The organism is Pseudomonas sp. DTU12.3 (assembly GCF_004124275.1).
In the GTDB taxonomy this organism is placed as follows: domain Bacteria; phylum Pseudomonadota; class Gammaproteobacteria; order Pseudomonadales; family Pseudomonadaceae; genus Aquipseudomonas; species Aquipseudomonas helmanticensis.
In genome coordinates, this window is record NZ_CP027218.1 from 5,403,981 (window position 1) to 5,460,000 (window position 56,020).

Annotated in this window: 49 protein-coding genes, 2 tRNA genes, 2 rRNA genes and 1 pseudogene (2 of these 54 only partly in view); 33 read left to right on the top strand and 21 right to left on the bottom strand. The window is 59.5% G+C overall.

Annotated features, from left to right (window positions below; all coding sequences use genetic code 11):
- The 6 genes in view from C2E19_RS24735 to C2E19_RS24760 are tightly spaced (at most 52 nt apart) and all read left to right on the top strand, a layout consistent with a single transcriptional unit that may run on beyond the window.
- Positions 1-15: the 3' portion of an SDR family oxidoreductase gene (locus tag C2E19_RS24735; protein ID WP_129395480.1), read on the top strand. The gene continues 768 nt to the left of window position 1, outside the view; 15 of the gene's 783 nt are visible here — the last part of the coding sequence; its start codon lies off the left edge, out of view; the stop codon is at positions 13-15.
- Positions 12-1,259: an NAD(P)/FAD-dependent oxidoreductase gene (locus tag C2E19_RS24740; RefSeq protein WP_129395481.1), complete on the top strand. Its 1,248-nt coding sequence runs from the start codon at positions 12-14 to the stop codon at positions 1,257-1,259. Before C2E19_RS24735 ends, C2E19_RS24740 begins: the two co-directional genes overlap by 4 nt.
- Positions 1,256-2,071 (top strand): DUF1365 domain-containing protein, encoded by an 816-nt coding sequence (locus tag C2E19_RS24745; RefSeq protein WP_129395482.1) that lies wholly within the window; start codon positions 1,256-1,258, stop codon positions 2,069-2,071. The genes C2E19_RS24740 and C2E19_RS24745 overlap by 4 nt, the downstream gene beginning before the upstream one ends.
- Positions 2,058-3,323 (top strand): cyclopropane-fatty-acyl-phospholipid synthase family protein, encoded by a 1,266-nt coding sequence (locus C2E19_RS24750; RefSeq protein ID WP_129395483.1) that lies wholly within the window; start codon positions 2,058-2,060, stop codon positions 3,321-3,323. Before C2E19_RS24745 ends, C2E19_RS24750 begins: the two co-directional genes overlap by 14 nt.
- Positions 3,316-3,807, top strand: a complete 492-nt coding sequence (locus C2E19_RS24755; protein WP_129396174.1) for a DUF2878 domain-containing protein — start codon at positions 3,316-3,318, stop codon at positions 3,805-3,807. The genes C2E19_RS24750 and C2E19_RS24755 overlap by 8 nt, the downstream gene beginning before the upstream one ends.
- Before the next feature lie 52 nt (positions 3,808-3,859).
- Positions 3,860-4,165 (top strand): YkgJ family cysteine cluster protein, encoded by a 306-nt coding sequence (locus tag C2E19_RS24760; protein ID WP_129395484.1) that lies wholly within the window; start codon positions 3,860-3,862, stop codon positions 4,163-4,165.
- 93 nt (positions 4,166-4,258) lie between these two features.
- Here C2E19_RS24760 and C2E19_RS24765 read toward each other — a convergent pair whose 3' ends face one another.
- The 6 genes from C2E19_RS24765 to hemA form a co-directional block, all read right to left on the bottom strand.
- Positions 4,259-4,777 carry an acyloxyacyl hydrolase gene (locus tag C2E19_RS24765; protein WP_129395485.1) on the bottom strand — a complete coding sequence of 173 codons (519 nt, stop codon included), beginning with the start codon at positions 4,775-4,777 and terminating at the stop codon, positions 4,259-4,261.
- A gap of 112 nt (positions 4,778-4,889) precedes the next feature.
- A complete protein-coding gene (gene murI, locus C2E19_RS24770; protein ID WP_129395486.1) occupies positions 4,890-5,681 on the bottom strand; it encodes a glutamate racemase in 792 nt (263 codons plus the stop codon).
- Complete coding sequence (locus C2E19_RS24775) at positions 5,674-6,429, bottom strand: molybdopterin-synthase adenylyltransferase MoeB (RefSeq protein ID WP_129395487.1); 756 nt, start codon at positions 6,427-6,429, stop codon at positions 5,674-5,676. Before C2E19_RS24775 ends, murI begins: the two co-directional genes overlap by 8 nt.
- Positions 6,423-7,253 (bottom strand): peptide chain release factor N(5)-glutamine methyltransferase, encoded by an 831-nt coding sequence (gene prmC, locus C2E19_RS24780; protein ID WP_129395488.1) that lies wholly within the window; start codon positions 7,251-7,253, stop codon positions 6,423-6,425. Before prmC ends, C2E19_RS24775 begins: the two co-directional genes overlap by 7 nt.
- Complete coding sequence (gene prfA / locus C2E19_RS24785; RefSeq protein ID WP_129395489.1) at positions 7,254-8,336, bottom strand: peptide chain release factor 1; 1,083 nt, start codon at positions 8,334-8,336, stop codon at positions 7,254-7,256. It lies immediately after the preceding gene.
- A complete protein-coding gene (gene hemA, locus C2E19_RS24790) occupies positions 8,333-9,619 on the bottom strand; it encodes a glutamyl-tRNA reductase (protein WP_007951716.1) in 1,287 nt (428 codons plus the stop codon). Before hemA ends, prfA begins: the two co-directional genes overlap by 4 nt.
- Before the next feature lie 352 nt (positions 9,620-9,971).
- Between hemA and C2E19_RS24795 the strand changes: the two genes are divergently transcribed.
- From C2E19_RS24795 to ychF, 8 genes are all read left to right on the top strand, one after another.
- Positions 9,972-11,696, top strand: coding sequence for a tetratricopeptide repeat protein (locus C2E19_RS24795; protein WP_129395490.1), 1,725 nt, complete (start codon positions 9,972-9,974; stop codon positions 11,694-11,696).
- Positions 11,697-11,699: 3 nt separating this feature from the next.
- Positions 11,700-12,317 carry a lipoprotein insertase outer membrane protein LolB gene (lolB, locus tag C2E19_RS24800; protein WP_129395491.1) on the top strand — a complete coding sequence of 206 codons (618 nt, stop codon included), beginning with the start codon at positions 11,700-11,702 and terminating at the stop codon, positions 12,315-12,317.
- A 3-nt stretch (positions 12,318-12,320) separates the two neighbouring features.
- Positions 12,321-13,172 carry a 4-(cytidine 5'-diphospho)-2-C-methyl-D-erythritol kinase gene (ispE, locus tag C2E19_RS24805; RefSeq protein WP_129395492.1) on the top strand — a complete coding sequence of 284 codons (852 nt, stop codon included), beginning with the start codon at positions 12,321-12,323 and terminating at the stop codon, positions 13,170-13,172.
- A gap of 36 nt (positions 13,173-13,208) precedes the next feature.
- Positions 13,209-13,283 (top strand) — tRNA-Gln (locus C2E19_RS24810).
- A 45-nt stretch (positions 13,284-13,328) separates the two neighbouring features.
- On the top strand, positions 13,329-14,270 hold the full coding sequence (locus tag C2E19_RS24815; protein WP_003171603.1) for a ribose-phosphate pyrophosphokinase: 942 nt from the start codon (positions 13,329-13,331) through the stop codon (positions 14,268-14,270).
- 142 nt (positions 14,271-14,412) lie between these two features.
- Positions 14,413-15,015, top strand: coding sequence for a 50S ribosomal protein L25/general stress protein Ctc (locus tag C2E19_RS24820; RefSeq protein WP_129395493.1), 603 nt, complete (start codon positions 14,413-14,415; stop codon positions 15,013-15,015).
- A 170-nt stretch (positions 15,016-15,185) separates the two neighbouring features.
- Entirely contained in the window at positions 15,186-15,770 is a 585-nt protein-coding gene (gene pth / locus C2E19_RS24825; protein ID WP_129395494.1) for an aminoacyl-tRNA hydrolase, read from the top strand.
- A gap of 22 nt (positions 15,771-15,792) precedes the next feature.
- Entirely contained in the window at positions 15,793-16,893 is a 1,101-nt protein-coding gene (ychF, locus tag C2E19_RS24830) for a redox-regulated ATPase YchF (protein ID WP_129395495.1), read from the top strand.
- Positions 16,894-17,028: 135 nt separating this feature from the next.
- Here ychF and C2E19_RS24835 read toward each other — a convergent pair whose 3' ends face one another.
- Entirely contained in the window at positions 17,029-18,246 is a 1,218-nt protein-coding gene (locus C2E19_RS24835) for an MFS transporter (protein ID WP_129395496.1), read from the bottom strand.
- Between the two features lie 440 nt (positions 18,247-18,686).
- Here C2E19_RS24835 and C2E19_RS24840 point away from each other — a divergent pair, with 440 nt between their 5' ends.
- Positions 18,687-20,744 (top strand): methyl-accepting chemotaxis protein, encoded by a 2,058-nt coding sequence (locus C2E19_RS24840; RefSeq protein WP_129395497.1) that lies wholly within the window; start codon positions 18,687-18,689, stop codon positions 20,742-20,744.
- On the opposite strand, the gene C2E19_RS24845 is transcribed toward C2E19_RS24840, so the two are convergent.
- Positions 20,737-21,639 carry a LysR substrate-binding domain-containing protein gene (locus C2E19_RS24845; protein WP_129395498.1) on the bottom strand — a complete coding sequence of 301 codons (903 nt, stop codon included), beginning with the start codon at positions 21,637-21,639 and terminating at the stop codon, positions 20,737-20,739. The two genes, C2E19_RS24840 and C2E19_RS24845, sit on opposite strands and share 8 nt — an antisense overlap.
- Positions 21,640-21,865: 226 nt before the next feature.
- Here C2E19_RS24845 and C2E19_RS24850 point away from each other — a divergent pair, with 226 nt between their 5' ends.
- The 8 genes from C2E19_RS24850 (at position 21,866) to C2E19_RS24885 (ending at position 29,512) form a co-directional block, all read left to right on the top strand.
- Complete coding sequence (locus tag C2E19_RS24850; RefSeq protein ID WP_129395499.1) at positions 21,866-22,984, top strand: ABC transporter ATP-binding protein; 1,119 nt, start codon at positions 21,866-21,868, stop codon at positions 22,982-22,984.
- Between the two features lie 15 nt (positions 22,985-22,999).
- Entirely contained in the window at positions 23,000-23,920 is a 921-nt protein-coding gene (locus tag C2E19_RS24855) for an ABC transporter permease (protein ID WP_129395500.1), read from the top strand.
- Complete coding sequence (locus C2E19_RS24860) at positions 23,920-24,726, top strand: ABC transporter permease (protein ID WP_129395501.1); 807 nt, start codon at positions 23,920-23,922, stop codon at positions 24,724-24,726. The genes C2E19_RS24855 and C2E19_RS24860 overlap by 1 nt, the downstream gene beginning before the upstream one ends.
- A 27-nt stretch (positions 24,727-24,753) precedes the next feature.
- Positions 24,754-25,800, top strand: a complete 1,047-nt coding sequence (locus tag C2E19_RS24865) for an extracellular solute-binding protein (RefSeq protein WP_129395502.1) — start codon at positions 24,754-24,756, stop codon at positions 25,798-25,800.
- 60 nt (positions 25,801-25,860) lie between these two features.
- Positions 25,861-27,315, top strand: a complete 1,455-nt coding sequence (locus C2E19_RS24870; protein ID WP_129395503.1) for an amidase — start codon at positions 25,861-25,863, stop codon at positions 27,313-27,315.
- A gap of 86 nt (positions 27,316-27,401) precedes the next feature.
- A tRNA-Met gene (locus C2E19_RS24875) sits at positions 27,402-27,478 on the top strand.
- Between the two features lie 506 nt (positions 27,479-27,984).
- Positions 27,985-29,232 (top strand): S-type pyocin domain-containing protein, encoded by a 1,248-nt coding sequence (locus C2E19_RS24880; RefSeq protein WP_129395504.1) that lies wholly within the window; start codon positions 27,985-27,987, stop codon positions 29,230-29,232.
- Between the two features lie 7 nt (positions 29,233-29,239).
- Positions 29,240-29,512, top strand: coding sequence for a bacteriocin immunity protein (locus C2E19_RS24885; protein ID WP_129395505.1), 273 nt, complete (start codon positions 29,240-29,242; stop codon positions 29,510-29,512).
- Between the two features lie 77 nt (positions 29,513-29,589).
- Here C2E19_RS24885 and C2E19_RS24890 read toward each other — a convergent pair whose 3' ends face one another.
- Positions 29,590-30,702 (bottom strand): DUF2817 domain-containing protein, encoded by a 1,113-nt coding sequence (locus C2E19_RS24890; RefSeq protein ID WP_129395506.1) that lies wholly within the window; start codon positions 30,700-30,702, stop codon positions 29,590-29,592.
- Positions 30,703-30,964: 262 nt separating this feature from the next.
- On the opposite strand from C2E19_RS24890, the gene ggt reads away from it, so the two are divergent.
- On the top strand, positions 30,965-32,797 hold the full coding sequence (ggt, locus tag C2E19_RS24900; protein ID WP_129395507.1) for a gamma-glutamyltransferase: 1,833 nt from the start codon (positions 30,965-30,967) through the stop codon (positions 32,795-32,797).
- Between the two features lie 67 nt (positions 32,798-32,864).
- Here ggt and C2E19_RS24905 read toward each other — a convergent pair whose 3' ends face one another.
- The 4 genes and pseudogenes from C2E19_RS24905 to C2E19_RS24915 all read right to left on the bottom strand — a co-directional run bounded on the left by C2E19_RS24905 (position 32,865) and on the right by C2E19_RS24915 (position 36,392).
- The gene (locus C2E19_RS24905) at positions 32,865-33,464 is read right to left on the bottom strand and encodes a flavin reductase family protein (protein ID WP_129395508.1); all 600 of its coding nucleotides are present in this window, start codon (positions 33,462-33,464) and stop codon (positions 32,865-32,867) included.
- 181 nt (positions 33,465-33,645) lie between these two features.
- Positions 33,646-34,206, bottom strand: coding sequence for a methyl-accepting chemotaxis protein (locus C2E19_RS29500; protein WP_371748318.1), 561 nt, complete (start codon positions 34,204-34,206; stop codon positions 33,646-33,648).
- Positions 34,186-35,010, bottom strand: a pseudogene (locus C2E19_RS29505) (PAS domain-containing protein); the annotation flags it as partial. The gene C2E19_RS29500 and the pseudogene C2E19_RS29505, both read right to left, overlap by 21 nt.
- Positions 35,011-35,078: 68 nt before the next feature.
- On the bottom strand, positions 35,079-36,392 hold the full coding sequence (locus C2E19_RS24915; RefSeq protein ID WP_129395510.1) for an MFS transporter: 1,314 nt from the start codon (positions 36,390-36,392) through the stop codon (positions 35,079-35,081).
- Positions 36,393-36,743: 351 nt separating this feature from the next.
- Here C2E19_RS24915 and C2E19_RS24925 point away from each other — a divergent pair, with 351 nt between their 5' ends.
- From C2E19_RS24925 to C2E19_RS24945, 5 genes are all read left to right on the top strand, one after another.
- Entirely contained in the window at positions 36,744-38,162 is a 1,419-nt protein-coding gene (locus tag C2E19_RS24925; RefSeq protein WP_129395511.1) for a short-chain fatty acid transporter, read from the top strand.
- Between the two features lie 149 nt (positions 38,163-38,311).
- Positions 38,312-38,632 (top strand): hypothetical protein, encoded by a 321-nt coding sequence (locus C2E19_RS24930; RefSeq protein ID WP_129395512.1) that lies wholly within the window; start codon positions 38,312-38,314, stop codon positions 38,630-38,632.
- Between the two features lie 147 nt (positions 38,633-38,779).
- Entirely contained in the window at positions 38,780-40,480 is a 1,701-nt protein-coding gene (locus C2E19_RS24935) for an acid phosphatase (RefSeq protein ID WP_129395513.1), read from the top strand.
- A 119-nt stretch (positions 40,481-40,599) separates the two neighbouring features.
- Positions 40,600-41,796: a hypothetical protein gene (locus C2E19_RS24940; RefSeq protein WP_129395514.1), complete on the top strand. Its 1,197-nt coding sequence runs from the start codon at positions 40,600-40,602 to the stop codon at positions 41,794-41,796.
- A gap of 178 nt (positions 41,797-41,974) precedes the next feature.
- Positions 41,975-42,487, top strand: coding sequence for an SET domain-containing protein-lysine N-methyltransferase (locus C2E19_RS24945; protein WP_129395515.1), 513 nt, complete (start codon positions 41,975-41,977; stop codon positions 42,485-42,487).
- Positions 42,488-42,501: 14 nt separating this feature from the next.
- On the opposite strand, the gene can is transcribed toward C2E19_RS24945, so the two are convergent.
- Complete coding sequence (gene can, locus C2E19_RS24950; RefSeq protein WP_007951756.1) at positions 42,502-43,146, bottom strand: carbonate dehydratase; 645 nt, start codon at positions 43,144-43,146, stop codon at positions 42,502-42,504.
- A 141-nt stretch (positions 43,147-43,287) separates the two neighbouring features.
- On the opposite strand from can, the gene C2E19_RS24955 reads away from it, so the two are divergent.
- Positions 43,288-43,692 carry a serine kinase/phosphatase gene (locus C2E19_RS24955; RefSeq protein ID WP_129395516.1) on the top strand — a complete coding sequence of 135 codons (405 nt, stop codon included), beginning with the start codon at positions 43,288-43,290 and terminating at the stop codon, positions 43,690-43,692.
- 109 nt (positions 43,693-43,801) lie between these two features.
- Here the strand turns inward: C2E19_RS24955 and rimI are convergent, their stop codons facing one another.
- Positions 43,802-44,254, bottom strand: a complete 453-nt coding sequence (rimI, locus tag C2E19_RS24960; protein ID WP_129395517.1) for a ribosomal protein S18-alanine N-acetyltransferase — start codon at positions 44,252-44,254, stop codon at positions 43,802-43,804.
- Positions 44,247-44,993: an energy transducer TonB gene (locus C2E19_RS24965; RefSeq protein WP_129396175.1), complete on the bottom strand. Its 747-nt coding sequence runs from the start codon at positions 44,991-44,993 to the stop codon at positions 44,247-44,249. Before C2E19_RS24965 ends, rimI begins: the two co-directional genes overlap by 8 nt.
- Before the next feature lie 233 nt (positions 44,994-45,226).
- Here C2E19_RS24965 and mksB point away from each other — a divergent pair, with 233 nt between their 5' ends.
- The 3 genes from mksB to mksF are packed head-to-tail and all read left to right on the top strand — an operon-like array spanning position 45,227 to position 50,032.
- Complete coding sequence (gene mksB, locus C2E19_RS24970) at positions 45,227-46,504, top strand: Mks condensin complex protein MksB (RefSeq protein ID WP_164979453.1); 1,278 nt, start codon at positions 45,227-45,229, stop codon at positions 46,502-46,504.
- The gene (gene mksE, locus C2E19_RS24975) at positions 46,494-47,195 is read left to right on the top strand and encodes an Mks condensin complex protein MksE (protein WP_034156067.1); all 702 of its coding nucleotides are present in this window, start codon (positions 46,494-46,496) and stop codon (positions 47,193-47,195) included. The genes mksB and mksE overlap by 11 nt, the downstream gene beginning before the upstream one ends.
- On the top strand, positions 47,192-50,032 hold the full coding sequence (gene mksF, locus C2E19_RS24980; protein WP_129395519.1) for an Mks condensin complex protein MksF: 2,841 nt from the start codon (positions 47,192-47,194) through the stop codon (positions 50,030-50,032). Before mksE ends, mksF begins: the two co-directional genes overlap by 4 nt.
- Before the next feature lie 190 nt (positions 50,033-50,222).
- On the opposite strand, the gene C2E19_RS24985 is transcribed toward mksF, so the two are convergent.
- The 5 genes from C2E19_RS24985 to C2E19_RS25005 form a co-directional block, all read right to left on the bottom strand.
- Positions 50,223-52,526: an intermembrane transport protein PqiB gene (locus C2E19_RS24985; protein WP_129395520.1), complete on the bottom strand. Its 2,304-nt coding sequence runs from the start codon at positions 52,524-52,526 to the stop codon at positions 50,223-50,225.
- Entirely contained in the window at positions 52,519-53,142 is a 624-nt protein-coding gene (locus C2E19_RS24990; RefSeq protein WP_129395521.1) for a paraquat-inducible protein A, read from the bottom strand. The genes C2E19_RS24985 and C2E19_RS24990 overlap by 8 nt, the downstream gene beginning before the upstream one ends.
- Positions 53,129-53,788: a paraquat-inducible protein A gene (locus tag C2E19_RS24995; RefSeq protein ID WP_007912972.1), complete on the bottom strand. Its 660-nt coding sequence runs from the start codon at positions 53,786-53,788 to the stop codon at positions 53,129-53,131. The genes C2E19_RS24990 and C2E19_RS24995 overlap by 14 nt, the downstream gene beginning before the upstream one ends.
- A gap of 147 nt (positions 53,789-53,935) precedes the next feature.
- Positions 53,936-54,051 (bottom strand): 5S ribosomal RNA (rrf, locus tag C2E19_RS25000).
- Positions 54,052-54,219: 168 nt separating this feature from the next.
- Positions 54,220-56,020 (bottom strand): 23S ribosomal RNA (locus tag C2E19_RS25005) (it continues 1,093 nt past the right edge of the window).

Sequence of the window (56,020 nt, forward strand, 5' to 3'; positions counted from 1 at the left end):
ACGGATCTGGCATGAAGATCGCCATCGTCGGGAGCGGGATCGCCGGGTTGACCTGCGCCTACCTGCTCAATCGCCGACACGAGATCACGGTGTTCGAGGCCAGCGACTGGGTCGGTGGCCACACGCATACCGTGGAGGTCACCGTCGAGGGCCGGCAGTACGCCGTGGACACCGGTTTCATCGTGTTCAACGACTGGACCTACCCGAACTTCATTCGCTTGCTGGGCCAACTGGGCGTGACGTTCAAACCGACCGAAATGAGCTTCTCGGTGACCGATCCGGATACCGGCCTGGAATACAACGGCAATAACCTCAACAGCCTGTTTGCCCAGCGCAGCAATCTGTTCTCGCCAGGGTTCTGGGGCATGTTGCGTGACATTCTGCGCTTCAACAAAGAAGCCCAGCGCGACCTTCTCGAACTGCGCATCGCCGCCGACATGACGCTCGATGATTATCTCAAGGCTGGCGGTTATGGCGAGCGTTTCATCCTGCATTACATCGTGCCGATGGGCGCGGCGATCTGGTCGATGCCGATGGCGGAGATGCTTGATTTCCCGCTGCAGTTCTTCGTGCGTTTCTTCAAGAACCACGGGCTGCTGTCGGTCAGTGATCGTCCGCAATGGCAAGTTATCGAGGGCGGCTCCAGCGCCTACATCGCGCCATTGACTGCTTCGTTCAAAGACAGGATTCGCCTCAACTGCCCGGTCAACCGGGTCGATCGAGACGTGCACGGCGTGGTTATCCACAGCCCGGCGGGCATCGAACATTTTGACCAGGTGGTATTTGCCTGCCACAGCGATCAGGCCTTGCAATTGCTCGCCAGCCCGAGCGATGCCGAACGCGAAATCCTCGGTGCCCTGCCCTACGCCGACAACGAAGTGGTGCTGCACACCGACACGCGCCTGTTGCCCACACGGAAACTGGCGTGGGCGAGCTGGAATTATCGCCTCGGCGGATCCGGCCATACCCAGGCCGCGGTCACCTACGACATGAACATTCTGCAAGGCATCCAGAGCGACACAACGTTCTGCGTCAGCCTCAACCAGAGCGCCGGCATCAGCCCGTTCAAAGTGCTGGCCAAGTACACCTATGCGCACCCGCAATACAGCCTCGCGGCGGTCGCGGCACAAAATCGCTGGGGCGAACTCGATGGCGCGCACCACACGCATTATTGCGGCGCCTATTGGGCCAACGGTTTTCATGAAGACGGCGTGGTCAGCGGTTTACGCGTGGCCGCAGCCTTCGGGGAAACCTTATGAACAGCGCCCTGTACAGCGGCTGGATCGGCCATCGGCGTTTCTCGCCGCGTCGGCATGAGTTCCGCTATCGGATCGGCCTGCTCTATCTCGACCTGAGCGAGCAGGATGCGGTGTTGGCGCTGTCACCGCTGGCGGGGCGCAGCCGCTTTGCGCCGTTCTCGTTTCGTGAGACCGACTACCTCAAGACCTTTACCAGTCGAGGTGTACGGCTGATCGATGCGGTACGCCAGCAAGTCGCTGCGGCCATCGGCCATGCGCCGCAAGGCGCGGTCTGCCTGCTGACCCAGGCGCGCAGTTGGGGCTTGTCGTTCAATCCGGTGAGTTTCTTTTATTGCCACGAGGCCGACGGGCAACTGGCAGCGATTGTCTGCGAAGTCACCAACACGCCGTGGCGCGAGCGTTATCACTACGTGTTGCCGGCACGCGCGGCGGTCAATCAGGGCGATGTTCATCAGCACTTTGCCGTGGCCAAGGCGTTTCACGTTTCACCGTTCTTGCCGCGCGATCTCGAATACCGCATGAGCTTCAGCCCTGCCGCGCAAACCCTCGGCGTGCACATGGCTGACTGGCAGGGCGAACACAAACTGTTCGACGCCACCCTCAACCTGCAACGCGAAACGCTCGATCGCCCAAGCTTGCACCGTTACTTGCGGCGTTTCCCGTGGATGACCGCGAAAACCGCTCTGGCGATTTACTGGCAAGCCCTGCGCCTGTTGCTCAAGCGCGCGCCGATCTTTGCTCATCAGGCTGCCGACGGCAGCTTTCAAACCGCCACTGTGCCTCCCAAGGAGCACCGCCATGAAATCCTCTAGCCTGTCGGTCAGTCGGCTCAGCACTAACGGTTTGACCGGATCGCTGCTGCGCCGGGGCGTCTTGCGCCAACTCGGTCAGCTCAAACACGGGCAATTGATGGTGTTCGAAGATGGCGAACAAATGCTCTTCGGTACGCCCGGCAGTGCGCTGCTGGGGGAAATTCACATCACCGACCCGGCCGTTTGGGGAATGGTCGCCAGCAGTGGCTCGATTGGCGCCGGTGAGGCATTCATTCACGGCTACTGGACTTCGCCGGACCTGACGGCGGTGGTGCGTGTGTTCGTCAGCAACCTCGACGTGCTCGATGCGATGGAGGGCGGCCTGGCTCGCCTCGGGCGGCCATTGGTGCAAGGCCTGCACTGGCTCAATCGCAATACGCGCAAGGGTTCACAGAAAAACATCGCCGCGCATTACGACCTCGGTAACGATCTGTTCGAGCAGTTTCTCGACCCGACCATGATGTATTCGGCGGCACAGTTCCTCACACCCGAAGACAGCCTCGAGCAGGCGCAGTTGAACAAACTCGAACGCATCTGCCAGAAACTCGCGCTCAAGCCCAGCGATCACTTGCTGGAAATCGGTACCGGTTGGGGCAGCATGGCGCTCTATGCCGCGCAGAATTACGGTTGCCGCGTGACCACTACCACGCTGTCGAAAGAGCAGTTCGCCTTTACCGCGCAACGCATCGAACAGCTTGGCTTGCAGCAGCAGGTGACGCTGCTGTTGGAGGATTACCGCGACCTCAGCGGCGAGTACGACAAACTGGTCTCGATCGAAATGATCGAAGCGGTCGGTCATCGCTTCCTGCCGACCTACTTCAAACAGTGCGCGCACCTGCTCAAGAGCAACGGACTGATGCTGATCCAAGCCATCACCATCCGCGAGCAACGTTACGAACAGGCCAAGCGCGGCGTCGATTTTATCCAGCGCTACATCTTCCCCGGCGGCGCCCTGCCGTGTGTGCAAAAGATGCTCGAGATCGTCAGTCGCGACACCGACATGAACCTGCTGCACATGGAGGATTTCGGCCTGCATTACGCGAAGACCCTGCGCCTGTGGCACGAGAACTTTCGCCATGCCCACGGTCGCCTGAGCGAACTCGGCTACGACGATTACTTCCTGCGCCTGTGGGAGTTTTACCTGTGCTACTGCGAGGGTGGCTTCCTTGAGCGCACCATCGGCACCGCGCAACTGTTGCTGGCCAAACCCGAGGCAATGCCGGCGCCATTGCTTGGCCGCTTCGATGCTTGAGCGTTGCGCCAATGCGGCATTGTTCCAGATCGGCTGGCTGGCCTGCGTGCTCGGCGGCAACAGCATGTGGTTACTGCTGGCGCTGGCAGTGCTGGTGATTCATCTGTGCTGGATCAGCAGCTGGGCGGCGGAAGGTCGGCTGATTCTCAGCGTGGTAATTGTCGGCACGGCGCTCGACAGTATTTTGCGCGGTCTGGGTGTGTTCAGGTTCGACGACCTGTCGCCGCTGATTCCACTGTGGTTGATGCTGCTCTGGGCGTTGCTGGCGACCACGCTACGCCATTGCCTGCAATGGAGCGCCCGGCCGTGGTGGCTGGCCAGCGCGCTCGGTGCGCTCGGCGGTGCGTTGTCGTATTACGCTGGCGGGCGGCTGGCCGGGGTGCAATTCCCTTATGGCGAACTGCCGACGCTGATCGCGATCGGGCTGATCTGGGCGCTGGTGTTTCCGCTACTGCACACGATGGCGCGACGCCTGAGTCAGTGAGCGTCTGTCAGGCCTTTCACACAGGGCCCGGCCACTGCCTTACACTGCCGCCATGAAAACCATTCCCCATCATCAAATCGCTGAACCGGCGGTCACTTGCTCGACGTGCGCAGCCTGCTGCTGTCAGCTCGAAGTGATGCTGATCACCGACACCGGCGTGCCTGATCGCTTTATCGATACCGATGAGTGGGGTGGTGAAGTGATGCTGCGTCTGGACGACGGCTGGTGTGCGGCGCTGGATCGCGACAGCATGATGTGCACGATCTATGAGAAACGTCCGCTGATCTGCCGCGAGTTCGAAATGGGCGCGCCAGAGTGCATCGAAGAACGCCAGGGTATCTCGACAGCTTATCGCTGACTTGAAAGCAAAAGATCGCAGCCTTCGGCAGCTCCTACAGGAGAAATCATTCCCATGTAGGCGCTGCCGAAGGCTGCGATCTTTTGATCTTTTTTAGAGCGGCATCGTGTAGTGCAGCGAGTAACTTTCTACGCCGTCGTTGCTGCTGGCCAAGCCCGCATTGGAATAGTGCGTCGCACGGATCCCGACTTCATGCCCGCCATTGAAACGCAGGCCAAAACCGAAGCGGTCTTCGAACTGGAAAGCGCCGCCAAGATTGTTGGACTCGTACTTGGTATTGGAGAACGCGGCTACGCCGATCCCCGCCTCGACATACGGCTTGACCGATTGACCGGCAAACTCGTAAACGAATACCGGCGAGAACGACAGGCTGTTGTTGCTGGAGGTCTTGTCACCTTCCCAGTAGGTGTAAGCACCGCTCCAGTAACCGGTGAGGCGACCAACGTCGCTCTGCAGCCAGCTTTTGTCCCAGTCGAAATTCATCCCCAGGCGGTAGGTCATGGTCGAATCGCTGGTGGCCCCCACCGCAAATTCAACCCCTGCGGCTTGTGCAGTAAAACTTTGCCCCATCAATGCGGCCGCAATCGCGGCCAAGCAGAATAGTCGCTTCACGTTGAAACTTCCTTTTCCGGAACGATCGTTTGGTTTTCTAGGTAACTCATCGCTATAGAAGCTAGCGCCTGCTCAGAAGTTCAGCTGATTTTTTAGTTATTTCACATTTTTTTTACAAGCTGAATTTTTGCACTTCGCCCGCTGTTTGCCCCAGCAGCGGCAGGATGTTTTTGAAGTACGCAGGATCGGCACTGGTCCAGAATCTGACCGGCTGGTTCGGCCCGTCAGCGAGCAGATCGCGCTCAGCCAGCAGACGCTGAAGTTGCCGCGCCACGGCGGCGCCGGTATCGATCAGGCTGATGTCCTCGGCGATCATCGTCTTGAGCATCGGCTTGAGGAAAGGATAATGCGTGCAGCCGAGGATGATCGTGTCGCAACCATTGGCCAACAGCGGATCGACATAACTCTGCAGCAGCGTGCGCAACGCCGCGCTGTGCAGGTCCCCGCTTTCAATCAGCTCGACCAGACCGGGGCATGGCTGGGTAATCACCCGCACATCGGTCGCAAAGCGATCAAGCAACGCGGCGAACTTGGCGCTCTGCAATGTGCCGGTGGTAGCGAGCACGCCGACTACACCGCTGCGGGTGGCGGCGGCGGCAGGCTTGACCGCAGGCTCCATGCCGACAATCGGCCAGTCGGGAAAATCGCGACGCAAATCGGCGACACCGGCAACGGTCGCGGTATTGCAGGCCAGCACCAACGCCTTGGCGCCCCGCTCACGAAAAAAACCGGCCATTACGCTGCAGCGCTGGCGGATGAACTCAGGAGTTTTCTCGCCATACGGAACATGCCCGCCGTCGGCGACGTAGAGCAGCGATTCGTTGGGCAGCAATTGCTGGATTTCCGCCAGTACCGACAGGCCGCCGACACCGGAATCGAACACGCCAATCGGCGCTTCACGCATGGCGCGGACCACAGACGCTGCAGCCCGGATCGCGCTTGACCCGCAGCTCGCGGAAACGCGAACCGAGGGCATCGATCAGCAACAGACGTCCGACTAAAGGCTCGCCGAAACCGACCAATACCTTCAAGGCTTCCAACGCCTGCAGGCTGCCGACCAGCCCCACCAGCGGCCCGACCACACCAGCCTCGCTGCAGGTCAATTCCGCTTCGCTGCCGTGGCCGTATAAACAGTGGTAGCACGGGCTATCGGCTCGCCGAGGATCGAACACCGACAGTTGCCCTTCAAGGCGAATCGCCGCGCCGCTGACCAGGGGTTTGCGTGCTGCCACGCACGCGGCGTTGACCGCCTCGCGGGTGGAAAAATTATCCGAACAGTCGAGCACCAGATCCACCGCCGTCACGGCAGCCGCGAGAGAATCCTCGTCCAGCGCCTGACGATGGGCGATCAGTCGGATCTCGGGATTGATCGCGGTCAGACGCTTGAGCGCCGAGTCGACCTTGCTCATGCCGACGCTGTCGGTGTCGTGGATGATCTGGCGTTGCAGGTTGGTCAGGTCGACCGTGTCGAAATCCGCCAGATGCAATTCACCGACACCGGCCGCCGCCAGGTACAAGGCCACCGGAGCGCCAAGACCGCCGAGGCCGACGATCAGCACGCGGCTGTCCTTGAGTTTCAACTGGCCATCGATGTCGATGTGTTGCAGCAGAATCTGCCGGCTATAGCGCAGCAATTCCTGATCATTCAGCACGGCAGGCGCCCCAGACTGATGCGTTGATGGCCGCCCAGATCGGTGCGGCTGTGGACTTCTTCGAAACCGCGCGTCAGCAGCAGGTCGCGCACGGCTTCGGCTTGATCATAGCCATGTTCGAGCATCAGCCAGCCAGCGGCCTGCAGATACTCCGGCGCTTGGGCGACGATCAGACGCAGATCGTCGAGGCCGTCTTCACCGGCGATCAGTGCACTGGCTGGTTCGAAGCGTACGTCACCCTCGACCAGATGCGGATCGGCGGCGGCAATGTAGGGCGGGTTGCTGATGATCAACTGGAAGCGCTGACCTTCCAGCGCGCTGAACCAATGGCTGCTCAGCACCGTGGCGTTGTTCAGGTGCAGGCGCTGACGATTGCGCTCGGCCAAGGCTACGGCTTCGAGCACACGATCCACCGCCGTGACCTTCCACGCCGGACGTTCGCTGGCCAAGGCCAATGCGATCGCGCCGCTGCCGGTGCCGAGGTCGAGCACTGTGGCTGGCGTCGCAGGCAGCAATTCCAGCGCCGCTTCCACCAGCAATTCAGTGTCCGGACGCGGGATCAGCGTATGAGGTGCGACTTCCAGATCGAGTTTCCAGAAACCCTGCTGGCCGAGAATGTAAGCCACTGGCTCACCACTGCGGCGACGTTGCAGGTATTCGGCAAACGTCAGCGCGGCTTCACTCGGCACGATGCGCTCGGGCCAGGTGTGCAGAAAGCTACGCGACTTGCCCAGCGCGGCGGCAAGAAGCAATTCAGCGTCCAGGCGAGCGGTGGGCGAGTCCGGCAGTTCGGCGGCGCGCAACAGGCTGGCAATGATGGTCATTTATTCACCTATCGCAGCGAGTTGGTCAGCCTGGTATTCGGCCAGCAACGGCTCGATGACCGCTTCAACGCCACCGGCGAGAATTTCATCCAGAGAGTACAGAGTCAGGTTGACGCGATGGTCAGTGACTCGCCCCTGAGCAAAGTTGTACGTGCGAATGCGCTCGGAACGGTCGCCGGAACCGACGAGCAATTTACGCTCGCTGGCGATGGCATTGGCCGCCGCTGCGGTTTGCTGATCGTTGAGCTTGGCCGACAACCAGGCCATCGCCCGGGCACGGTTTTTGTGCTGGGATCGCTCTTCCTGACACTCGACGACGGTGCCGGTCGGAATGTGCGTGATGCGGATCGCCGAGTCGGTGGTGTTGACGTGCTGACCACCGGCCCCGGAGGAACGGAACGTGTCGACGCGCAGATCCGCCGGGTTGATCTCGATGGCTTCGCGCTCGTCCGGCTCAGGCAACACCGCCACGGTGCAGGCCGAGGTGTGGATACGGCCCTGGGATTCGGTGGCGGGTACACGCTGTACGCGGTGCGCGCCGGATTCGAATTTCAGCTTGCCGTAAACGTTGTCACCTTCGATGCGGGCGATGACCTCTTTATAGCCACCGTGTTCGCCTACGTTTTCCGAGAGGATCTCGACGCGCCAGCCACGGCGCTCGGCATAACGCGAGTACATGCGGAACAGGTCGCCGGAGAAGATCGCCGCCTCATCGCCACCGGTACCGGCGCGGATTTCGAGGAAGACGTTGCGGCCGTCATTTGGATCCTTGGGCAGCAACATGCGTTGCAGGTCGGCTTCCAGAGTGATCAGCAATTCCTTGGCTTCGCGGACTTCTTCCACGGCCATTTCGCGCATGTCCGGGTCGCTGTCCTTGAGCAACGCCTGCGCGCCTTCGAGATCGCTTTGTACGCCGAGGAGCTTTTTATAGCCTTGGACGATCGGCTCGAGTTCAGCGTATTCCTTGGAATAACCGCGAAATTTGGCCTGATCGGCAATGACTTCGCCGTCGCCGAGCAGCGCGGTCAGTTCCTCGAAACGGTCCTGGAGGATGTCCAGCTTATTGAGCAGTGACGCTTTCATTGCGGTTTTTTATCCGAAAAGCTATCCGGTGAGCCCTCGAGGGCAAAGAGTTCCTGGGCCATGGCCAGCGCATCGAGGCGGCCTTCGGCAGAAAGCTTTTTCAGTTGCACGCTCGGGGCATGCAACAGTTTATTGGTCAGGCCACGGGCCAGCTGCCCGAGCACATCTTCGGCGTTGCCGCCGTTGGCCAGCAGGCGCAGGGCTTTTTGCAGCTCCTCGTCGCGCAGGCGTTCGCTTTGTTGACGATAGGCCTTGAGCACATCGACCGCCGCCAGCTCGCGCAGGCGCACCATGAAATCGTCGGCACCGACCGAGACCATCTCTTCGGCCGCTTGGGCAGCGCCCTGACGACTCTTGAGGTTCTCGGCGACCACTTCGTGAAGATCGTCGACGCTGTAGAGGTAAACGTCGTCCAGTTCGCCGACTTCCGGTTCGATATCCCGGGGAACAGCGATGTCGACCATGAAGATCGGTTTGTGCTTGCGCAACTTCAATGCGCTTTCCACCGCGCCCTTACCGAGAATCGGCAACTGACTGGCGGTCGAACTGATGACGATGTCACTGCGTACCAGTTCTGCCGGGATGTCCGACAGCAGCACCGCGTGGGCACCGAACTGTTCGGCGAGCAGACTGGCGCGCTCCAGCGTGCGGTTGGCAACGACAATGCGCTTGACGCCCAGCTCGTGCAAATGGCGGGCGACTAAAGTGATGGTCTCGCCGGCGCCGATCAGCAGGGCCTGGCTGCGTTGCAAATCACTGAAAATCTGTTTCGCCAGGCTGACGGCAGCAAACGCCACGGACACCGGGTTTTCGCCAATCGCCGTGTCGGTGCGCACCTGCTTGGCGGCATTGAACGTCGCCTGAAACAGTCGCCCCAGCAGTGGGCCGATGGTGCCAGCCTCGCGCGCCACGGCGTAGGCCGATTTCATCTGGCCGAGAATCTGCGGTTCGCCAAGCACCAGCGAGTCGAGCCCGGAGGCGACGCGCATCATGTGACGAACTGCCGCATCATCTTCGTGCACATAAGCACTCGCGCGCAGCTCATCGAGGCTTAAATGGTGATAGTCGGCCAGCCAGCGCAGCACGATATCGGCAGAAAGCTGATCCTGTTCTATATAAAGCTCACTGCGATTGCAGGTCGAGAGGATCGCAGCTTCGCGGCTGTCGGTCAGTCGGCAGAGCTGCTGCAAGGCTTCCACCAGCTGCTCAGGCGTAAAGGCCACGCGCTCGCGGACGTCTACTGAAGCAGTCTTGTGGTTGATACCGAGTGCAAGGAAGGCCATTCAAAGTCGCTGGTGGTGACGTGAAGCCGGCAATTGTCCTACTTCGCCAGATTCAGAACAACTATTGGATATCTATCGCCCTTATTGTATCCACCTTGTGCTGCGATCCATTCTCGTTCATGTACACATCACCCCCTGTAGGAGCTGCCGCAGGCTGCGATCTTTTGATTGATCGTTCCCACGCTCGGCGTGGGAATGCAGCCCGGGACGCTCCGCGTCTCAAACAACGTCAAAAGATCGCAGCCTGCGGCAGCTCCTACGGGGCGATAAGCGTAAATTGCCTGAGCGGTTATGTTTGGCCGAAAGCTTGTGTCATGATGATCCGACCGCAGGTTAGTCGTCCTCTTCCTATATGAATAGATCTTCCGCGTTGCTCCTCGCTTTTGTCTTCCTCAGCGGCTGCCAGGCCTTGGCACCCGTTTCGCCGGACGGTACGCCGCCGGTCGAAGACACCACGCCCGCGCCTGAAAAGCCCAAGGTTTACAGCTCGTTCAGCGAGGAAACCGTTTTCAGTCTGTTGAGCGCCGAACTCGCCGGCCAGCGCAATCGTTTCGACATTGCGCTGGATAACTACGTGACCCAGGCCATCAACACCCAGGATCCGGGCGTCTCCGAGCGGGCATTCCGCATCGCTGAATATCTGGGAGCCGATCAACCGGCCCTCGATACCGCGCTGATCTGGGCAAAAAATGCCCCGGACGATCTCGAAGCGCAACGCGCCGCCGCCGTGCAACTGGCGCGTGCCGGGCGTTATGACGACTCGATGGTCTATATGGAGAAAGTCCTGCAAGGCAAGGGCGACACCCATTTCGACTTCCTCGCGCTGTCGGCCGCCGATACCGATCAGGAAACCCGCAACGGCCTGATGAAAAGTTTTGACCGTTTGTTGCAGCGTCATCCGAACAACAGTCAGCTGATTTTCGGCAAGGCGCTGCTCCTGCAACAGGACGGCGACAACAAAGCCGCATTGACCCTGCTAGAAGACCATCCGCCGGAAGAAGGTGAAATCGCCCCGATCCTGCTGCGCGCGCGTCTGTTGCAAGTGATGAACCGTGGTGACGAAGCGCTGCCACTGCTGCAGAAAAGCATCAAGAAGTACCCGGACGACAAGCGTCTGCGCCTGACTTACGCGCGCATGCTGGTTGAGCAAGACCGCATGGACGATGCCAAGGCCGAGTTCTCCAGCCTTGTTCAGCAGTACCCGGAAGACGACGAACTGCGCTACTCGCTGGCACTGGTGTGCCTCGAAGCCAAGGCGTGGGATGAAGCCAAGGGTTATCTGGAAGACCTGATCGCCCGCGAAAGCCACGTCGATTCGGCGCACCTGAACCTCGGTCGCATCGCCGAAGAACGTAACGATCCGCAAGGCGCCCTCATCGAGTACGCCCAGGTCGGCCCGGGCAACGATTATCTGCCGGCGCAATTGCGTCAGGCCGATATTCTGATGAACAACGGCAAGACCGCTGAAGCGCAAAGCAAACTCGCCGCCCAGCGCGACGAGCAGCCGGATTACGCGATTCAGCTGTACCTGATCGAATCGGAAACCCTGTCGGCCAACAAGCAGGACGACAAGGCCTGGAAAGTCTTGCAGCAAGCCTTGCTGCAATACCCGGACGATCTGAATCTGCTCTACACCCGGGCGATGCTCGCGGAAAAACGCAATGACCTGGCGCAGATGGAAAAAGACCTGCGCCTGATCATCAAGCGCGATCCGGACAATGCCATGGCGCTGAACGCTTTGGGCTATACCTTGTCCGACCGTACGACCCGCTACGCTGAAGCGAAAGCGCTGATCGAACAGGCGCACCAGATCAATCCGGAAGATCCAGCAGTACTCGACAGCCTTGGCTGGGTGAATTACCGCATGGGCAATCTGGACGACGCCGAGAAGTATCTGCGTCAGGCGCTCGAGCGTTTCCCTGATCACGAAGTCGCCGCGCACCTCGGCGAAGTGTTGTGGACCAAGGGCAAGCAGCGTGAAGCCAAACAAATCTGGGGCAAATTCCTCAAGGATCAGCCCGACAGCACCATTCTGCGCAGTACCATCAAGCGCCTGACCGGATCCGAGACTCTTTAACTCATGTTTTTGCGCCACGTTATTGTTTTCAGCTTCATCGCCTTGCTCGCCGGCTGCTCGGGTTTTGGTACCCGCGAATCGGTCGAGGGCCACGGCAGCCCGGCTCAATGGGCGGCGAACAAACAGCAACTGAGCGGCCTCGATGGCTGGCAGATCGACGGCAAGATCGGCATCCGCGCGCCGAAAGACTCCGGTAGCGGCACGTTGTTCTGGCTGCAACGTCAGGATTACTACGACATTCGTTTGTCCGGCCCGCTGGGTCGTGGCGCGGCACGTCTGACCGGGCGTCCGGGCAAGGTGTCGCTGGAAGTCGCCAACCAGGGTCGCTATGAATCGCAATCCCCGGAAAACCTGCTCGAAGAGCAGCTTGGCTGGAAATTGCCGGTGTCGAATCTGGCCTGGTGGGTCCGTGGCCTGCCGGCTCCAGACAGCAAAAGCCGCCTGAATCTGGATGCCGACAGCCGTCTGGCCAGCCTGGAACAGGATGGCTGGAAGGTTGAATACACCGCTTACACCGAACAAAACGGTTACTGGCTGCCTGAGCGTATCAAGCTGCACGGCACCGACCTCGACGTGACGCTGGTGATCAAGACCTGGCAACCGCGCAAGTTGGGGCAATAACGCATGACCGCTGCACGCCTGACCCTGCCCTCGCCGGCCAAACTCAACCTGATGCTGCACATTCTCGGTCGCCGTGAAGACGGTTATCACGAGTTGCAGACGCTGTTTCAGTTTGTCGACTACGGCGACGAAATCACTTTTGCCGTGCGCGATGACGGCGTGATTCAACTGCACACCGAATTTGCCGGCGTGCCGCATGACAGCAACCTGATCGTGCGCGCGGCAAAAATGCTTCAACAACAGTCCGGTTGTACGCTCGGTATCGACATCTGGATCGATAAAGTACTGCCCATGGGCGGCGGCATTGGCGGTGGCAGCTCGAATGCGGCGACCACTTTGCTCGGTCTCAATCATTTGTGGCAGCTGGGTTGGGATGAAGATCGCCTGGCCACGCTGGGTCTGTCGCTCGGCGCCGACGTACCGGTTTTCGTCCGTGGCCACGCGGCTTTCGCCGAGGGCGTGGGCGAAAAACTCACCCCGGTGGATCCCGAAGAACCGTGGTATCTGGTGCTCGTACCGCAAGTCTCTGTTAGTACGGCAGAAATTTTTTCCGATCCTTTGTTGACACGTAACACGCCGCCCATTAAAGTGCGCCCCGTTCCCGAGGGAAACAGTCGAAATGACTGCTTGCCGGTGGTTGCAAGGCGTTATCCAGAAGTACGTAACGCATTGGATTTGTTAGGTAAATTTACCGAAGCAAAACTCACCGGAACTGGAAGTTGTGTGTTTGGGGGCTTCCCAAGCAAAGCTGAAGCTGATAAAGTCTCGGCCCTTCTGACAGAGACCCTTACAGGGTTTGTAGCGAAAGGCAGCAACGTTTCGATGTTGCACCGCAAGCTGCAAAGTCTGCTCTAAAGGAACCAAGTGCTCGGCACTTGATGCAACAGATACAGGGGCGTCGCCAAGCGGTAAGGCAGCAGGTTTTGATCCTGCCATGCGTTGGTTCGAATCCAGCCGCCCCTGCCATTTTCTATACTCATCCAGGTTACCCTCAGCCTCTAGGTACTGCGCGTGTCCAAGATGATGGTCTTTACGGGGAACGCTAACCCCGATCTGGCTCGGCGTGTTGTACGTCAGCTGCATATCCCTCTCGGTGACATCTCTGTCGGTAAATTTTCCGACGGCGAAATTACCGCCGAGATCAATGAAAACGTTCGCGGTAAAGACGTTTTCATTATTCAGCCGACTTGCGCTCCGACCAACGATAACCTGATGGAACTGGTAGTGATGGCTGATGCCTTCCGCCGCTCCTCGGCTACTCGTATCACTGCTGTTATTCCTTATTTTGGTTATGCCCGTCAGGATCGCCGTCCGCGTTCCGCACGTGTGGCTATCAGCGCGAAAGTCGTCGCTGACATGCTTACCGTAGTCGGCATCGACCGTGTTCTCACGGTTGATCTGCATGCTGACCAGATTCAGGGTTTCTTCGATATTCCGGTAGATAACATCTACGGCTCCCCGGTTCTGGTGGATGACATTGAAGATCAGCGCTTCGAAAACCTGATGATCGTTTCCCCGGACATTGGTGGCGTCGTGCGTGCACGTGCCGTTGCCAAATCCCTGGGCGTGGATCTCGGGATCATCGACAAACGCCGTGAGAAAGCCAATCACTCTGAAGTGATGCATATCATCGGTGATGTCGAAGGGCGTACCTGTATTCTGGTCGATGACATGGTCGATACCGCCGGCACTCTGTGCCACGCGGCGAAGGCCTTGAAAGAGCATGGCGCAGCCAAGGTCTTTGCCTACTGCACACACCCTGTGCTGTCGGGTCGGGCCATCGAGAATATCGAAAATTCCGTGCTGGACGAGCTGGTGGTGACCAACACCATCCCGCTGTCCGCTGCAGCACAAGCCTGTGCACGTATCCGTCAACTGGATATCGCACCGGTTGTTGCCGAAGCGGTTCGCCGCATCAGCAATGAAGAATCGATCAGCGCGATGTTCCGTTAAGGGCCCTGCCCTTCTCGAAATGTCTCGTTGACGAAAAGCGCCCCGCCCCGGCATTCCTGCCGGGGCGGGGCTTTTTTGCCCATACCGTGTTTGGCGCTGGTCGCAAACGCCACTCCGGTCATGGCTATATTGGAGATACACAATGAACGATTTTACTCTGAATGCTGAAGTGCGTTCCGACCTGGGGAAAGGTGCGAGCCGCCGCCTGCGTCGTCTCGCAAGCCTGGTTCCAGCTGTAGTTTACGGTGGCGAAAAAGCCCCTGAATCCATCAGCATGCTGGCTAAAGAAGTTGCCAAACTGCTCGAAAACGAAGCGGCTTACAGCCACATCATCGAGCTGAACGTTGGCGGCACCAAGCAGAACGTAATCATCAAAGCTCTGCAACGTCACCCGGCTAAAGGCCACGTGCTGCACGCTGACTTCGTACGCGTTGTCGCTGGCCAGAAACTGACCGCTATCGTTCCTGTGCACTTCATCAACGAAGCTGCTCCAGTGAAGAAAGGCGGCGAGATTTCGCACGTTGTTGCTGAAATCGAAGTGACCTGCCTGCCGAAAGATCTGCCTGAGTTCATCGAAGTCGACCTGGCTGACGCTGAAATCGGTTCGATCATTCACCTGTCGGACCTCAAAGCTCCTAAAGGCGTTGAGTTCGTTGCTCTGGCACACGGCGATGACAAGGCTGTTGCCAACGTCCACGCTCCACGTGTTGCTCCAGAAGCTACCGAAGAAGGCGCAGCAGAGTAATTCACTCTGTCATGCCTGAGTGAGCAAGTAACATCGCGGACTGGAACGTAGCGAGAAAGCGGGCGGGAACGCGGAGTTTACATCATGGTAAATGAGCAATTTTCGTCCACTTTCGCCGCTTTCCCTGATCGCGGCGATGTTACTCACCACTCAAAGGAAGGGCCCCTATCGTGACTGCCATCAAACTGATCGTTGGCCTGGGAAATCCAGGCGCTGAATACGACCAGACCCGGCATAACGCAGGGGCCCTTTTTGTTGAGCGCATCGCCCAAGCACAGAATGTGAATCTTGTGGCCGATCGCAAATATTTCGGCCTGACCGGGCGCTATTCGCACCAGGGTCAGGATGTTCGTCTGCTGATTCCCACCACCTACATGAACCGCAGCGGCCAGGCCGTGGCGGCACTCGCCGGTTTCTTCCGCATCAAGCCTGAAGAAATCCTCGTGGCGCATGACGAACTCGATCTGCCTCCGGGCGTCGCCAAGCTCAAGCAGGGCGGCGGCCATGGCGGTCACAACGGGTTGCGCGACATCATTGCGCAACTGGGCAATCAGAATACGTTCTACCGCCTGCGGCTTGGCATCGGCCACCCGGGCGTCGCCAGTATGGTTTCAAATTTCGTCCTGGGTCGTGCGCCACGCGCCGAACAGGAAAAACTCGATGCCAGCATCGACTTTGCCCTCGGCGTGCTGCCGGATATCCTCGCCGGTGAATGGAACCGCGCGATGAAAAACCTGCACAGCCAGAAGGCCTGACTCTTATCCGAGGGGAAACACCATGGGATTCAATTGCGGCATCGTCGGCCTGCCTAACGTCGGCAAGTCCACCCTGTTCAACGCCCTGACCAAATCCGGTATCGCGGCCGAGAACTTCCCCTTCTGCACCATCGAGCCGAACAGCGGCATCGTGCCGATGCCGGATCCGCGTCTGGACGCTTTGGCGGCCATCGTCAATCCGAAGCGCATCCTGCCGACCACCATGGAATTCGTCGACATCGCAGGCCTCGTTGCCGGCGCCTCGAAAGGTGAAGGTCTGGGCAACAAGTTCCTCGCCAACATCCGTGAGACCGACGCCATCGCTCACGTGGTGCGCTGCTTCGAAGACGAAAACGTGATCCACGTTTCCAATAGCGTCGATCCGAAGCGCGACATCGAAATCATCGACCTGGAACTGATCTTCGCCGACCTCGACAGCTGCGAGAAGCAACTGCAGAAAGTCGCGCGTAACGCCAAGGGCGGTGACAAGGACGCCGTGGTTCAGAAGGCTCTGCTGGAGCAACTGATCGCGCACTTCACCGAAGGCAAGCCGGCACGCAGCCTGATGAAGAACATGAGCGCTGACGAAAAGTCCGTGATCAAGGGCTTCCACCTGCTGACCACCAAACCGGTCATGTACATCGCCAACGTCGCTGAAGACGGTTTCGAGAACAACCCGCACCTGGACGTGGTTCGCGCCATCGCCGAAGAAGAAGGCGCGATGGTCGTTCCGGTCTGCAACAAGATCGAAGCAGAAATCGCCGAACTGGATGACGGCGAAGAGAAGGACATGTTCCTCGAGGCTCTGGGCCTGGAAGAGCCTGGGCTGAACCGCGTGATCCGCGCTGGCTACGAAATGCTGCACTTGCAGACCTACTTCACCGCCGGTGTCGAAGAAGTCCGCGCCTGGACCGTCAAAGTCGGTGCCACCGCACCTCAGGCTGCCGGCGTGATCCACACCGACTTCGAGAAAGGCTTTATCCGCGCCGAAGTGATCGCCTACAACGACTTCATCCAGTACAAGGGCGAAGCCGGTACCAAAGAAGCCGGTAAATGGCGTCTGGAAGGCAAGGATTACATCGTCAAGGACGGCGACGTGATGCACTTCCGCTTCAACGTGTAAGCGTTACGCCCAAGAAAAAGCCGCGTTTGATACGCGGCTTTTTTGTGCCTGACATATTGTCAAAAGATCGCAGCCTGCGGCAGCTCCTACATGGGGTCACCTGTAGGAGCTGCCGCAGGCTGCGATCTTTTGATCTTAGGCCTTTTTGGTACGCGGCAAGAAGATCGCCAACACGCCAAACAACGGCAGGAACGAGCACAGGAAATACACGTACTCAATCCCGTGCACATCCGCCAGATGCCCCAACAGCGCCGCGCCAATCCCGCCAAAACCAAACATCAAACCGAAGAACACCCCGGCAATCATCCCGACATTGCCCGGCACCAGTTCCTGTGCATAAACCACAATCGCCGAGAATGCCGAAGCCAGAATGAAGCCGATCACCACGCTGAGGACCGTGGTCCAGAACAGATCAACGTGGGGCATCAGCAACGTAAACGGCGCCACGCCGAGGATCGAGAACCAGATCACCGCCTTACGCCCGATCTTGTCGCCAATCGGCCCGCCGAAAAACGTCCCCGCCGCCACTGCGCCCAGGAACAGGAACAAGTGCAACTGCGAACTGGCCACCGACAGGTCGAACTTCTCGATCAGGTAGAACGTGAAGTAGCTGGTCAGGCTGGCCATGTAGAAATACTTCGAGAACACCAACAGCCCGAGCACCACCAGCGCACTGGTCACCCGCCCTTTCGACAGCCCATGAGTCGCTGCCTGTCCGGCCTTGAGCTTGAACAGATTCAAGTGATGGGCGTACCAGCGGCTGATGCGGTACAGCACGAACAGCGCAAACACTGCGAACAAGCCGAACCACGCCACATTGGCCTGACCGAACGGAATGATGATCGCCGCCGCCAGCAACGGGCCGAACGCGGAACCGGCGTTACCACCGACCTGGAAGGTCGATTGCGCCAGACCAAAGCGTCCGCCGGAAGCCAGCCGCGCAATTCGCGAGGCTTCTGGGTGAAACGTCGAGGATCCGATACCGATGAGCGCCGCAGCCAGCAGGATCAAGGGAAAACTGCCGACCATCGACATCATCACGATGCCAATCAGCGTGCAAATCGAACCCGCCGGCAACAGCCACGGTTTCGGATGCCGGTCGGTGTGATAACCGACCCATGGCTGCAACAGCGAAGCCGTCAGTTGAAAGGTCAAAGTAATCAGGCCGACCTGAGTAAACGTCAGGCCGTAATTGGCCTTGAGCATCGGGTAGATCGACGGCAGCACCGACTGGATCAAGTCGTTGATCAAATGCGCCAGCGCTACCGCGCCGATGATGCGCATCACCAGTGGACTGCTTTGGGGAGCCGCGGGCGCCGAGGCAGCGGCGGTCTGAACGTTGCTGATAGCCATGGAAGTTTCCGGACAGCAGATGGGTGCACACAGGCAGGTGCGTCAATGTGCCATTTTTCAGTGCGTGAGCGCCATCCCCTTAGCCAGCTAACTAACCACCCTGACCGGAATCACACAATCATGTAGGAGCTGCCGAAGGCTGCGATCTTTTGATGTTGTTTTTTAAAAGATCAAAAGATCGCAGCCTTCGGCAGCTCCTACAGGGGGCCGTATCGTTCCGGAAGGTGATAGCGCAACGCCATGGTCTGAATCTTGCCTTGCTTCATCCCTTGAACGCGGCGCCCTTACAAAGGGCACCGAGAATGGGAAGTTTCGCTACAGAGCCGGCCTACAGAGCGGGCGAGAGTGAACTTTCGAGGCCTTTTAGCAGGGCACAACATCAACGTCGAACGACCGCGATGCACGCCGTTGGTGCGTGGTGTCCAGAGGAGTCATGGGGCATGCAGGCTTTCCTTTCACCGGGGATCAAATTGCTGGGGCGGTTTGGCTTCGCAGGTAAATTCCAGTTGTTGTTTCTGCTGTTCATTCTGCCGTTGGCCGGCAGCCTGTTGATGATCGGCCAGGATTATCGTGACAAGCTCAATCTGATTTCCGGCGAACGTGCCGGCGTGCGGCAGTTGCTCGCGCTGGATGCGCTGGACAACCTGCTCGCCGCGCAACGTGACCGTGCCGCCCGTTGGCGCGCCACCGAAACCAATCGCCAACCGACGCCGGCCACCCTCGCCGCCATGGGCGCGTTCGATGCTGTGCAACCGGCAGTCCTGCAAGCCACCACAGATTTGGGCAACGCGTTGAAAAACGAAGGCGCGGAAGGCGAAACCCTCACCCGCTATCAAGCGCTGCAAACTGCATTGAACGGTCTGGATTCGAAAAGCCTCAGCGGTGTCGGTTGGTGGCCGGACGGTTACGACCGTTTCACCAACGCCCTCAGCGCCCTGCAAGCGCTGCGCGAGCAGATCGTCATGGACAACCGCCTGACCCTCGCGCCGTGGCTGGAAACCTATTTGCTGACGCAGATTTCCACGCAACACGCGCCGGACCTGATCGAACGGGTCGGCCGCCTCGCCGCTGTCGGTCAGGCCTCAGTGGTATCGGGTCAATTCACCCTGCAAAGCCGTCTGCAATTGCGTGACTTGCGCAGCCGAATCGGCGATGCCCGCGAACAACTGGTCAAAACCGCCACACTGCTCGAAGCACGCCTGCCAAAAGATCAGCAAGGCTGGGCCAGCCAGTACCACGACAGCCTGAAACACCTCGACAGCGCTCTGAAGGTGCTGGATGACGGCGTGTTCGGCGGCAGCATCAATCTCAAACCAGAAGACTTCGAACGCAGCCTCGACGCCTTGCTCAGCGACCTCGCCGCCCTGCGCCAGCAATCACTGGTATCGCTGGACCAACGACTCGATGCCTACCACAGCTCGGCGATCCGTCAGTTCATCCTCGTTGCGGCGATCTTCGGCTGTCTGCTGCTCGCGGCGCTGTATTTGTTCGTCTGCCTGCAAGCCTCGATTCGTCGCAGCGCCAGCGGCATCACCTTACTTGCTGAAGCCCTGCGCGACGGCAACCTCAGTCTGCAAGTGCCGGTGGTAGGCCGAGATGAGTTGGCGGCGATCAGCACCGCACTCAACGTCGCCGTGGTGCAATTACGCACGAGCATGCTCGGCGTCGATCACGAGACCTCGCAGTTGAGCCATGCCGTGCGCAGCCTTAACGAACACTCCAGCGGTGCTCTCGGCGAAGTCGAAGCGCAACAGTTGCAGATCAGCCAGATCGCCGCAGCCGCCACACAATTGGCCGCAACCTCGCAAGGCGTGGCGCAAAGCTGCGAACAGGCCTCCGGCAGCGCTCAGCACACCCGACGCATCGCCGCCGACAGCAGCCGCGACAGCCAACGCACCACGGCGAGTATTCAGCAGCTCAATCAACGCCTCAACGACACCGCTGCAGCATTGGGCCGGGTCAGCGAGCAAGGCCAGCAGATTCAACTGGTGGTCGACACCATTCGCGGGGTCGCCGAACAGACCAATCTACTCGCGCTCAACGCGGCCATCGAAGCTGCGCGCGCCGGTGAACAAGGTCGCGGATTTGCCGTAGTAGCGGACGAAGTGCGCAGCCTGTCGCAACGCACGCAATCGTCGACCGCGCAGATCGCTGGCACGGTCGACAGCCTGCGCGCCACAGTCAACGAAGCCGTGAGTTTGATGGAAGCTGCCTGCGGCCAGGCGCAAACCGATGCCGAGTCGGTGACCGGTCTCGGTGAACGCCTGGGCGAAATCGCCAGCGCCGTGCAGAGCGTCACCGACACCCTCGCACAGATCGCCACGGCGGTGGAGGAACAGGCGAGCACCGCCGATGAAGTCAGCAGCAATATCCAGCAAGTCGATCAGGCCGCCGTACGTTTGCTTGAAGGCGCACGCGCAGTGAATCTTGCCGCAGACACCCTGAGCCAAGGCAGCAAGGCGCTGAGCGACAACACCGCGCGTTTCCGCCTCAGTTGATCACGGCTTCGGGGAAGTCCGTTTCCAGTTCGGCCTTGAGCCATTGAATGAACCACGCCACATCCGCCGAGAGCTCGGCGGACGGCGTCAGCACGCGATAGCTCTCCAGCTTCACCTGAGCGTCGACCGCACGCACCAGTTTGCCGCTGGCGAGTTCATGGCGCACCAGCACCTCGTTGGCCAGCGCGATGCCCTGCCCGCTCTCGGCGACTGACAGCGCGTGGTCATTGTTGACGTAGAGCATGTCGGAATTGAGATGGATATCGAGGTCGTGCGCGGCGAACCACAGGTTCCACCATTCGCCGTCATCGACGTGGATCAGTTCGTGGCTGACCAGATCGGCCGGGCTGTTGATCGGTGCAATGCTGGCCAGATACGCCGGCGTGCAGATCGGGAAAACCCGTGGGCAAATCAGCGCCTCCCGTGAGTCGGCATATTGCCCATCGAGGCCGTAGACGATACCGAGGTCAGCGCTTTTCCCGTCCACTTCGGTGAAGGTCGAGTTCGGCTCGATCGCCAGTTTCAATCCCGGGCGCAGATGCCGCAGCGCTTCGATCCGTGGCATCAACCAGCGCTTGGCAAACCCCGGCACCACCATGATCCGCAGCCAGCGCTCGGCATCCTTGGGCTGCGCCTCTTTGCCCGCCTCAATGATCAACTGCAAAGCGGCGCTGATCTTGCGGTGGTACTTCTCCCCCGCCGGCGTCAGGTTGACCCCGCGCGAGGTGCGCTCGAACAATTGAATGCCCAACCATTCCTCAAGCAATTTCACATGGCGACCAATCGCAGGCTGGGTCACGTGCAGGGCTTTCGAGGCTTCGACGTAGCTGCCCAAACGGGCGGCGGCATCAAAGGCACGCACCGCGTTGAGCGGCGGCAAACGGTGGTCGGGCATGATTCCTGGCACCTTCGGCTGTTAAATTAACTAACACCTGCCATGTTTAAATTGAAGTGTCGCACCGCGCAAGCCCTGGCTGATAATCGAGCCACAGCAGAACAATAAAACAGCTGGTTTCACACCCGAACGCAATCTCGATCCTGCCCAAAAAAATAATATCCATGGCCCGACGACCACGCTTTGCAAAGCGAGTCGCAGGCGATGGGGGAATCGGAGGTAACGCATGAATGCCCTGCATTCGCTGCAAACGCTGGCGGTCTCGATCCGCTCAGTGCGCAAGGTTTACGGTGATCCGCAGACCGGTCCGGTGGCGCTGAAAAGCATCGACCTGGATATCCGCGACAACGAATTCTTCACCCTTCTCGGCCCGTCCGGCTGCGGCAAGACCACGCTGCTGCGGATGATTGCCGGTTTCGAATTTCCCACCGAAGGCGAGATTCTTCTCTACGGCGAAAACATCGCTGACCGCCCGCCATTCCAGCGTCCGGTCAACACGGTGTTCCAGCATTACGCGCTGTTCCCGCACATGACCATCGCCGAGAACCTGGCCTTCGGCCTCGAATCGCATCCGATGGGCAAAGTCCTGACCAAGGCGCAAATCGCCGAGCGCGTTCGCGAGATGCTGGCGCTGGTGCAGATGGAGCGCTTCGCCAATCGCAAACCGGCGCAATTGTCGGGCGGTCAGCAGCAACGCGTCGCCCTCGCCCGCGCGTTGGCACCGCATCCGAAAGTGCTGCTGCTCGATGAGCCGCTGTCGGCACTCGATCTCAAGCTGCGTCAGGCGATGCGCGAAGAGTTGAAAACCATCCAGGCCAAGACCGGCATTACCTTCATTTTCGTCACCCACGACCAGGAAGAGGCACTGACCATGTCCGACCGCATCGCCGTGTTGTCCGAAGGCGAAGTGCAACAGGTCGGACGGCCAGAGGATATTTACGAACGGCCGCGCAATCGCTTCGTCGCCGACTTCATTGGCGAAACCAATTTCATCGAAGGTACCGTCACTCGTGTGGAGGACGGCTTGGCCTGGTTCGCCGGGCCGGCGGGTCATCCATTGCCGGCGCAACCGTGCAGCGATGTGCAGGTCGGCGCCAACGTGACCTTGTCGGTGCGACCTGAGCGTCTGCATCTGGTACCAGCGGCTACCGAAACCGCGCTGCCGTGCCGGATCGAAGCGCAGATCTACCTCGGCACCGACCTGCAATATCAGGTCAGCCTCAGCGACGGTTCGCGCCTCACCGTGCGTACGCCCAATTGCGTCGACCAGAGCCTGCGCTTCGCCGTTGGCAGTCAGGCCGGTCTGTTGTTCGACCGTGGAAGCGCCAGCGTCCTGCACGATTGAGCCGGAGGAATTGCCATGCACGCCTTACCGATTGCCAACACGCTGGAACGCCGCAAGGCTTTCCAGAGTTTCCTCGGGGTCAGCCCTGCGCTGATCGCCATCGGCCTGTTTCTGCTGGTGCCGATCCTCATCGTCATCGGCTATTCGTTGATGGAGGCCAACCCCTACGGCGGAGTCAATAAAGTCTTCAGCAGCGACGCCTACACCTCGCTGCTGTTCGAACGGCAACTGGACGACAGCCTCGCCTTTGCCGACTCGTATTTGATCATCGCCCTGCGCTCGATCGGCATTGCCGGGCTGACCACGATCATCACGTTGCTGATCGGTTTTCCGGTCGCGGTGTGGCTGGCCATGCAGCCGGCGCATCGACGCGGTTTGCTGATCTTTCTGATCACCGTGCCGTTCTGGGCCAACCTGCTGATCCGTACGTATGCGTGGATTTTGCTGCTGCGTAACACCGGGGTGATCAACAACAGTCTGATGGGCCTGGGCGTCATTCATGAACCGTTGCAGTTGTTGTACACCGACGGCGCGGTGCTGCTGGGGCTGGTTTACACCTACGCGCCGTTCGTGGTGTTGCCGATCTACGCGACGCTGGAAAAGATGGATATCCGCCTGCTCGAAGCTGCGCAGGACCTCTACGCCGGGCGCATACGCACCTTGCGCAAAGTGGTTTTGCCGATCGCCAAGCCGGGTATTCTCGCCGGCGCCATCCTCACTTTCGTACCGTGCCTGGGCGCGATGATCGCCCCGGAACTGCTCGGTGGCGGCACGCGGATGATGCTCGGCAACCTGATCTTCCGGCAGTTCAGCGATGCGCGTAACTGGCCGTTTGGCGCAGCGCTGTCGCTGGTGCTGATGGCCGCGGTGATGCTGGTGCTGACCGTTTATGCCTTGCGCGCCGAGCGCCAGCGCATCGCCAAAGGAGGTGCGTGATGATCGGAATTTTCAAACGCAAAGGGCTGGGCGTGCAGGACTTCCCCGGTTTCGGCGGCTTCAGTTTTCTGTTCTATCTGTACCTCTACGCGCCGATCGTGGTGCTGGTGGTGTTCTCCTTCAATGCCAACCAATCGGCGACGGTGTGGACCGGTTTCAGCTTCGATTGGTATCGCGCCGCGTTCGCCAATCAGGCCTTGCGCCAGGCCGCCGGCAACAGCCTGTTGATCGCCGTCTGCGCGAGCATGATCGCCACGGCGATTGCCACCCTCGCCGCCCTCGGCACCTCGCGCGGCGCCAAGTTCAAGGGCCTGCACTTGTCGATGGGCGCGATCATGTTGCCGCTGGTGTTGCCGGAAATTGTTGTCGGTGTGGCGACGCTGGCGCTGTTCTCGACCATCGGTCTGTCGCTGGGCTACGGCAACCTGATCATCGCGCACACGGTGTTCTGCATCCCTTTCGCCTACCTGCCGATTCGTGCGCGGTTGAACGACATGGACCTGTCGCTGGAACAAGCTTCCGCCGACCTCTACGCCGGCCCGTGGCGAACCTTTCGCAAGGTCACTCTGCCGCTGCTGATGCCGGGGATTTTCTCCGGACTGATGCTGGCCTTCATCGTCTCGCTGGATAACTTCGTCATCTCGATGATGGTCTCGCAGGCCGGCACCACGACCCTGCCGATCTTCATTTTCGGCCTGCTGCGCATGGGCGTGACACCCGACGTCAATGCCGTGTCGACGCTGATCCTCGGCGTCTCGGTGCTGTTCGTCAGCCTCTCTTACCTGTTGGGCAAAAAGAACGCCTGAACCTTCTACGACCTGTGGGGAAATAGCATGAGCAAGTGGATAAAAAGCGTTGGCACTTCGTTGTTCCTGACTGTGCCGCTGGTGATGGCAGGCAGCGTTCAGGCCGCCGAGAAACTCAACGTGGTGAGCTGGAGCGGCTATTTTTCGCCGGAGATTCTTGCCAAGTTCCAGAAGCAGACCGGCATCGAAGTCACCGTCGATTCCTACGATTCCAACGAGACGCTGCTGGCGAAGTTGAAACAGGGCGGCGCCGGTTATGACGTGGCGATTCCGTCGCACCAGTTCGTGCCGATCCTGATCAAGGAGAACCTGCTGGAACGCTTCGACCCGGTCAAGGAACCCTACTACGCCAGCGTTGTGGCTAACCTGAAAAAACCGAGCTGGGATCCGCAAGGCGCGTATTCGGTACCGTTCATCTGGGGCACCACCAGCGTCGTGCTCGACAGCGCCCGCTACAAAGGCCCGGCTGACAGCTACAAGGTTTTGTATGAGCCGCCAGCCGAGTTGCAGGGGCGCATCAACATGTTCGATTCGGTCAGCGACATGGTCGACATGGCCAGCCTCTACCTGAACATTCCGCTGTGCAGTGAAGACCCGAAACAGATGCAGCAAGTGCTGACCTTGCTCAAGGCACAGAAGCCGTTCGTGAAAACCTACAGCTCCAAGGCCGGTTCGATTCGCGAGAACCTCGCCTCGGGTGAAATCGACATGTCGATGTTCTGGGGCGGTTCGTCGATGCGTGCCCGTGAGATGAAACCGACGCTGAAATACCTCTACCCGAAAGAAGGCGTGCTGGCTTGGGTCGACAACATGGTCATCCCCACCGGCAGCAAAAATCCGGCGAATGCCAAGGCGTTCATTGCCTTCCTCAGCCAACCGGAAAACTCGGCAATGACGCAGAATTTCCTCAAGCACCAGAGCCCGATCAAAGGCGTCGAACCGTTCCTCGACGCGGCGCTCAAGGACGCGCCGGAATTGCACATTCCCGAGGGCACCAACGTTGTATTCAGCAAGACCTGCGGCGAAGGTGCGATCCGCCTCGCCGACCGTCTCTGGACCAACCTGATGCGTTGATCGCTACCGCCCCGTCGCACTGGCGGGGCGTTTTTCCAGCCGTCTGAAAGGCCGCTTGCAATGAACTCTAATAACATCAGCGAACTGGTCCTGTTGCAGGCCCACGAGCTCGCCGAACGCATCCGCCTGCGCCAGGTTTCCTGCCGGGAAGTAATGCAGACTTATCTTGCCCATATCGAACGTTTCAACCCGTTGGTCAATGCGTTGATCAGCCTGCAATCACCAGAAAATTTATTGGCCCAGGCCGATGAGCGCGATGCCGAACTGGCGCGTGGCGAATACCGGGGCTGGATGCATGGCCTGCCCCATGCGATCAAGGATCTGTCGCTGACCCAGGGCATTCGCACCACACTGGGGTCGCCGCTGTACAAGGATTTTGTGCCCGAGCGCGATGGGATCATGGTCGAGCGGATCAAGGCAGCCGGCGCAATCATTATCGGCAAGACCAACACCCCGGAATTCGGTCTCGGTTCGCAAAGCTACAACCCGTTGTTTGGCGCCACCGCTTGCGCGTATGACCCGAGCAAAACGGCGGGCGGCAGCAGTGGCGGCGCGGCGGCGGCGCTGGCGATGCATCTGGTGCCGGTGGCGGATGGCAGCGACATGATGGGTTCGCTGCGTAATCCAGCGGCGTTCAACAACATTTTTGGTTTTCGTCCGTCGCAGGGTCGCGTGCCGTTTGATGACAGTGCAGATCTGTTTTTTGACCAGCTCGGTTATGAGGGGCCGATGGCACGCAGCGTGAGGGATGCGGCGTTGCTGTTGTCGGTGCAGGCTGGCGGTGATGCGCGGGCGCCGCTGTCCATCGCTGAATCCGGTGAGGCGTTTGCGGCGCCGCTGGAGCGTGATTTCAAAGGCACGCGGTTGGGTTGGCTGGGCGATTTCGGTGGGTATCTGCCGATGGAGCAAGGCGTGCTGTCGTTGTGTGAGAAGACCTTTGCCGACTTTGACAGCCTCGGCTGTCACGTTGAGTCGGTTGAGCCAGGTTTCGCGCCTGAGCGGCTGTGGAGCAGTTGGCGGACGTTGCGGCACTGGATGGTCGCGGGGTCTTTGGGCGCGACGTATGCCGATCCGCAAAAACGCGCGTTGTTGAAACCGGAGGCGATCTGGGAAGTGGAAAACGGCCTGAAGCTGTCGGCCAGTGAAGTGTTCGCCGCCTCGGTGGTGCGCAGCGATTGGTATCGGGCGATTTCTCGGCTGTTCGAACGCTACGACTTTCTGTTGCTACCGAGCGCTCAGGTGTTTCCGTTCGACAAAACCCAGCCATGGCCGACGTCTATCGAAGGTGTGACGATGGACACGTATCACCGCTGGATGGAGGTGGTCATCCCCGGCACGCTGTCGGGTTGCCCGGTCGCCAATGTCCAGGCGGGATTCAATGCGCAGGGTTTACCGATGGGGCTGCAAATCATCGGCAAGCACCAGGCCGACTTCGCTGTCCTGCAATTGGCGCACGCGTATGAGCAGGCTAGCCGCTGGTTCCAACGCTGCCCTTCGCCGCTGCTCGGCCAGTGATTTTGATAAACGGTTGAAAGCGTAGAAAAAATTTTTAAATTTACGCTTGACGCTTTTCCATTTCAGGGGAATAATGCGCGCCACTTGGCTACATAGCTCAGTTGGTTAGAGCATAGCATTCATAATGCTGGGGTCCGGGGTTCAAGTCCCTGTGTAGCCACCAAGTACTAAAAACGGCTTACCGAAAGGTAGGCCGTTTTTTTATGCCTGCAATAATCCCCCCTCCGGTTACCGACCGCTCCGAATCACCGTTTGCATTAGAGGTGTAGCAACGCGCTACCACCGTTCAATGGGTTCGCAGTCGCTCATCAGTCAGACTTTCTTACAGTTTGCACTTCGCTTTTTTTCACATAAGCCAATATCACATTCAAGATAATGCCTTCCTCGCAACCAGGCTTTTAGCCAGGTAATACGGTCCTCGCCCGCCAAGTCTGCAGGAAAAATTCAGAAACCCCCTCCATCCAAACCGAAAGACTACAAGCGCAAAACACCGCTGGCTCATCTGCGTCCATCGGACCAGAAGCAGCCGTAGGAAACAGGTTCGATTCAGGTACGAATTGGATTTTTCGTAAAACCACGCGCCTGAAACTCACCCCCATCGGTTTGCCCGAACTCCCCATTGACCGACAAGCTTCCCTGGCTCGATTCAAAGCCATACAGGGAGTTGTCATGGCTCGATTCAAATCTCTCTTCGATGAAGATTGGCCTTGGGAACGTCCGAGATGGAACGGCTCGTGGGCCGCTTGGAATCCGCCTCCCCCTCCGGAGCCGGTGTACGTCGAAAAGGATGAATGGCCAACGCCCAAGCCCCGCGAAGATCAGGTATTCGCCAAGTCCTGCACTGTGGATAACTGGTGCCGAACGGACGCCGGTACGGCACCCGAACCCGCCAGCAACTTCGGCAAGGTCATGGTCGCCGGCGCCATGCTCTTGCCCTCTGCCAGCACCGCTGTCGCGACAGCGATAGGCGCCGATCTGGCCTTGGGGCGTTTGGCGGGCGGCGGGATTCTGCAACAGCGCCTCAACAGGGCAATTCGCGGCGCTGCTGGGCCGGCCAGCGTGTTCGTCCTCGGAATGCTGCCGACCCGCATGGGCGACGGCACGCTGCACACCGACGAACAACTGCGCCGCATGAGCCGCGCCCCCACTCGTGTGCGCTTCCAGTTTCGGCGTGATGCCGAAGGGGTCATGCAGGTTTACGGCATCCACTCCGGCGCCTCGGGCGATGACTCGGTGCGTACCGTCAAAGTCGAGTGGAACATCGACAACACTGCGATGGAGGCCAAGCTCAACGGCATGACCATTTTGTGGGCGCCGCAACGCGGGCCACTCGGTTCAATGCCGCCGCTGGTTTATCCCGAACACGGCGAGCAACTCAACACGATCCTTGTTCATCCAATCGCGGAGAACACCGACAGCCAGATAGAAGGCCCGCCCGGCGAGGAAATGACTGCCGAGGATTGTATTCTGGTGTTCCCGGCGGACACTGGTTTGAAGTCGCTGTATGTGGTGTTTTCTAGGCCGGCCAGACTGACGCCGGGTACGATGACTGGGATTGGTGAGGATGTTCCGGGGATATGGCTCATCGGAGCAAGCTCTGGGGTAGGAGTTCCAATTCCGACGGACGTGGCAGACTCACTGCGTGGACGCGACTTCAAAAGCTTCGACTCGTTCAGAGCAGCCCTGTGGAAAGCCGTTTCGGAGTCAGCCGTGGTGGATCAGTTCATCAAACAGAACGCTGGCCGTATGCGTAAAGGCAAAGCACCACGTGTGCGCAAAGCCGATAGCGTCGGAGGTAGAAGATCTTACGAACTTCATCACCTCGAAAAAATATCAGAGGGCGGCGGCGTTTACGACGTAGATAATCTGCGAGTGAACACGCCGCGAAACCACATCGATATCCACCGGAACGAATAGGTTAGCCATGACAGACAAGTTATTGAAAAACAGCATTTCGGAGTACACCGAGGCCGAGTTCATCGCGCTGCTGGAAGAACTCGCTAAAGAAGATGAAGAAGCCGAAAGCGATGATCGCGCTGACTTGCTGCTGTTGCACTTCGAGAAAATCAGCGAACACCCAGCTGGGTCGGATCTGATCTATTACCCGGAGCCTGGTGCGGATAGCTCCCCTCAGGGCGTAACGAAAATTGTAAAAGAATGGCGAGCTGCGCAGGGTTTGCTGGGCTTCAAGCAGTAAGTGCTTTTAAATATCTCGAGACCACACCGAACTTGTGGCAAGGGGATAAACCTCCCCACCACAAGGCTATGCCTGATCTACTCAGGCTTCTCTGCCGATAGGGCTGCCAACCCCTTCGCCCAAATCTGCCGAGTCTGCAGCCCCACCATCGCCCGCCAATCCGGATCAGCCGGATAAAACTGCTCCAGCAAACTCAACTTAATCCCCCTCCCCGTCGCGTCCAGCGGATCGCCATGCAAATGCAACCAATGGTCATCACGCAAATGCCGATGCACATCCGGCCCCGGATACGTCCCGCACTCGATCACGAACGGCATCAACTGCACGCCCGGTAAAGCATTGAGCAATGCTTGCGAGGTGTAACCCGTAGCCGTCGCCGCCACTCCGGTTTCGCTCAAGGTCTCGGCGCCAGTGTGCAGGGTGTAAAGCCATGGGCCATAAATCGCCTGGGCTTGCGCGAGTGCCGGGTACGGCGCCTGAGTAATCGTCAGCAACATCGGATGACCGTACTCGCCAGCGCCAGTGTGCAGGTCAAAGCACATCACGGTTTCAGCGCCAGCCAGGTGCGCTTCGATGATTTGATGCAGCGTACGATTCGACCAGCTCGGCGCGCGGCCGCCGTAGAACAGTCCGTCGGGATGGCTGTGCTGACCGCCCTCGACAATCGACATCACCGCTGGCCAGCCGTGTTCGTTGATCTGTGCGTTGAGCAAGGCATCGGCGCGTTGGCGCTCGGGGCCATGCAGATCGGTGCAGACGTAGATTTCATGCAGTGCCGCGTAGGCGCGGTTGTCCGGCAACGACCCGGTGAAGTCCAGATGATTGCGGTTGAGATCAATGTTGTCTTCGTTGACCCGTCGTAACCACGCCGTGCCCCATGGGTTGATCAGGTGAACCATCACCACCGCGACATCCTTGGACAGCGATCCCGGTACGAATGCCTTCAGCCAATCGATCTGACAGTCGGAACCGTAATAACCCTCGACTCCGTGCGTGCCGCTGAGCGCTACCAGTCGGCGTTTGGCCTGTGGATCGCCGAGCACGGCGACGTCGGTGCTCAGCGGTTCGCCGAATGGCCCACAGCGTGGATGTGCGTAGGAGGTGAGCGTGGCGCCGGCGGCATGGGCGGCGGCGAGGAACTGTTCGCGTTGATCGCGGTAGCTGGATTCGGTGGGGAACTCGCTGTGCATATCAGCCTCTTGTTGATCTTGTATTTGTGGGAGCGAGCCTGCTCGCGAAGGCGGCGGTGCATCCAACATTTTGGTTGCTTGACACGCCGCATTCGCGAGCAGGCTCGCTCCCACAGGGGGCGTATTTCAGTTCGATGGATTTGCGGTTGACCCTAGCGAATATCCGACCTGAAAAGAAAGACAAAAATGCCCACCGGTTTGCGTCGCGACCGAGCGGTCGATAAAGTCCCTCAGACTTTTATCCCACGGACGGAGAACCCGCGTGTTTTCAGCCTTGCCCTTGAGCCGCTTTCGCCTGCCTGCCCTGACGCTGATCATCAGCGCCCTGACCCTCACCGCGTGCAACGCCCCGCCCTCTTCGACCTTGCCGCTGGCACCGGAAGCCGCGTCCGGTTTCCGCACCGATCTGCAAACCCGTCACGCCAGCCAACACATGGCAGCGGCTGCCAATCCATTGGCCGCTGAAGCAGGTCGCGAGATGCTGCGTCAGGGCGGTTCGGCGATTGATGCGGCGATTGCGATGCAAGCGGTGCTGACCCTGGTTGAGCCGCAATCTTCCGGGATCGGTGGCGGCGCGATGATCGTGCTGTGGGACGGCAAACAGGTGCGCACCTATGACGGTCGCGAAACTGCACCGGCCGGCGCCACCGAGAAGTTGTTCTTGCGCGCGGACGGCCAGCCGATGTCGTTCCCGCAGGCGCAGATCGGCGGTCGCTCAGTCGGTACGCCAGGTGTATTGCGTGCACTTGAGCTGGCGCATAAACAACACGGTCGCCTGCCTTGGGCGAAGCTGTTTGAACCGGCGATCAAACTGGCCGAGCAAGGCTTCGCGATTTCGCCGCGTTTGCATTCGTTGCTGGAAGCAGACCCGGTGATCCGCCAGTCGCCAGAGATGGCGAAGTACTTCCTCAACGCTGATGGCAGCGTCAAAGCCGTCGGCACGCGCCTGCAAAACCCGGCGCTGGCCGCGGTGCTCAAACGCATCGCCAATGAAGGCGCGGATGCGTTGTACAAAGGCCCGATCGCCGAAGAAATCGTCGCCAAGGTGCAAGGCCATGCCAACCCCGGCAGCCTGACGCTGAACGATCTGCAGCGCTATCAGGCCAAAGAACGTGCGCCGCTGTGCACCGATTACAAACGCTGGCAGGTCTGCGGCATGCCACCACCGTCGTCGGGCGGGATCGCCGTGGCGCAGATTCTCGGTACGTTACAGGCGCTGGAAACCCGCGACCCACGCCTTTCCCTGACACCGCTCAAACCAGTGAAAACCGACAAGCCGGCCGGCATTGAACCGGATCCGCAAGCAGTGCATTTGATCGCTGAAGCGGAACGTCTGGCCTACGCCGACCGCGCGCAATACGTCGCCGACACCGACTTCGTGCCGGTGCCGGTCAAAGGCCTGGTCGACCCGGGTTATCTCACCAGCCGCGCCAGCCTGATCGGCGAACGCAGCATGGGCAGCGCCAAACCGGGCACACCGCCGGGCGTACAGGTTGCCTACGCGCCGGACCGCTCGCCGCTGCGCATTTCCACCTCGCAAGTGGTCGCGGTGGATGACCTCGGCGGCGCCGTGTCGATGACCACCACCATCGAAGCCGCGTTTGGCTCGCACCTGATGGTTCAGGGCTTTCTGCTCAACAACCAGATGACCGACTTCTCGTTCATCCCCGAAGAGAACGGGCAGAAAGTCGCCAACCGCGTCGAACCCGGCAAACGTCCACGCTCGTCGATGGCGCCAACGCTGATCTTCGATCGCAACAGCGGCGAATTCGTCGCCACGGTCGGCTCGCCGGGCGGTTCGCAAATCATCGAATACGTAGCGAAAACCACCGTCGGCCTGCTCGACTGGAACCTCGACCCGCAAAGCGCCATCAGCCTGCCCAACTTCGGCAGCCGCAATGGCCCGACCGAACTGGAACAAGGCCAGTTCAGCCCGGCGCTGATTCAGGCACTGAAAGACAAAGGCCACACGGTGAATGAAATCGACATGACCAGCGGCACCCAAGCCATCGTGCGGGTCAAGGATGCGCAGGGGAAAGCGTCGCTGGAAGGTGGCGCGGACCCACGGCGTGAAGGCGAAGCGTTGGGGGATTGAGGCAACGACGTAAAGAGAAAAGGCTTACCGCGAGGTAGGCCTTTTTTCATGTAAGCCGATCCGCTCTTCAAACCGACAACGTCTTGCCATCCACCGCATCACCAATCTTCAGAAAATGCCCACCCGCCACGTGGTGCAAGGTGCGCAAACCGTCATGCCCTTCGAAATGCCAGCGCCCTTCGCTGAACACGCGTTCATCGGCGTGGGCAGCGATGACTTCGGCGAGGAACAGGTCGTATTGCTCGTGATTGCGCGGCTCCGGCAGCAAACGGCATTCGAGCCAGGCGACACAGCCGTCGAGCAGCGGTGCTTCGACTTGTTCGCCGGGAAACGTCTGCAGGCCGTACGCCTGAAACTTGTCCTGCCCTTGGGTTTGGGTGATGTCCAGGCCCGAGGTATTGCCGACGGTTTGCACGATGTCGGCCTGATTGACGCAAGGGACGTTAAGCACGAAGGTGCCGGACGCTTCGAGCAGTTGGCGGGTCCAGGTGGATTTATCGAGGACGACGGCAATTTTCGGTGGTTCGAAGTCCAATGGCATTGCCCAGGCGGCGGCCATGATGTTGCGCTGGCCGTCGTGGGCGGCGCTGACCAGTACGGTCGGCCCGTGATTGAGCAAACGGTAGGCTTTGTTCAGGGGCACCGGGCGGCGGTGGGAATCGCTCATGGGATCTGCTCCGGGGAAAAGGAGCAGATTGTAGCGCCAGCACCGAAACACAGGCAGGTGAAAACTCTGTAGGAGCTGCGGCACGCTGCGATCTTTTGATCTTGATGTTACTCCTCGGAGTCAACATCAAAAGATCGCAGCCTCGCTGCACTCGACAGCTCCTACAGGAGTTGGGCGGAGATTAGTGGGAGAGTTGGTTGGCGAACTGGCCGACGGCGTTGACGACTTTCTGCGCACCGTCCTGAATCTCGACGATTACCGTGCCCGCCTCTGCCGCCAGCGCGAGGCCTTGTTCGGCCTGGAGCTTGCCGTCGGTCATCAGCGCTACGGCGTTGCGCGCCATTTCCTGGTTCTGCCGCACAACGGTGACGATCTCTTCGGTCGCCTGACTGGTGCGCGACGCCAGTTGTCGCACTTCGTCGGCCACCACGGCAAAACCACGGCCCTGCTCACCGGCGCGCGCCGCCTCAATGGCAGCGTTGAGCGCCAGCAGGTTGGTCTGTTCGGCGATGCCACTGATGGTTTTGACGATGGTGCCGATCACCTGCGACTGCTCGTTCAGTGCCTCGATGCCCTCACCGGCCGCCTGCATGTGCCGCGACAGATCACGCATCACATTCACCGCCTCGGTCACCACCGTGGTGCCACGTTGCGCGGTGCTGTCGGTTTGCTGCGAGGTGCTGTAGGCAATGCTCGCCGCGTCGGCTACTGCTTGCTCGCGGTTGACCTGATCGGTGATCACCGTGGCGAACTTCACCACTTTGTAGAGTTTGTCGTTGGCATCGACCACCGGATTGTACGAAGCCTCCAGCCACACCGTACGACCATGGCTGTCGACACGTTTGAAGCGGTCAGCGACGAACTCACCATTGTTCAGACGCCGCCAGAAGTTCTGATACTCGGCGCTGTTGTATTCCTCCGGAGCGCAGAACGTGCGGTGATGTTTGCCCTTGATCTGCGCCAGGCTGTAACCCATGCCGCTGAGGAAGCGATCGTTGGCGTTCAGTACATTGCCGTTGAGGTCGAACTCGATCACCGCAGTCGAACGCACCAACGCACCGATCAGGTTTTCGTGTTCACGGGAGGCTTCGATGGTGCGGGTCAGGTCGCTGGCAAAGATCGAGATGTGTTTGATTCGCCCGTCCGATGAGCGCACCGGTTGCACGATCGAACGCAACCATGCTTCGTCACCATTGCCGCGCAGCAGGCGGATGGCACCGGCAAAATGTTCGCCGCGGGTCATGGCATTCCGAAAGCGGTGGTGGAATTCGTCGGACTTCACGTGTGGCGGAACGATGTCTTCAATCAGTCGACCGACCAGGTCCTGACTCTTGTAGAGCATCTCGGTGAGGAAGTTCTGGTTGACCGACTGAATGCGCCCGTCGGGCTCAAGGTTCAGCACCAGCATCTCGCTTTCCAGGCTTTCCTTCACTTGCACAAGGCTGGAGAGTTCTTCACGAAGAGCGGCCAGCTCTTGCTTCAGGCGTTTGTTGAACATGGGGAAGTACCGATGGGCAGGAGAGAAAGCGGGATGCAGCCTAACCATCGGCCTTGAAAATCTTTTCTGAAGAGCGCTCGCGACTCGTCAGTCAAAAATAGTTCTGAACGGTAAAGTCACGCAGCTCCGGCCACCTGACACTGTCCCGAACGCGGCATCCGCGCACCGAAATACGCCGCCGTCAGCAGACCCACCACCCCCATCACCGCGCAGAACATCACGCAGATCCACGGACTCCACGGCATCAGACCGATCAGCAGCAGCGGCGTGATACTCGCCCAGATCGCGTAGGCAATATTGTAGGTAAAGGAGATGCCTGAGACGCGAATACGTGCCGGGAACAAACCGACCATCACCGACGGCACCGCGCCGACCACGCCGCATGCGAGGCCGGCTATGGCGTAAGCGAGGCCAAGCCACTCGCCACCGCTGATCAGGCAACCGTAAAGCACACCAATCCCCAATGGCAGCAACAGGCTGTACAGCATGACCGTGCGCCAGGCGCCGAGACGATCGACCAGCAAACCCGCGATCACGCAGCCCACGTTGAGGAAGACAATGCCCAGCGCGCTGAGGGCGAAGGTGTGGCTGGCAGTCATGCCGAAGGTTTTCTGCATCATGGTCGGGGTGATGACCACAAACACCACCACTGCCGAAGTCAGCACGCAGGTCAGCAACATCGCCGGCAGCATCGCCAGCCGATGCTCGCGCAGCACCGTGCGCAGCGGCAATTCAACGCGCGCCTCGCGCTGCGCCTCCATCGCCATGAACACCGGAGTTTCGCTCAACCAGCGACGCAGATAGACGCCGATCACACCGAACACGCCGCCGAGCAGGAAGGGATAGCGCCAGGCGTAATCGAGGATTTCAGCAGGCGTGAAGACTTGTGCGAGAAAGGTCGCGGTCAATGCGCCAATCAGATAACCGAAGGTCAGCCCGGCCTGCAAAAAACCCAAGGCATAACCGCGATGCCCGGTTGGCGCATGCTCGGCGACGAACACCCAGGCGCTCGGCACTTCACCGCCGACCGCCGCACCCTGGAGGATGCGCAGCGCCAGCAGCAACAGCGGCGCGAAGTAACCGATCTGTGCGTAGGTCGGCATGATGCCGATCAGCAGGCACGGCAGCGCCATCATCAGGATGCTCATGCTGAAGACCTTTTTACGTCCCAGCCGATCAGCGAAATGCGCCATCAGGATCCCGCCCAGCGGCCGCGCCAGATAGCCGGTGACGAAAATCCCGAAGCTTTGCAGCAAGCGCAGCCACTCGGGCATTTCCGGCGGGAAGAACAACTGGCTGAGGGTCAGGGCGAAGAAGACGAAAATGATGAAATCGTAGATTTCCAGCGCACCGCCAAGGGCCGCAAGGCCGAGGGTCTTGTAGTCGGAACGGCTGAACGGCGCAGGTTTGGCCGGGGATTGGGCAGTCATGGCAAAGAACTCGGAAACAGGCAAAAAACCAAGGCGCCCATGGTCTACGCAAATGCGCGGATGGACAACCCGTTAGACCATAGTCCCGGTTTTGCAAAAGCTGCTCACAAAGCATCGGCAGTTGAATTACTGTTATTGCCTGTCCAGCGGGACCACGCCAACGCCGGCCAACCGCCGTAAACCCCATGTGGGAGCGAGCCTGCTCGCGAAAGCGTCAGTTCAGGCAACCTCAATGTTGAATGTGCCGACCTCTTCGCGAGCAGGCTCGCTCCCACAGGGATCTCTGTGTTGTCGAGATCGGCGAGCGTTCCCACGGACCACAATAACCATAAAAAATCCGAGGTACTCCCTGTGGCCGTTGATATCGAAGATAGCCGCTCTGCGCGCTTTGCCCTGCGCTGTTCAAGTTTTGCCGAACGCTGGTTTCCCGATTCCTGGGTATTCGCCGCGCTGGCGGTGATCATCGTGGCAGTCGCCACACTGGCCATGGGTGCGAAACCCACCGATGCCGCGATGGCCTTCGGTGACGGCTTCTGGAGCCTGATCCCGTTCACCATGCAGATGGCCTTCGTGGTGATTGGCGGCTACGTGGTCGCCAGCTCGCCACCCGCGGTGAAGCTGATCGACCGGTTGGCACGAATCCCCAAGAACGGCCGCTCCGCCGTGGCCTGGGTGGCGCTGATCTCGATGGTCGCGTCCCTGCTCAACTGGGGCCTGTCGCTGGTGTTCGGCGGTTTGCTGGTCCGCGCCCTCGCCCGCCGCACCGATCTGAAAATGGACTATCGCGCCGCCGGGGCCGCTGCTTACCTGGGCCTCGGCGCGGTATGGGCGCTGGGCCTGTCGTCGTCGGCCGCGCAATTACAGGCCAACCCGGCCAGCCTGCCGCCATCGATCTTGTCGATCACCGGGGTGATTCCGTTCACCGAAACGATTTTCCTCTGGCAGTCCGGGGTGATGTTGCTGGCGCTGATCGTGGTCTCGATCATCATCGCCTACGCCACCGCACCGGGGCCAAACTCGGCGCGCGATGCCAAGGCCTGCGGTATTGATCCGGCCTTCAACCTGCCGCCACTGCAACCGCGCACCCGCCCCGGTGAATGGCTGGAACACAGCCCGCTGCTGATCATCGTGCTGGTGCTGCTGGCGGCGGGATGGCTGTTTCACGAGTTCTCGACCAAACCGGCGATCACCGCGATTTCCGGGCTGAACACCTACAACTTCCTGTTCATCATGCTCGGCGCGCTGCTGCACTGGCGTCCGCGCAGCTTCCTCGATGCGGTGGCCCGCGCCGTGCCGACCACCACTGGAGTGCTGATCCAGTTCCCGTTGTACGGTTCGATTGCCGCGCTGATGACCACGGTCAAAGGTGGCGATGCGCAGACGCTGGCGCATCACATCTCGACCTTCTTTGTCAGCATTGCCTCGCACGATACTTACGCGCTGTTGATGGGCGTGTACTCGGCGATTCTCGGTTTCTTCATTCCATCCGGTGGCGGCAAGTGGATCATCGAAGCGCCGTATGTGATGCAGGTCGCCAATGATCTGCAATATCACCTCGGCTGGGCGGTGCAGATCTACAACGCCGCCGAAGCGCTGCCGAACCTGATCAACCCGTTCTACATGCTGCCGCTGCTCGGCGTACTCGGATTGAAGGCGCGGGATCTGATCGGTTTCTCGTTCGTGCAGTTGCTGGTACACACGCCGCTGGTGCTGCTGTTGTTGTGGGCGCTGGGGACGACACTGGCATATACGCCGCCGGTGATGCCGTAACCAATAAAACTTTCCGACAGCCTGTTAACCCTCTTCTTACAAAGTCCGTTGCACTGTCCCACGCATCCCGTGGAACAGTGCTGACTTTGCCAACCCTCATCTTCGTTTAGCTTGTCTCGGCTCAATCACCCCTGTTTAAGGAAGAACCGATGACCCCGATATCCAAGACGCTGGAACAGCTGATCAACGACATTTATCAGGACGGCAGCGTTTCCGTAGTCGAGTATAAAACCCTGCGAGATGATGCCGACCGCCGCATGGATGCCGTCGTGCGTGAGTTTGGTCAGCACAACAACCTGACGGCTTTTCAGAAAGCTATGGATGTAGCCATGCAACTGCTGCAGACCGCTGTCATCGATGCGAAGAAAGCCAAACTGACCGATACCGGCGAAGCCATTGTCAGGGACGCAGTAACCGCTCAGGTCGAATACCTGCGGGCTGGCAGCGAGCTTTCGTTGCGTCTCCTTTAACCCGCGACCCCATCATGCGTCGTGTGAGCCAGCCTCTGGCTCACACACTCTTTGACCCTTCTTCGCAGCTGTCACTTAACCGTCATATTCCCTTGCTAGCGTCCGCCCGAAACATACTGAAACATTTAAGTGAGAACGGGCTGAGACATGATCGACGATACAGACGGCACCGACACACCTTCCCTTGATTCCGATAATCCCACCGACACCGGTCGCCGCCGCTTCCTCGGCGGCGTCGCGTTGCTCGGTGTCGGTGCGACTCTGGCCGGGTGTGGCAACGCCAGCGATCAACCCGGCACACCGGTCGAGCGCCCGCTAACGCCAACCGAGCTGGACAAGGCCCTGCGCGATCAGGTGAAAACCGTGGTGGTGATTTACGCCGAGAACCGCAGTTTCAATAACCTGTTCGGCAATTTTCCCGGTGTCGAAAAACCGCTGTCAGCACTCAAGCCTGCCGAATACCAGCAACGCGATCGCGACGGCTCGCTGCTGCAAACCCTGCCACCCGTCTGGGGCGGTACGTTGCAGATCGGTCCGCAAATGCTCGATGGCGTGACTTATCCCAGCGCCACGCAGTTTCAGGAAAACCTGCCCAACGCACCGTTCGCCCTCAAAGGCCCGAACGGTGAGGACTTGCCGTTCGGCCTGGTGACCCGCGACTTGTGGCATGTGTTTTATCAAAACCAGATGCAGATCAATGACGGCAAGAACGATGGTTTCGTCGCGTGGGCCGACTCCGGCGGCCTGACCATGGGCCATTACGCGCAGAGCCGATATTCCCTGCGCCTGTGGGATGTCGCGCAGGAATTCGTGCTGTGCGATAACTTCTTCCAGGGCGCTTTCGGTGGCTCGTTCCTCAACCACCAATACCTGATCAGCGCCACCGCGCCGTTTTATCCGGATGTGGCCAGTTCGGTGGCCAAGTCGCAGATTGCTGCGTTGCAGAGTGACGATCCGAAAGATTCGCGCCTCAAACCGCTGGAACAATCCCCTGCCAGCGCCATGACCGGCCCACCGCAGTTCGGCCCGAGTGCGTTGACTCCGGACGGTTTCGGCGTCAACACCCTCGCCCCGCCGTACTGGCCGACGTGGATTCGCGACCCCGAGCATCCGGCCTATTCCAAGCCCGATCTGCCCAACGTCATGGTGCCGCAGACTCACGAACACATTGGCGACAAGCTGTCGAAAAAGAACATCGATTGGGCGTGGTATGCCGGCGCGTGGCAAGCGACGCTGGAGCAGTTCAAGGATTCCGGCGGCATCCCGAAAATCCCCAATTTTCAGTATCACCACCAGCCGTTCAACTACTTCAAACAGCAAGGCCCGGAAAACCCGGACGAGCGTAACAAGCGCCTGCGCGATGCCGGTCTGGGCGACGAGTCGAGCAGCAATAAATTCTTTGCCGATGCCGAGGCTGGCAAATTGCCGGCCGTCAGCTTCTACAAGCCTCAGGGCAACCTGAACATGCACGCCGGTTATGCCGACGTGGCGTCCGGGGATCGACACATCGTCCGCGCACTGAAAGTGCTGCGCGAAAGCCCGCAGTGGCAAAACATGGTGGTGATCGTCACCGTTGACGAGAACGGCGGCTGGTGGGATCACGTCGCGCCGCCCAAGGGTGACCGCTGGGGGCCGGGTTCACGCGTGCCGGCGCTGGTGGTGTCACCGTTTGCGCGCAAGGGCACGATGGATCACACGGTCTACGACACCGCGTCGATCCTGCGGCTGATTACCCGGGTATTCCAACTGGAAACGCTCGACGGTCTCAAGCAGCGCGATGACGCAATGATCGCCCGTGGTCAGAAACCGCTGGGCGATCTGACCAACGCCCTGCATTTTCACGCCTGAAATCGAGTCCTGCACAGCGCTGAAAAAAACTCCCGATGACGGCTTCTCTGCGCCACACGGCTGATCCACTATGAGGCGCCCCCGACCGACGGGGAACCCACGCTGAAAAGGATCTGAGCATGTTCAAACTCGCAGGACTCATCCCCGCCACACTGGCCCCCACCGCACTGGCCCTCGCCGCGCTCACGCTGAGCGCGGCCGTCCACGCCGATGTCGATCTGAAACTGGGCAGCACCGAACGCGTCACCCGCCTCTTCGCTTACCCCAACAACTGCAATGTGATCTGCTTCCGTAACTGGACGCTGGAGCAGACCGTCGCCCATTACCTGACCCAAAGCGTACAGCGCGACGGTTATGCCGCAGCGAAAGTCCTGGTGAAAACCGATAACGGCCAGCTCTACGCTGAAATCAGTGGCGTGCCGAAGGGCTATGACAAACCGTTGTCGGCGTTGCTCGACGCCGGTGATCTGGCCTACACCGGCGCCAGCAAGCTCAACGCCGACGGCAAGTGGGCGTACAGCTGGTACTTGTTCCTGCCGCTGGGCATGGCCCTGGAAAATCGCAAAAGCGTCGAGTTGCTGCACTTCCCGCCGGACTATTCATTGACTCAAGCGCAGGATTATCTGCGCTCCAACACCACCGATCGCTGGGCCGCGCTGCTCACCGACAACGGTATTCCGGCGGACCAGACGCCAGCGTTCCAGACCATCATCGACATCGCCCCGATCGCCGCGCCGTCCAGTGCAGGCAAGGATCTGGAAGGCGTCTATGACTACTTCAAGGACTACCAGACCACGCTGGTCAAACAGTTCAGCCAGACTACCGCCGGCACAACCTTGCCGATGGTCGCGTTCGGTGCGCCGGTGCGCAACTGGATCAAGCAGCAATACGGGCCGACGGTAAACGTACTGGGCCTGGCGACCATCAGCCCGAGTGAAGGCGTGAAAGTGCCGGTATTGGGTTCCAACCATCCGAGCTACATCTGGTACGCCGCCGACCCGGCGAGCTACGACGGTGACGAGGCCAAGGCCGATGCAGCCGGTCTGAAGGTCATGGGCCAGGATCTGAGCGCCGCCTGCTGGCAGGCCGGCATGGGAGGTAAACCCGGGAGCAATGCACAAACCACGCTCAACAACTGTATGCAAACCTGGCAGGTGACGCAGAAAGTCAAAACCTGCGAGCTGTTCTACACCTCGATCCGCGACCTGAGCGCAGATCAGGCGGCTGCCAAATGTGCGACTCCACCGATCAAGGCGCAGTTGCAGCAACTCAAGAGCGCTTTACCCGCCGCCGCCATTCCCGCCCCACACCTGTAACCGGCGATAGGTGTTTCCCGTGTCAGCCTTTGCTGACGCGGGAATACGCCCATTTCGCCTGTCAGATCTGACAGTAGACCCGCGCTGGCGCATACACGAAAATTGGATCCACAACCCGTTGCAGGACTGACATGACGTCAGCCAAAAGAAGTCGCAGCCCCTGACAACAAGGATCGTTATGAACAGCCACGCAATCGCCAGCGAGCCTCGCGATACCGAAGGGATTTACCCGTTCGCCGGCCTGCCGGTGCGCCTCGGCTTTCCGTCGAGCAGCGACTTCGAAATTGTTCACGATATCCACGGCCATGCCATGGCCATCGCGGCGCGCCGGGATTTTCTGCGTAGCCGGCGCCTGTGCCGGGTGTCCGGGCAACTGCTGCCCTATCGGTGTCGCCAGACGCGACAACTGTTCTCCGGCATCCACGTCTACGACCCGCGCTTTTGCGGGTTGCTGGAACACGCCTGCGACCCGAACGTATTTCTCGACATGAGCGAGCTGTGGCTGTGGGCGTTGAAAGATATCCACAGGGGCGAACGGCTGACCATTGATTACGCCGCCACCGAAGACAAACTGCTGCAGCAATTCGCCTGCGGTTGCGGCTCGAGACAGTGTCGCGGGTGGATCACCGGTTACGACGAACCACCCAGTATCGAAGGCCACGCCTATCTACAACGCTGGCGGAGCCACTAGCGTCGAATCACAGTTTACGGCGCGCCGACCGGACGCAAACGATACTGCGGCGGCAATTGTTCGAAACCGCTGATGGTGGTGTTCAGACTTTTCCAGCGACCGTCCTTAATTCCGTAGATGCACCCGTGGATCGACAGGCTCTGCCCGCGATGCCAGGCGTTCTGGATGATGCTGGTGTGGGCGACATTGGCCACTTGCTGGATCACGTTGAGTTCGCAGAGGCGATCGACCTGCTCTTCTTCAGTCGGCAACTTGGCCAGCTCTTCGCGTTTTTCGTAGTACAGATCGCGGATCGAACGCAGCCAGCCGTCGATCAGGCCGAACTGGCGATCCTGCATCGAGGCGCGCACACCGCCGCAGCCGTAGTGGCCGGTGACGAGGATGTGTTTGACCTTGAGCACGTCGACCGCGTACTGGATCACCGACAGGCAGTTGAGGTCAGTGTGCAGCACCACATTGGCGACGTTGCGGTGTACGAACAGATCGCCGGGCAACATGCCGACGATTTCGTTGGCCGGCACACGTGCGTCGGAACAACCGATCCACAGATATTCCGGCGTTTGCTGGCGCGCCAGCTTGGCGAAGAAATCCGGGTCTTCCTTGGTGATCGCGTCAGCCCAACGCTCGTTGTTATCAATCAGGTCTTGTAAGTCGTGCATGCTGTAAGGCCTCAAGAAAGATGCGCTGGTATGACAGTCGACCGCCCGTCGGGGTCACGCTTGAGCCGAAAGTGATTTCGTGGGAATTCTCGTGTGCCCGGTGAGTCCACCTAAGTAAGGCCCACAGTATGAGGATTTGCCATGACTGATTCACGACGCCCTTACGATGCGGTGCAACCGGAGCCCATCGATGATAACGAAGACCGCATGGGTTCGGTGCATGAGCTGGATTTCGATGAAGACGAGCCCAGCGCGAAAATCGGTGATGAAATCCCGCAGCGTGAACGCGAGCAGTTGATGCCCAATGAACGCGTGCGTGAGGCGGGCATGACCGGGGCTTCGGTCAGCGATCATGAGCCGACGGACGATGACATGAGCCCGGAAACGCTGATTCATGAAGATGGCGCGCGGGATGCCGAGGAAGCGGGTCAAGGCAATCAGGCGGATTGGGATTTGAGCATCGTCGATGAGGATGACATCGGCGGCGGCAATGGCCTGGATGAGGCAGAGCTGGCGCGGCGCGATCCGATGGATGGCAACCGCTAATAGACGCGACTTCCTGTAGGAGCTGCCGAAGGCTGCGATCTTTTGATGTTGTTCCGGTTCATGCAACACAGATCAAAAGATCGCAGCCTTCGGCAGCTCCTACAGGTCACTAGTCGACCAGGGTGCAGGCCATGACCACGGCATCTTCGCGCCCGCCCACCGCCGGATAATAATCCCGGCGCCGGCCAATCTCGTTGAAGCCATAGCGCTCGTACAGGCGAAACGCCGAACGATTGCTGTCGCGCACTTCCAGGAAACACTCCCGCGCCTGCGCCGCATACGCGCGCGACATCAGGTGCTCAAGCAGCGTCAGGCCCAAGCCGCGCCCCTGATTCTCCGGTTTGACGGTGATGTTGAGCAGGTGCGCTTCATCGAGAATGATTTGCACCACACCGTGGCCAACCTGTTGCTCGCCTTCGAACATCAGCCAGATCTGGTACTTGCCGAGGCCGTCGAGAAAAATCCCGCGGGTCCACGGATGGCTGTACGCGGCGAATTCAATCTTCAGCACAGCGTCCAGATCCGCCTCGATCATCGGGCGGAAGGTTACAGCGTCACTCATTGATTTCTTTCCAGCGCGCCATCAGCCGACGCATGGCTTGCCACACAGCGGCTTTGCGCTGTGGCTCTTCCATTAACAACTCCAGACCGGGAACGGCCCAGGCCGAGCCCAGACCCTCGATCTGCAATTCACGATTGAATGCTTCAGCATCCGCCTCACCGGCAAAGCGCACCGCCGGCAGGCCGATCAGCCAGAGACAGGCGCACGGCGCCGCTTCCATTTGCACCGAGAGGAACCCCTGGACGAAGTCGCGCGCTGCTTCCGGCCCCTGATCCATGGTGCCGCGATTGAGCCACGGCCAACGCACCGGCTCGCCGACGATCTGCGGCGCATCCGGCAGACCAGCGGCGCGCAGCATGTCTTTCAGCAGCAAATACGCCGGATCACGGCTCTGGAACGGTTCGCCTGTGGGTAACTCGACCAGCAGCAGACAACGCCCGGCACGCAGCAATTGCAAAGCGAAACGCGGCGGCGGCACCGGCGCAGGTTTGGCGACCACTGGCGTGTCGTCAGCCTCTTCCGCCGGTTTGGCGTTGGTTCGCGTGCTGGCCAGCGAAGGGCGCGGCACTTCGATTTTCGGCCGTTCACTCGGACGGGCGGTCGGTTGCACCGGCGCCTCGGCCTGCGGTGCAAGCACCATCGGCGCCTCTACCTCGGGCTCGGGCATGTCCAGCAGCTCGGGCCGCGACGGTGCGGCGAAAGGCAATTCGGTGCGCGGCAGCCAGTTGACCACCTGCATGGCGTTCAAATAGGCGCGGCGGCGGGACTCGATTAGCAAAGGGTCGGCCACTTGTGGATAACTGAAGTGGGCTGATTCTACCGCCCTTCGTTCAAGATCGCTTGCTGTTGATCGATAGCCTTTACCGAAGCTCTCTCCCTTAGAAAATACGACAGCCCGTCCCGAGAGTGAATCGCATCCTTCATGATGCAGTACAATCGCCGCTTTTCATTGCCAACCCGCCGGGCATTCCGATGATCGAACCCAAGCGCGTCTTGCGCGCCCTCGCTGAACACTGGGCACTTCTGGAGCCTTTGTGCGAGCACTTCGACCAAGGCACATTGAGCCTCAACGAACTGCGTACGCAACTGGCTGCCCAACAACTGGACAGCACGCCACAGGACATCACCAGCCTGCTCGACGTGTGGATTCGCCTCGATATTCTGATTCCGGTGGCAAAAAGCCCGAACCGTTTCGAGCTGAATGCGCAGATCCACGACTTCCTCGCTTACCTGCGGCGTGAACACCGCTTGGGCCTGTGCCTGGAAATCGAAGCCTATCTGCGCCACCTCGAGCGTCTGGCCGGTTACATCCAGGACGCGTTCGACATCCGCGACGGCCACGACCTCGCCCGCCAGTTGCGCTTGCTCGACATGCGCGTACGCGACGTGCTGAAGAAGCTCGACAACGACGAACAGGCGCTGGTGGCTGTGGCCGAACGCGCGAAGACCAGCGATCGACAGATTCCGCTGCGTCAGCGTTACGCCGAAGTGTTGGCGACGTGGGACGAATACGTCGAGCCGATGATCGATCTGGTGAACGCCGACGGCGCTTTCGAGCAAGGCGTGCGCAAGGTCGAAACCGTGCTGCTGAAGATGCTCAGCGAACAGCAACGCCTCGGCCATCTGGTCGATGACGACATGCTCCTGCGCACCCACGCGCGCATCCTCGAAATGCAGACCAGCGCGCAACTGACCCTGCGTCATGCCCGCGAACTGCTGCTGCCGCTGCGTGAAGAAGCGCGCCGGCACAACGCCGTGACCCGTGGCGCCGCGCTCGCATTGGCCGCGATTCGCCGCAAAGGCATCGACGCCGTGCCGCAAGCGGCGATGCCGCTGTTCACCCGCCCGCAAAGTACCTTCCTCGGCAGCGCCAGTCAGGTCGAAGCCTACGTGTATGCGTTGGCGCGTTTCGAGCCGAAACCGGCACGCTTCCCGAAAGCGCACAAGACCCAGAAAGGCGAAGCCCCGCGTGCCCCGCGCACCGTGCGCGAGATGCTCGACCGTTGCGAAGAAGCCCTGCCGATGCCGGATCTGATGACCTGGCTGCTGGAGCAGGAACCGGACGGCGCCACCGACGAATTGCTCTATTGGTTCTCGCGCCTGTCGCGGGAAAAACGCTTCAAGCGCGAGCGTCTGGAACGCCGCGAATACCACACTCATGAGCACCAGGTCAGCCTGCGCTCCTTCGCCCTGCTCTCGGCCAGCGATAGCGCCGCCGAGAATTCTGCGAGCATCCCCAATGCATCTTGATCTTTCCGAACTGTCGCAACTCGCGCCGATCTTCCGCGAGCTGTTCAAGGGTTACCACGTCAGCCGCCGCGATCCGGAGCTGTACGCGCAACTGTCGAACTTCCAGGATCAGTACCGCACGCTGTTCAAGGCGTTGGGGTTTGAACTGGTCTGCGACACCCGTGGTTTCTACTACTTCGTACCGGACATGGCCGCTGCGGCGGTGAACAAGACAGCCCAGCGTCTGGCGTTGTTCACCTTCATCCTCGTCGAGCATCTGGCCGATCAGGGCCGCGACCCGATTGCCGTGCTCGATGGCGGCAGCCTCGGCCGAGAAGAGTTGCCATCGCTGCTGGAAAAATACCGTGACCTGTTCATTCAGGCCGAAGTGCAGACCGTTGAAGAGCTCGAAGAAAAGATCATGCGCCGCATGACTCAACTCGGTTTCGCCGGCGAAGAAAACGGTGTGTACCGCTTCCTGCCACCGATGCACCGTTTCCTCGACGTGTGCCTGTCGGTGCAGCAAGACCGTGATCTGGCGGCCAGCGTGCACAGTGTATTGCCACTGCCGGCGCCGGTGCTGATCGACGAAGCAGCGGAAGCCAAATTCCTCGAAACCGACGATCCGCTCGATCTCACCGAATTCGATGAAGAGAGCGAAGAAGACGCACTGGCCCGCGCCATTGCCGAAGAACAGGAGTCCGACGCATGAGCCAGGAACGCTACGGCATCCGCCGCTTTGCCCTTTTGAACACCGCCGGTTACAGCCTCGGCCTGTTTCCGCTGGAAGAACCGCTGTCGGTTTACGGCGCGAACAACCTCGGTAAATCGGCGTCGATCAACGCCTTGCAGTTCCCGATCCTGGCGCGCATGTCGGACATGAGTTTCGGCAAGTACAGCCTCGAACAATCGCGGCGTTTCTACTTCGCGTCCGACACCAGTTACATCCTTGTCGAAGTGAATCTGCCGCACGGCCCGCACGTGATCGGCGTGGTCGGTCGTGGCCCGGGGGGTGGTTTCGGTCACCAGTTCTTCGCCTACGCCGGCAAGCTCGATCTGGCGCATTACCAGAAGAACGACACCTGCCTGCGTCAGAAAGAGCTGTTCAGCAACCTTGAGAAAGAAGGCCTGAAAGCCTACGAACTCAAGCCCGATGAATTGCGTCGTTTGCTGGTGGGCGGTCACACCTCGATCCCGCTCGACCTGACGCTGATCCCGCTGCGCTCCACCAGCGAGCAGAGCCTGAAGACTTTCCGCGCGCTGTTCATCAACCTGCTGCACATGCGCGAAATCACCGCAGCCAAATTGAAGCAGTTGTTCCTCGATGCCTTCGAACACAGCCTGCGTTCCGGCAGCGTCGATTACATCGCCGCGTGCGAAGAAGCCTTCCGCGACGTGCGCCGCATGGAACAGGACTACAACTCGCTGGTCGCGGCCGGCCCGTTGGTTGAGGCTTTGGCCAACGGCGTGAAACAGCGCGACGTGCTGCGCGGCAAACTGCATCGCCTGTCGCCGCTGCTCGATTCGCTGCTCGGCACCTGGTCGGATTACGCCAGTGCACGCAAGGAAGAACTGACCATTCAAGCCGACCACTACCGTGGCGAGCAGGACAGCCTGCAAAACAATCAGCGCGGCGGTACTCAGGAACTGATGCGTCTGGAGCGGGAAATTTCCGGCATCCAGCGCTGGCTCGGCGAGCTGTCGGTGTTGAAAAATCGCTTTGCTTTGGTCGATGACGTCAAAGTGCTCGAACAACAATTGCTCGCAGCCAAAGACGCTCACGACGAACTGGCCGGTGCCCTGGCGCAATCGCGTCAGTTCAGCGCCGAAGATCTGGAAGAGCGCCTGCGCGATCTGGAAAAACGCCTGAAGTCGGTGAAGCAACAACTCGATCACGCCGACAACAACAGCTATGCCCGCCTGCGCGAAGAGTTCTCGCAACCCGACGTCGAACGGTTGATGCGTCTGTTCAACAGCGCACTGTTCAGCCTGCCGCTGGGCGAACACGGCATCACTCTCGACGAGGGTGGCGAATGGGTCAAATCCGTTGAGCTGATCCTCGACGGCTTCAAGGGCGAGCGCTTCGAAGTACCGGGCCTGTCCATCGACATCTCGCACATCGAGCCACCGGCGCTGCAAGCACTGGCCGACCGTGCTGCGTTGCGCGATCAGAAAGAACGTCTGGACAAAGAGCTGAAACAGCTCAAGACCCAGCAGGCCGTTGCCGCTGACCGCGCCGCGAGCAAGACTCAGACTGAGGCGCTGTACCAGCAAGTGCTGGATGCGCAAAAGGCGTTGGAAGATTTCCGTCGCACGCAGACGTTGAGCGCCGAAGAAGGCGACAAGCTCGAGCAACTGGCGCAAATGGAAGGCGCGCAGGACGAACTCAAGCGTTCCAGCGATGCGTTCACCGAGCGCGTCCAGCAACTGTCGGCCAAGCTGCAACTGGTCGGCCGGCAGATCGCCGACATGGAAGCCAAGCAACGTACTCTCGACGATGCGCTGCGCCGTCGTCAGTTGTTGCCAGCGGATCTGCCGTTCGGTACGCCGTTCATGGATCCGGTCGACGACTCGATGGACAACCTGCTGCCACTGCTCAACGACTATCAGGACAGCTGGCAAGGCTTGTTGCGCGCCGATGGCCAGATCGAAGCGCTGTACGCCCAGGTGCGGCTGAAAGGCGTGGCCAAGTTCGACAGCGAAGACGACATGGAGCGCCGTCTGTCGCTGCTGATCAACGCTTACGCGCACCGTACCGATGAGGCGCTGACGCTGGGCAAGGCGCGTCGTGCGGCGGTGACCGACATCGCCCGAACCCTGCGCAACATCCGCAGCGACTACGACAGCCTCGAGCATCAACTGGCGCTGTTCAACCGCGAGATCAACAAGCGTCAGGTCTCCAACCTGCAGAGCTTCCGTATTGTCCTTGCGCCGAACAAGGAAGCGCTCAAGCACATCGACCAGATCATCCACAGCGCCGGTCAGTACGAAGAAGGCGAAACCCTGTCGGTTTTCGACCTCAGCCAAAGCGCCGAGCAGGACAACAAGAACGAAGAGGCCAAGGAATACCTGGCGCGGTTGGTTGCGGCAAACCACAACCAGCTCGGCCTCAAAGACTTGTTCGAACTGGCGTTCGAGATCACCAAGGTCAACGGCCAACCAGTGATCCACACCGACATCGATGGCGCGGCGTCCAACGGCACGACCATGACTATCAAGGCGCTGACCAACATGTACTTGTTGCTGCACTTGATGGATCGCGATCTGGCCGGGCGCGTACGCCTGCCGTACTACCTCGACGAGGCGGCAGACATCGACGAGAAGAACCAGGCAGCGCTGCTGGAAACCAGCCTGCAACTGGGCTTCGTGCCGATTCTGGCGAGTGTGAAGCCGCAGGTCTGCGCCAGTGTCGCGATTGACCTGGAAGGTGGTAGCGGGCCGGCGGGAATCTACATTGATGAGGCGGACTGGAAGTACATCCGTCGCCATGATGTGGTGAAGGCTACGGTGAATGTCGAGGCAGATGAACCGGAGCTGGATGCGGTTTGATCGGTTTTAGCTGAAGACAAAAAAGGGCCGCGATCTGATGGGATCGCGGCCCTTTTTTATGCCTTGGGATTTGAACTGAATTAGATGGCCTCTTCGCGAGCAAGCCCGCTCCCACAGTGGAATGCATTCCAAATGTGGGAGCGGGCTTGCTCGCGAAGGCGCCCTTACAGACGCCTCATTAGCTAACTGATTACTTACCGAGTGAAATCTTCGGCGCCCACGTCAGCCACTCATCCTCAAACTTGTCGAACAGCGGGAACGTCTGCTCAGCCCGCGCCTGGCTACCCATGCGTTCGCCATCCGGCGTGGCAAAGGCAATGCCGCCCTGAATCGCCGTCTCCAGCGACTCGGTGCGTACCGTCAGCCCGTTGAACAAACCAATATCAAACCCTACGCCACTGGTGTTCCAGAACCGGCTACCGCTGCGCACCAACGGCGCATATTTCGGCTCGATCAAAATGTGCACTAACACCCGATCTGCGGTCTGGCCCAGTTCATAACCGGTGACTTTACCCACGCTAATTTCACGGTAAGTCACCGGCACACCCGGCTTCAGCGAACCACGACGGACTGCGCTCAATACCAGACTCAGTCCCGCCTCTTGCTTGGTCACTTCCGGCGCATTAGCCAGGGCAACGAAGTTCTTCTGCGGCCCGAGGTTCTTCGCCGCTGGCTGCACTTCGATGTATTGCCCGGTCACCAGGGTTTCCAGGTTAGCTGTCTTGATCAGGCCCAATTCCGGTTTGACCACCCAGAACTGGCTGCCGACGCGGGCAATCTTCTCTGGCACTTCGGTGATGCGCGCGGTGAGGATGACCGATTGCAGATCGTCAGTCAGATCGACACTTTCAATCTTGCCGACATCCAGGCCTTTGAAACGAACCGGGGTGCCGCTGCGCAGACCGTCGGCGCGATCGACCTTGATCGTGACCACGGCGCCTTTCTGATTGGCGTCGTCATGGTTGGCAAACAAGCGGAAGCGCGGGATGCGTTTCTGCAATGGTGCCTTGGCTTGCGGCGTTTCGAAGGCGATGCCGCCGGCCATCAGGGTTTGCAGCGATTCGCTCTTCACCTGAATCCCGCCGGTCAATCCGCCGGTGAGGGTGACACCGCTGACATTCCAGAATCGCGTCGAGGCGTTGACCAGGTTTTCGTATTCCTTCTCGATGTGCACACCGACGATGATCTGCTTGCGCGTCTTCGAGAACTGATAGCTCTGCACCGAACCGACCTTGACCTGCTTGTACAGAATCGGGCTGCCGACATCGATCGAGCCGAGGGTGTCGGTGAACAGCACCAGGTGCAGCCCCGGAGAACGTAAATCCAGCGGCGGCGCTTTTGGTCGTGCTTCGAACTCACGCTTCGGCGCGGCGCCTTTGTCACCTGGGCGTACGGCGATGTAGTTACCCTTAACCAGCGCTTCGAGCCCGGTGATGCCCGCCAGGGAAATCGACGGTTTGACCACCCAGAACTGCGTGCCATCGACCAGATAATCTTCGGCGAGTGGATCAAGGGTCAGCTCGGCCGTGGCGCTGTTCAGATCGGGATCGACCTTCAGTGCTTTCAGGTTGCCGACCTGAATGCCTTTGTACATCACCGGCGTGCGTCCGGCTTGCAGGCCTTCGAAGTCGCTGAGTTTGACCTTCACGCGAATCCCGGCAGCGGCGGCGTCGAAGTCTTCATAGAGACGGAACGGCAGGCTCGGATCGGTCGGCGGGCTGTCTTTGCGGTTCTCCGGCGTGGCGAAGGCGATACCGCCCGCTACGATGCTGGCCAGCGATTCGCTGCGCACTTTCACACCGGACAGGTTGGCGTCGATGCTGATGCCGCTGGCGTTCCAGAAACGTGTGTGCTTACGCACGAGTTTGGCGTAGGTCGGTTCGATGAAGACCTTGAGTTCAACGGTACTTTGGTCTTCCGAGAGCAGGTAGCTTTTAACCTGGCCGACCTTGATCTGCTTGTAAAACACCGGGCTGCCACGGCTCAACGAGCCGAGACGATCCGCCTTGATGGTCAGGTGCAGGCCAGGCTTGGCGTCGGACAGCGGCGGCTCTTCGGAGAGCGCCTTGAACTTGCGCACAGGCTCGCCTTCACCGGGACTGATGGCGACGTAGTTACCCGAAACCAGGGTTTCCAGTCCGGTGATACCGGCCAGGGTTACGCTCGGTTTGACCAGCCAGAAACGCGTGCTGGTCTTGAGGTATTGCTCGACGTCCTTGTTCATCTCGACCGTAGCGATCACGCCTTTCGAGTTGCCCTCGTCATCGAGCTTGAGTGCCTTGACCTTACCGACCGACATGCCTTTGTACATGACCTCGGTCTTGTTGGCCTGGATACCTTCACCACTCTCGAAGCGGATCTGGATCTCGATACCGGTTTCGGAATAGGCACGCCAGCCGAGCCAGCCGCCGATGATCAGCGCGATCAGAGGCAGTACCCAAATGGCAGACCAGTTCGAGGCCGGTCGGGTTTTCGCTACGGGCAAATCAGTCATGGTCGTCGTCCGACTCCGTGTTATCCCAAATCAGTCGGGGATCGAAAGTTACTGCGGCGAGCATCGTCAGAATCACCACACTGGCGAAGGCGATGGCGCCAAGATTGGCTTCGACACTGGCAAGCCGGCCGAAGTTGACGACCGCCACGAGAATGGCGATCACAAAAATATCGAGCATCGACCAGCGACCGATGAACTCGATGAAGCGGTACATCCATATGCGCTGACGGGCCGACAATGGCTGGCGTCGTTGCACCGAAAACAGCAGCAGCGCGATGCCCACCAGTTTGAAGGTCGGCACCAGGATACTGGCGATGAACACCACGGCGGCAATGGGGATCATGCCGTGCTGCACCAACTGGATCACGCCGGACATGATCGTGCTCGGATCGCCCTGCCCCAAAGAACTGACAGTCATGATCGGCAAGACGTTGGCCGGAATATAGATGATCGCCGCGGTGATCAGCAGTGCCCATGTGCGGACCAGACTGTTCGGACGCCGGGCGTGAACCAGTGCTCCGCAGCGCGTGCAAGTCTGCTCGTCGGTGCCCGCTTCCTGTTTATTCAGTTCGTGACATTCGTTACACACCAGAATGCCCGCATCAATCGCCCGCATGAGCGTCCTCTCCTGATAACGCCTGCCAGATCTGATGCGGTGACATCACCACTTCCAGCCAGACCTGCACCAACAACAATCCGATGAAACATGCCAAGCCCAGACCTACGGTAATGGCGGCCATGTCCGCCAGTTTGACGATCGCCACCAACACGCCCATGAGGTAAACCTCAAGCATTCCCCAGTCTTTGAGGTGGTGATAGATACGGTAAAGCAGCAGGCCGTAGCTGCGGCCGACATTGAAGCGAATCGTCAGCAAAACGAACAACTGGCACAGCAACTTGAGCAGCGGTATGGCCATGCTGCACAGGAATACGACAATCGAAACGCCCTGCATGTCAGTGTTGAACAGGCCGAGAACGCCGCTCCAGACCGTATCCTGCGAGGATTGCCCGAGGATATTGAGTTGCATGATGGGTAAAAAGTTTGCCGGGATGTACAACAATAACGCTGCAATTACCAAGGCAAGGCTGCGCTGCACCACGTTATGGCGGTGGGCATACAACTCGTAACCGCAGCGAGGGCAGAGGGCTTTCTCGCCGTGGGCAAGCGTTGGCTTGCGCATCAGCAGGTCGCACTCGTGACAGGCCACCAAGTCTTCCAGCGGTAAATCTGACAGCCCTGGGGCGTCAACCGACTCTGACATAAAGGCTCTGGCTCCGAATAAGGTGGGGCTATTCTAGTGTTCTGATTCGAAAATAACTGTGCAAATTTGTTCGCCGTCGCGAGCAAAACTTTTTCGCGGGCAAAACAAAACCCCAACTGCTTTCGCAATTGGGGTTTCGGAATTTAATCTTGACGATGACCTACTCTCACATGGGGAAACCCCACACTACCATCGGCGATGCATCGTTTCACTGCTGAGTTCGGGATGGGATCAGGTGGTTCCAACGCTCTATGGTCGTCAAGAAATTCGGGTACTGAGTCGTGGCCGGACGGCCTCGCTTCAGCAAATTGGGTATGTGATAGCTTTCGGTGTTTGTGAACATCGAACTTTCGGTTCGTTTCGTCTTCACACACCGCAATCTGGTCTCTCTCGCTTTTCAGCTTGGAGCATGCAAATTGCTTGGGTGTTATATGGTCAAGCCTCACGGGCAATTAGTATTGGTTAGCTCAACGCCTCACAGCGCTTACACACCCAACCTATCAACGTCGTAGTCTTCGACGGCCCTTCAGGGAACTCAAGGTTCCAGTGAGATCTCATCTTGAGGCAAGTTTCCCGCTTAGATGCTTTCAGCGGTTATCTTTCCCGAACATAGCTACCCGGCAATGCCACTGGCGTGACAACCGGAACACCAGAGGTTCGTCCACTCCGGTCCTCTCGTACTAGGAGCAGCCCCTCTCAAATCTCAAACGTCCACGGCAGATAGGGACCGAACTGTCTCACGACGTTCTAAACCCAGCTCGCGTACCACTTTAAATGGCGAACAGCCATACCCTTGGGACCGGCTTCAGCCCCAGGATGTGATGAGCCGACATCGAGGTGCCAAACACCGCCGTCGATATGAACTCTTGGGCGGTATCAGCCTGTTATCCCCGGAGTACCTTTTATCCGTTGAGCGATGGCCCTTCCATACAGAACCACCGGATCACTAAGACCTACTTTCGTACCTGCTCGACGTGTCTGTCTCGCAGTCAAGCGCGCTTTTGCCTTTATACTCTACGACCGATTTCCGACCGGTCTGAGCGCACCTTCGTACTCCTCCGTTACTCTTTAGGAGGAGACCGCCCCAGTCAAACTACCCACCATACACTGTCCTCGATCCGGATAACGGACCTGAGTTAGAACCTCAAAGTTGCCAGGGTGGTATTTCAAGGTTGGCTCCACGCGAACTGGCGTCCACGCTTCAAAGCCTCCCACCTATCCTACACAAGCAAATTCAAAGTCCAGTGCAAAGCTATAGTAAAGGTTCACGGGGTCTTTCCGTCTAGCCGCGGATACACTGCATCTTCACAGCGATTTCAATTTCACTGAGTCTCGGGTGGAGACAGCGCCGCCATCGTTACGCCATTCGTGCAGGTCGGAACTTACCCGACAAGGAATTTCGCTACCTTAGGACCGTTATAGTTACGGCCGCCGTTTACCGGGGCTTCGATCAAGAGCTTCGCGTTAGCTAACCCCATCAATTAACCTTCCGGCACCGGGCAGGCGTCACACCCTATACGTCCACTTTCGTGTTTGCAGAGTGCTGTGTTTTTAATAAACAGTCGCAGCGGCCTGGTATCTTCGACCGGCATGAGCTTACGGAGCAAGTCCTTCACCCTCACCGGCGCACCTTCTCCCGAAGTTACGGTGCCATTTTGCCTAGTTCCTTCACCCGAGTTCTCTCAAGCGCCTTGGTATTCTCTACCCAACCACCTGTGTCGGTTTGGGGTACGGTTCCTGGTTACCTGAAGCTTAGAAGCTTTTCTTGGAAGCATGGCATCAACCACTTCGTGTTCTAAAAGAACACTCGTCATCAGCTCTCGGCCTTAGAATCCCGGATTTACCTAAGATTCCAGCCTACCACCTTAAACTTGGACAACCAACGCCAAGCTGGCCTAGCCTTCTCCGTCCCTCCATCGCAATAACCAGAAGTACAGGAATATTAACCTGTTTTCCATCGACTACGCTTTTCAGCCTCGCCTTAGGGACCGACTAACCCTGCGTCGATTAACGTTGCGCAGGAAACCTTGGTCTTTCGGCGTGGGTGTTTTTCACACCCATTGTCGTTACTCATGTCAGCATTCGCACTTCTGATACCTCCAGCAAGCTTCTCAACTCACCTTCACAGGCTTACAGAACGCTCCTCTACCGCATCATCCGAAGATGATACCCGTAGCTTCGGTGTATGGTTTGAGCCCCGTTACATCTTCCGCGCAGGCCGACTCGACTAGT

Coding starts and splice junctions, on each gene's coding strand:
- can (WP_007951756.1), bottom strand. CDS start 43,146: ATGCACGACTTACAAGACCTGATTGATAACAACGAGCGTTGGGCTGAC.
- C2E19_RS24845 (WP_129395498.1), bottom strand. CDS start 21,639: ATGCCCGACCACCGTTTGCCGCCGCTCAACGCGGTGCGTGCCTTTGAT.
- C2E19_RS24750 (WP_129395483.1), top strand. CDS start 2,058: ATGAAATCCTCTAGCCTGTCGGTCAGTCGGCTCAGCACTAACGGTTTG.
- C2E19_RS24990 (WP_129395521.1), bottom strand. CDS start 53,142: ATGCGGGCGATTGATGCGGGCATTCTGGTGTGTAACGAATGTCACGAA.
- C2E19_RS24930 (WP_129395512.1), top strand. CDS start 38,312: ATGACCCCGATATCCAAGACGCTGGAACAGCTGATCAACGACATTTAT.
- prmC (WP_129395488.1), bottom strand. CDS start 7,253: ATGACCATCATTGCCAGCCTGTTGCGCGCCGCCGAACTGCCGGACTCG.
- C2E19_RS24955 (WP_129395516.1), top strand. CDS start 43,288: ATGACTGATTCACGACGCCCTTACGATGCGGTGCAACCGGAGCCCATC.
- C2E19_RS24855 (WP_129395500.1), top strand. CDS start 23,000: ATGCACGCCTTACCGATTGCCAACACGCTGGAACGCCGCAAGGCTTTC.
- C2E19_RS24995 (WP_007912972.1), bottom strand. CDS start 53,788: ATGTCAGAGTCGGTTGACGCCCCAGGGCTGTCAGATTTACCGCTGGAA.
- C2E19_RS24850 (WP_129395499.1), top strand. CDS start 21,866: ATGAATGCCCTGCATTCGCTGCAAACGCTGGCGGTCTCGATCCGCTCA.
- C2E19_RS24940 (WP_129395514.1), top strand. CDS start 40,600: ATGTTCAAACTCGCAGGACTCATCCCCGCCACACTGGCCCCCACCGCA.
- ispE (WP_129395492.1), top strand. CDS start 12,321: ATGACCGCTGCACGCCTGACCCTGCCCTCGCCGGCCAAACTCAACCTG.
- C2E19_RS24760 (WP_129395484.1), top strand. CDS start 3,860: ATGAAAACCATTCCCCATCATCAAATCGCTGAACCGGCGGTCACTTGC.
- C2E19_RS24745 (WP_129395482.1), top strand. CDS start 1,256: ATGAACAGCGCCCTGTACAGCGGCTGGATCGGCCATCGGCGTTTCTCG.
- C2E19_RS24880 (WP_129395504.1), top strand. CDS start 27,985: ATGGCTCGATTCAAATCTCTCTTCGATGAAGATTGGCCTTGGGAACGT.
- hemA (WP_007951716.1), bottom strand. CDS start 9,619: ATGGCCTTCCTTGCACTCGGTATCAACCACAAGACTGCTTCAGTAGAC.
- C2E19_RS24885 (WP_129395505.1), top strand. CDS start 29,240: ATGACAGACAAGTTATTGAAAAACAGCATTTCGGAGTACACCGAGGCC.
- prfA (WP_129395489.1), bottom strand. CDS start 8,336: ATGAAAGCGTCACTGCTCAATAAGCTGGACATCCTCCAGGACCGTTTC.
- C2E19_RS24890 (WP_129395506.1), bottom strand. CDS start 30,702: ATGCACAGCGAGTTCCCCACCGAATCCAGCTACCGCGATCAACGCGAA.
- C2E19_RS24985 (WP_129395520.1), bottom strand. CDS start 52,526: ATGACTGATTTGCCCGTAGCGAAAACCCGACCGGCCTCGAACTGGTCT.
- C2E19_RS24870 (WP_129395503.1), top strand. CDS start 25,861: ATGAACTCTAATAACATCAGCGAACTGGTCCTGTTGCAGGCCCACGAG.
- C2E19_RS24860 (WP_129395501.1), top strand. CDS start 23,920: ATGATCGGAATTTTCAAACGCAAAGGGCTGGGCGTGCAGGACTTCCCC.
- C2E19_RS24935 (WP_129395513.1), top strand. CDS start 38,780: ATGATCGACGATACAGACGGCACCGACACACCTTCCCTTGATTCCGAT.
- lolB (WP_129395491.1), top strand. CDS start 11,700: ATGTTTTTGCGCCACGTTATTGTTTTCAGCTTCATCGCCTTGCTCGCC.
- C2E19_RS24795 (WP_129395490.1), top strand. CDS start 9,972: ATGAATAGATCTTCCGCGTTGCTCCTCGCTTTTGTCTTCCTCAGCGGC.
- murI (WP_129395486.1), bottom strand. CDS start 5,681: ATGCGTGAAGCGCCGATTGGCGTGTTCGATTCCGGTGTCGGCGGCCTG.
- C2E19_RS24740 (WP_129395481.1), top strand. CDS start 12: ATGAAGATCGCCATCGTCGGGAGCGGGATCGCCGGGTTGACCTGCGCC.
- C2E19_RS24755 (WP_129396174.1), top strand. CDS start 3,316: ATGCTTGAGCGTTGCGCCAATGCGGCATTGTTCCAGATCGGCTGGCTG.
- mksB (WP_164979453.1), top strand. CDS start 45,227: ATGATCGAACCCAAGCGCGTCTTGCGCGCCCTCGCTGAACACTGGGCA.
- mksE (WP_034156067.1), top strand. CDS start 46,494: ATGCATCTTGATCTTTCCGAACTGTCGCAACTCGCGCCGATCTTCCGC.
- rimI (WP_129395517.1), bottom strand. CDS start 44,254: ATGAGTGACGCTGTAACCTTCCGCCCGATGATCGAGGCGGATCTGGAC.
- mksF (WP_129395519.1), top strand. CDS start 47,192: ATGAGCCAGGAACGCTACGGCATCCGCCGCTTTGCCCTTTTGAACACC.
- C2E19_RS24945 (WP_129395515.1), top strand. CDS start 41,975: ATGAACAGCCACGCAATCGCCAGCGAGCCTCGCGATACCGAAGGGATT.
- C2E19_RS24905 (WP_129395508.1), bottom strand. CDS start 33,464: ATGAGCGATTCCCACCGCCGCCCGGTGCCCCTGAACAAAGCCTACCGT.
- ychF (WP_129395495.1), top strand. CDS start 15,793: ATGGGATTCAATTGCGGCATCGTCGGCCTGCCTAACGTCGGCAAGTCC.
- C2E19_RS24835 (WP_129395496.1), bottom strand. CDS start 18,246: ATGGCTATCAGCAACGTTCAGACCGCCGCTGCCTCGGCGCCCGCGGCT.
- C2E19_RS24965 (WP_129396175.1), bottom strand. CDS start 44,993: ATGCAGGTGGTCAACTGGCTGCCGCGCACCGAATTGCCTTTCGCCGCA.
- C2E19_RS24915 (WP_129395510.1), bottom strand. CDS start 36,392: ATGACTGCCCAATCCCCGGCCAAACCTGCGCCGTTCAGCCGTTCCGAC.
- C2E19_RS24820 (WP_129395493.1), top strand. CDS start 14,413: ATGAACGATTTTACTCTGAATGCTGAAGTGCGTTCCGACCTGGGGAAA.
- C2E19_RS24840 (WP_129395497.1), top strand. CDS start 18,687: ATGCAGGCTTTCCTTTCACCGGGGATCAAATTGCTGGGGCGGTTTGGC.
- C2E19_RS24865 (WP_129395502.1), top strand. CDS start 24,754: ATGAGCAAGTGGATAAAAAGCGTTGGCACTTCGTTGTTCCTGACTGTG.